The 56,085-nt window shown below is 72.2% G+C and carries 56 protein-coding genes (2 of these 56 only partly in view); 44 read left to right on the top strand and 12 right to left on the bottom strand.

Annotation, left to right across the window (positions count from 1 at the left end):
* The 3 genes from metH to ACIBEC_RS04945 form a co-directional block, all read left to right on the top strand.
* Window positions 1-1,267 carry the 3' portion of a methionine synthase gene (gene metH, locus ACIBEC_RS04955; RefSeq protein ID WP_360498232.1) on the top strand. It extends 2,246 nt beyond the left edge of the window, so only the last 1,267 of its 3,513 coding nucleotides appear in the window; its start codon lies off the left edge, out of view; it ends in the stop codon at window positions 1,265-1,267.
* A 139-nt stretch (window positions 1,268-1,406) separates the two neighbouring features.
* Window positions 1,407-2,111 (top strand): HAD family phosphatase, encoded by a 705-nt coding sequence (locus ACIBEC_RS04950; protein WP_360498234.1) that lies wholly within the window; start codon window positions 1,407-1,409, stop codon window positions 2,109-2,111.
* 244 nt (window positions 2,112-2,355) lie between these two features.
* On the top strand, window positions 2,356-3,954 hold the full coding sequence (locus ACIBEC_RS04945) for an ABC transporter substrate-binding protein (RefSeq protein WP_360498236.1): 1,599 nt from the start codon (window positions 2,356-2,358) through the stop codon (window positions 3,952-3,954).
* Between the two features lie 112 nt (window positions 3,955-4,066).
* Here the strand turns inward: ACIBEC_RS04945 and ACIBEC_RS04940 are convergent, their stop codons facing one another.
* On the bottom strand, window positions 4,067-4,738 hold the full coding sequence (locus ACIBEC_RS04940; protein WP_360498238.1) for a response regulator transcription factor: 672 nt from the start codon (window positions 4,736-4,738) through the stop codon (window positions 4,067-4,069).
* Window positions 4,738-5,688, bottom strand: coding sequence for a RecB family exonuclease (locus ACIBEC_RS04935; protein ID WP_360498240.1), 951 nt, complete (start codon window positions 5,686-5,688; stop codon window positions 4,738-4,740). Before ACIBEC_RS04935 ends, ACIBEC_RS04940 begins: the two co-directional genes overlap by 1 nt.
* 177 nt (window positions 5,689-5,865) lie before the next feature.
* Between ACIBEC_RS04935 and ACIBEC_RS04930 the strand changes: the two genes are divergently transcribed.
* The 3 genes from ACIBEC_RS04930 (at window position 5,866) to ACIBEC_RS04920 (ending at window position 8,816) form a co-directional block, all read left to right on the top strand.
* A complete protein-coding gene (locus tag ACIBEC_RS04930; RefSeq protein ID WP_360498242.1) occupies window positions 5,866-7,077 on the top strand; it encodes a site-2 protease family protein in 1,212 nt (403 codons plus the stop codon).
* Between the two features lie 46 nt (window positions 7,078-7,123).
* Window positions 7,124-8,080: a tRNA (adenine-N1)-methyltransferase gene (locus tag ACIBEC_RS04925; protein WP_360498244.1), complete on the top strand. Its 957-nt coding sequence runs from the start codon at window positions 7,124-7,126 to the stop codon at window positions 8,078-8,080.
* 76 nt (window positions 8,081-8,156) lie between these two features.
* On the top strand, window positions 8,157-8,816 hold the full coding sequence (locus ACIBEC_RS04920) for a hypothetical protein (RefSeq protein ID WP_360498246.1): 660 nt from the start codon (window positions 8,157-8,159) through the stop codon (window positions 8,814-8,816).
* A gap of 83 nt (window positions 8,817-8,899) precedes the next feature.
* On the opposite strand, the gene ACIBEC_RS04915 is transcribed toward ACIBEC_RS04920, so the two are convergent.
* Window positions 8,900-9,205, bottom strand: a complete 306-nt coding sequence (locus ACIBEC_RS04915) for a ferredoxin (protein ID WP_360498248.1) — start codon at window positions 9,203-9,205, stop codon at window positions 8,900-8,902.
* Between the two features lie 284 nt (window positions 9,206-9,489).
* On the opposite strand from ACIBEC_RS04915, the gene arc reads away from it, so the two are divergent.
* From arc to ACIBEC_RS04800, 23 genes are all read left to right on the top strand, one after another.
* A complete protein-coding gene (gene arc, locus ACIBEC_RS04910) occupies window positions 9,490-11,256 on the top strand; it encodes a proteasome ATPase (RefSeq protein WP_360498250.1) in 1,767 nt (588 codons plus the stop codon).
* Window positions 11,257-11,484: 228 nt separating this feature from the next.
* Window positions 11,485-12,996, top strand: a complete 1,512-nt coding sequence (dop, locus tag ACIBEC_RS04905; RefSeq protein ID WP_360498252.1) for a depupylase/deamidase Dop — start codon at window positions 11,485-11,487, stop codon at window positions 12,994-12,996.
* Between the two features lie 184 nt (window positions 12,997-13,180).
* Entirely contained in the window at window positions 13,181-13,399 is a 219-nt protein-coding gene (locus ACIBEC_RS04900) for a ubiquitin-like protein Pup (RefSeq protein ID WP_280681804.1), read from the top strand.
* 161 nt (window positions 13,400-13,560) lie between these two features.
* The gene (prcB, locus tag ACIBEC_RS04895; RefSeq protein WP_360498254.1) at window positions 13,561-14,403 is read left to right on the top strand and encodes a proteasome subunit beta; all 843 of its coding nucleotides are present in this window, start codon (window positions 13,561-13,563) and stop codon (window positions 14,401-14,403) included.
* 31 nt (window positions 14,404-14,434) lie between these two features.
* Window positions 14,435-15,190 (top strand): proteasome subunit alpha, encoded by a 756-nt coding sequence (gene prcA / locus ACIBEC_RS04890; RefSeq protein ID WP_360498256.1) that lies wholly within the window; start codon window positions 14,435-14,437, stop codon window positions 15,188-15,190.
* Between the two features lie 120 nt (window positions 15,191-15,310).
* On the top strand, window positions 15,311-16,672 hold the full coding sequence (gene pafA / locus ACIBEC_RS04885; RefSeq protein ID WP_360498258.1) for a Pup--protein ligase: 1,362 nt from the start codon (window positions 15,311-15,313) through the stop codon (window positions 16,670-16,672).
* 149 nt (window positions 16,673-16,821) lie between these two features.
* Window positions 16,822-17,811: an FKBP-type peptidyl-prolyl cis-trans isomerase gene (locus ACIBEC_RS04880; protein WP_360498260.1), complete on the top strand. Its 990-nt coding sequence runs from the start codon at window positions 16,822-16,824 to the stop codon at window positions 17,809-17,811.
* A gap of 202 nt (window positions 17,812-18,013) precedes the next feature.
* Window positions 18,014-19,327: an FKBP-type peptidyl-prolyl cis-trans isomerase gene (locus ACIBEC_RS04875; protein WP_360498262.1), complete on the top strand. Its 1,314-nt coding sequence runs from the start codon at window positions 18,014-18,016 to the stop codon at window positions 19,325-19,327.
* 73 nt (window positions 19,328-19,400) lie between these two features.
* Complete coding sequence (locus tag ACIBEC_RS04870; RefSeq protein WP_360498264.1) at window positions 19,401-19,784, top strand: FKBP-type peptidyl-prolyl cis-trans isomerase; 384 nt, start codon at window positions 19,401-19,403, stop codon at window positions 19,782-19,784.
* A 199-nt stretch (window positions 19,785-19,983) separates the two neighbouring features.
* The gene (locus ACIBEC_RS04865; protein ID WP_360498266.1) at window positions 19,984-20,955 is read left to right on the top strand and encodes a WYL domain-containing protein; all 972 of its coding nucleotides are present in this window, start codon (window positions 19,984-19,986) and stop codon (window positions 20,953-20,955) included.
* Complete coding sequence (locus ACIBEC_RS04860; RefSeq protein WP_360498268.1) at window positions 20,952-21,908, top strand: WYL domain-containing protein; 957 nt, start codon at window positions 20,952-20,954, stop codon at window positions 21,906-21,908. The genes ACIBEC_RS04865 and ACIBEC_RS04860 overlap by 4 nt, the downstream gene beginning before the upstream one ends.
* Before the next feature lie 3 nt (window positions 21,909-21,911).
* Window positions 21,912-22,142: a hypothetical protein gene (locus tag ACIBEC_RS04855; RefSeq protein ID WP_360498270.1), complete on the top strand. Its 231-nt coding sequence runs from the start codon at window positions 21,912-21,914 to the stop codon at window positions 22,140-22,142.
* Window positions 22,143-22,163: 21 nt separating this feature from the next.
* Window positions 22,164-22,343 carry a hypothetical protein gene (locus tag ACIBEC_RS04850; protein ID WP_360498272.1) on the top strand — a complete coding sequence of 60 codons (180 nt, stop codon included), beginning with the start codon at window positions 22,164-22,166 and terminating at the stop codon, window positions 22,341-22,343.
* 208 nt (window positions 22,344-22,551) lie between these two features.
* A complete protein-coding gene (gene tatA, locus ACIBEC_RS04845) occupies window positions 22,552-22,860 on the top strand; it encodes a Sec-independent protein translocase subunit TatA (RefSeq protein WP_360498274.1) in 309 nt (102 codons plus the stop codon).
* 149 nt (window positions 22,861-23,009) lie between these two features.
* Complete coding sequence (gene tatC / locus ACIBEC_RS04840) at window positions 23,010-23,903, top strand: twin-arginine translocase subunit TatC (protein WP_360498523.1); 894 nt, start codon at window positions 23,010-23,012, stop codon at window positions 23,901-23,903.
* A 166-nt stretch (window positions 23,904-24,069) separates the two neighbouring features.
* Window positions 24,070-25,230, top strand: a complete 1,161-nt coding sequence (locus ACIBEC_RS04835; protein ID WP_360498276.1) for an FAD-dependent oxidoreductase — start codon at window positions 24,070-24,072, stop codon at window positions 25,228-25,230.
* A gap of 79 nt (window positions 25,231-25,309) precedes the next feature.
* Window positions 25,310-25,660 carry a (2Fe-2S)-binding protein gene (locus ACIBEC_RS04830; RefSeq protein ID WP_360498278.1) on the top strand — a complete coding sequence of 117 codons (351 nt, stop codon included), beginning with the start codon at window positions 25,310-25,312 and terminating at the stop codon, window positions 25,658-25,660.
* Window positions 25,641-27,077, top strand: coding sequence for an NAD(P)/FAD-dependent oxidoreductase (locus tag ACIBEC_RS04825; RefSeq protein WP_396287735.1), 1,437 nt, complete (start codon window positions 25,641-25,643; stop codon window positions 27,075-27,077). Before ACIBEC_RS04830 ends, ACIBEC_RS04825 begins: the two co-directional genes overlap by 20 nt.
* Window positions 27,078-27,139: 62 nt before the next feature.
* Entirely contained in the window at window positions 27,140-28,075 is a 936-nt protein-coding gene (locus ACIBEC_RS04820; RefSeq protein ID WP_396287734.1) for a dihydrodipicolinate synthase family protein, read from the top strand.
* 100 nt (window positions 28,076-28,175) lie between these two features.
* Complete coding sequence (locus ACIBEC_RS04815; protein ID WP_360498282.1) at window positions 28,176-29,180, top strand: proline racemase family protein; 1,005 nt, start codon at window positions 28,176-28,178, stop codon at window positions 29,178-29,180.
* Window positions 29,181-29,241: 61 nt separating this feature from the next.
* A complete protein-coding gene (locus ACIBEC_RS04810; RefSeq protein ID WP_360498284.1) occupies window positions 29,242-30,606 on the top strand; it encodes an aldehyde dehydrogenase family protein in 1,365 nt (454 codons plus the stop codon).
* Entirely contained in the window at window positions 30,606-31,649 is a 1,044-nt protein-coding gene (locus tag ACIBEC_RS04805) for a proline racemase family protein (RefSeq protein WP_360498286.1), read from the top strand. Before ACIBEC_RS04810 ends, ACIBEC_RS04805 begins: the two co-directional genes overlap by 1 nt.
* A 29-nt stretch (window positions 31,650-31,678) precedes the next feature.
* Window positions 31,679-32,593, top strand: a complete 915-nt coding sequence (locus ACIBEC_RS04800) for an ornithine cyclodeaminase family protein (RefSeq protein WP_360498288.1) — start codon at window positions 31,679-31,681, stop codon at window positions 32,591-32,593.
* Between the two features lie 194 nt (window positions 32,594-32,787).
* Here the strand turns inward: ACIBEC_RS04800 and ACIBEC_RS04795 are convergent, their stop codons facing one another.
* Entirely contained in the window at window positions 32,788-33,417 is a 630-nt protein-coding gene (locus ACIBEC_RS04795; RefSeq protein WP_360498290.1) for a TetR/AcrR family transcriptional regulator, read from the bottom strand.
* Between the two features lie 106 nt (window positions 33,418-33,523).
* On the opposite strand from ACIBEC_RS04795, the gene ACIBEC_RS04790 reads away from it, so the two are divergent.
* The 4 genes from ACIBEC_RS04790 to ACIBEC_RS04775 all read left to right on the top strand — a co-directional run bounded on the left by ACIBEC_RS04790 (window position 33,524) and on the right by ACIBEC_RS04775 (window position 36,185).
* Window positions 33,524-34,432, top strand: a complete 909-nt coding sequence (locus ACIBEC_RS04790) for an NAD(P)-binding domain-containing protein (RefSeq protein WP_360498292.1) — start codon at window positions 33,524-33,526, stop codon at window positions 34,430-34,432.
* A 166-nt stretch (window positions 34,433-34,598) separates the two neighbouring features.
* Window positions 34,599-35,309, top strand: a complete 711-nt coding sequence (locus tag ACIBEC_RS04785) for a GntR family transcriptional regulator (RefSeq protein WP_360498294.1) — start codon at window positions 34,599-34,601, stop codon at window positions 35,307-35,309.
* A 100-nt stretch (window positions 35,310-35,409) separates the two neighbouring features.
* Window positions 35,410-36,006, top strand: a complete 597-nt coding sequence (locus ACIBEC_RS04780; protein ID WP_360498296.1) for a Uma2 family endonuclease — start codon at window positions 35,410-35,412, stop codon at window positions 36,004-36,006.
* A gap of 20 nt (window positions 36,007-36,026) precedes the next feature.
* A complete protein-coding gene (locus ACIBEC_RS04775; protein WP_360498298.1) occupies window positions 36,027-36,185 on the top strand; it encodes a hypothetical protein in 159 nt (52 codons plus the stop codon).
* On the opposite strand, the gene ACIBEC_RS04770 is transcribed toward ACIBEC_RS04775, so the two are convergent.
* A complete protein-coding gene (locus tag ACIBEC_RS04770; RefSeq protein WP_360498300.1) occupies window positions 36,182-36,865 on the bottom strand; it encodes an ABC transporter ATP-binding protein in 684 nt (227 codons plus the stop codon). The genes ACIBEC_RS04775 and ACIBEC_RS04770 overlap by 4 nt on opposite strands.
* Window positions 36,862-37,938, bottom strand: coding sequence for an ABC transporter permease (locus tag ACIBEC_RS04765; protein WP_360498302.1), 1,077 nt, complete (start codon window positions 37,936-37,938; stop codon window positions 36,862-36,864). The genes ACIBEC_RS04770 and ACIBEC_RS04765 overlap by 4 nt, the downstream gene beginning before the upstream one ends.
* A 165-nt stretch (window positions 37,939-38,103) precedes the next feature.
* On the opposite strand from ACIBEC_RS04765, the gene ACIBEC_RS04760 reads away from it, so the two are divergent.
* The 5 genes from ACIBEC_RS04760 to ACIBEC_RS04740 all read left to right on the top strand — a co-directional run bounded on the left by ACIBEC_RS04760 (window position 38,104) and on the right by ACIBEC_RS04740 (window position 41,854).
* Window positions 38,104-39,336: a sensor histidine kinase gene (locus ACIBEC_RS04760; RefSeq protein ID WP_360498304.1), complete on the top strand. Its 1,233-nt coding sequence runs from the start codon at window positions 38,104-38,106 to the stop codon at window positions 39,334-39,336.
* Entirely contained in the window at window positions 39,333-39,959 is a 627-nt protein-coding gene (locus ACIBEC_RS04755) for a response regulator transcription factor (protein WP_360498306.1), read from the top strand. Before ACIBEC_RS04760 ends, ACIBEC_RS04755 begins: the two co-directional genes overlap by 4 nt.
* A 74-nt stretch (window positions 39,960-40,033) precedes the next feature.
* Window positions 40,034-41,056 carry a nitronate monooxygenase gene (locus tag ACIBEC_RS04750; RefSeq protein WP_360498308.1) on the top strand — a complete coding sequence of 341 codons (1,023 nt, stop codon included), beginning with the start codon at window positions 40,034-40,036 and terminating at the stop codon, window positions 41,054-41,056.
* Between the two features lie 100 nt (window positions 41,057-41,156).
* Window positions 41,157-41,528, top strand: coding sequence for a type II toxin-antitoxin system RelE/ParE family toxin (locus ACIBEC_RS04745; RefSeq protein ID WP_360498310.1), 372 nt, complete (start codon window positions 41,157-41,159; stop codon window positions 41,526-41,528).
* Window positions 41,525-41,854 carry an XRE family transcriptional regulator gene (locus ACIBEC_RS04740; RefSeq protein ID WP_360498312.1) on the top strand — a complete coding sequence of 110 codons (330 nt, stop codon included), beginning with the start codon at window positions 41,525-41,527 and terminating at the stop codon, window positions 41,852-41,854. Before ACIBEC_RS04745 ends, ACIBEC_RS04740 begins: the two co-directional genes overlap by 4 nt.
* Before the next feature lie 23 nt (window positions 41,855-41,877).
* On the opposite strand, the gene ACIBEC_RS04735 is transcribed toward ACIBEC_RS04740, so the two are convergent.
* Entirely contained in the window at window positions 41,878-43,329 is a 1,452-nt protein-coding gene (locus tag ACIBEC_RS04735) for an aminopeptidase P family protein (RefSeq protein ID WP_360498314.1), read from the bottom strand.
* A 165-nt stretch (window positions 43,330-43,494) separates the two neighbouring features.
* On the opposite strand from ACIBEC_RS04735, the gene ACIBEC_RS04730 reads away from it, so the two are divergent.
* The 5 genes from ACIBEC_RS04730 (at window position 43,495) to ACIBEC_RS04710 (ending at window position 49,366) form a co-directional block, all read left to right on the top strand.
* The gene (locus ACIBEC_RS04730) at window positions 43,495-45,249 is read left to right on the top strand and encodes an ABC transporter substrate-binding protein (RefSeq protein ID WP_360498316.1); all 1,755 of its coding nucleotides are present in this window, start codon (window positions 43,495-43,497) and stop codon (window positions 45,247-45,249) included.
* Between the two features lie 163 nt (window positions 45,250-45,412).
* Entirely contained in the window at window positions 45,413-46,348 is a 936-nt protein-coding gene (locus ACIBEC_RS04725) for an ABC transporter permease (RefSeq protein ID WP_396287733.1), read from the top strand.
* Window positions 46,345-47,331, top strand: a complete 987-nt coding sequence (locus ACIBEC_RS04720) for an ABC transporter permease (RefSeq protein WP_360498317.1) — start codon at window positions 46,345-46,347, stop codon at window positions 47,329-47,331. Before ACIBEC_RS04725 ends, ACIBEC_RS04720 begins: the two co-directional genes overlap by 4 nt.
* Window positions 47,331-48,329, top strand: a complete 999-nt coding sequence (locus tag ACIBEC_RS04715) for an ABC transporter ATP-binding protein (protein WP_360498319.1) — start codon at window positions 47,331-47,333, stop codon at window positions 48,327-48,329. Before ACIBEC_RS04720 ends, ACIBEC_RS04715 begins: the two co-directional genes overlap by 1 nt.
* 14 nt (window positions 48,330-48,343) lie before the next feature.
* Window positions 48,344-49,366: an oligopeptide/dipeptide ABC transporter ATP-binding protein gene (locus tag ACIBEC_RS04710; RefSeq protein ID WP_360498529.1), complete on the top strand. Its 1,023-nt coding sequence runs from the start codon at window positions 48,344-48,346 to the stop codon at window positions 49,364-49,366.
* A 107-nt stretch (window positions 49,367-49,473) separates the two neighbouring features.
* On the opposite strand, the gene soxR is transcribed toward ACIBEC_RS04710, so the two are convergent.
* Entirely contained in the window at window positions 49,474-49,926 is a 453-nt protein-coding gene (gene soxR / locus ACIBEC_RS04705) for a redox-sensitive transcriptional activator SoxR (RefSeq protein ID WP_360498321.1), read from the bottom strand.
* A gap of 182 nt (window positions 49,927-50,108) precedes the next feature.
* Here soxR and ACIBEC_RS04700 point away from each other — a divergent pair, with 182 nt between their 5' ends.
* Complete coding sequence (locus ACIBEC_RS04700; RefSeq protein ID WP_360498323.1) at window positions 50,109-50,273, top strand: hypothetical protein; 165 nt, start codon at window positions 50,109-50,111, stop codon at window positions 50,271-50,273.
* A gap of 108 nt (window positions 50,274-50,381) precedes the next feature.
* On the opposite strand, the gene ACIBEC_RS04695 is transcribed toward ACIBEC_RS04700, so the two are convergent.
* From ACIBEC_RS04695 to ACIBEC_RS04680, 4 genes are all read right to left on the bottom strand, one after another.
* Entirely contained in the window at window positions 50,382-52,754 is a 2,373-nt protein-coding gene (locus tag ACIBEC_RS04695) for an immune inhibitor A domain-containing protein (RefSeq protein ID WP_360498325.1), read from the bottom strand.
* A 156-nt stretch (window positions 52,755-52,910) separates the two neighbouring features.
* Complete coding sequence (locus ACIBEC_RS04690; protein ID WP_360498327.1) at window positions 52,911-53,288, bottom strand: DUF2568 domain-containing protein; 378 nt, start codon at window positions 53,286-53,288, stop codon at window positions 52,911-52,913.
* Between the two features lie 232 nt (window positions 53,289-53,520).
* Window positions 53,521-53,898 (bottom strand): YrdB family protein, encoded by a 378-nt coding sequence (locus ACIBEC_RS04685; RefSeq protein ID WP_360498329.1) that lies wholly within the window; start codon window positions 53,896-53,898, stop codon window positions 53,521-53,523.
* Between the two features lie 100 nt (window positions 53,899-53,998).
* Window positions 53,999-56,085 carry the 3' portion of a prolyl oligopeptidase family serine peptidase gene (locus ACIBEC_RS04680; protein ID WP_360498331.1) on the bottom strand. The gene runs 7 nt beyond the window's last position, so 2,087 of the gene's 2,094 nt are visible here — the last part of the coding sequence; its start codon lies beyond the right edge, outside the window; the stop codon is at window positions 53,999-54,001.

Here is a 56,085-nt window from a genome sequence, read left to right as displayed (position 1 = left end):
CGGCAAGAACCTGGTCGACATCATCCTGTCCAACAACGGCTACAACGTGGTCAACCTGGGCATCAAGCAGCCGGTCTCGGCGATCCTGGACGCCGCGCAGGAGCACAAGGCGGACGTGATCGGGATGTCCGGCCTGCTGGTGAAGTCGACCGTGATCATGAAGGAGAACCTGGAGGAGCTCAACCAGCGCAAGCTGGCCGCGAGCTACCCGGTGATCCTCGGCGGCGCCGCGCTCACCCGGGCCTACGTCGAGCAGGACCTGCACGAGATCTACGAGGGCGAGGTCCGCTACGCCCGGGACGCCTTCGAGGGCCTGCGGCTGATGGACGCGCTGATCGCGGTCAAGCGCGGCGTGCCCGGCGCGACCCTGCCCGAGCTCAAGCAGCGCCGACACGCCCGGGTCGAGGTGGAGGAACCGGAGCCCGAGGTCAACCTCGGCCAGATCCGCTCCGACGTCACCGTCGACAACACCGTGCCCACCCCGCCGTTCTGGGGCGACCGGATCGTCAAGGGCATCCCGTTCGCCGACTACGCCTCCTGGCTGGACGAGGACGCGCTGTTCAAGGGGCAGTGGGGCCTGAAGGCCGCGCGCGCCGGAGACGGGCCGTCGTACGAGGAGCTGGTGGAGACCGAGGGCCGGCCGCGGCTGCGGGCCTGGCTGGACCGGCTGCAGACCGAGGGCTGGCTGGAGGCGGCCGTGGTCTACGGCTACTACCCGGCCAACTCCAAGGGCGACGACCTGATCGTCTTCCACGAGGACGGCACCGAGCGCACCCGCTTCACCTTCCCGCGCCAGCGCCGCGGCCGCCGGCTCTGCCTGGCCGACTTCTTCCGCCCGGAGGAGTCCGGCGTGCGGGACGTGGTCGGCCTGCAGGTGGTCACCATGGGCAACCGGATCTCGGAGGCGGCCAACGAGCTGTTCGCCGGGAACTCCTACCGCGACTACCTGGAGCTGCACGGCCTGTCGGTGCAGCTGGCCGAGGCGCTGGCCGAGTTCTGGCACGCCCGGGTCCGCTACGAGCTGGGCTTCTCCGGCGAGGACCCGCAGGACGTCAAGGACATGTTCGCGCTCAAGTACCGGGGCGCCCGCTTCTCCCTCGGCTACGGGGCCTGCCCGGAGCTGGAGGACCGCGCCAAGATCGCCGAGCTGCTGAAGCCCGAGCGGATCGGCGTGGTGCTCTCCGAGGAGTTCCAGCTGCACCCGGAGCAGTCCACCGACGCGATCGTGATCCACCACCCGGAGGCGAAGTACTTCAACGCCCGGTAATCCCTCCGTCCCGCTCCGTTCGCTCTTTCCGGACGAAGCGGGCGTATCCTGGATGATCCTGAACGGGCCGGTCCGCTCACCAGCGGGCCGGCCTGTGCCATCCCCGGGTGCGCCCGGGGCCTGCCGGAAGGATCCCACCATGACCACCAGCCCCACCGCCACCCGTGTCCTGGACCACGGGGACGACCGCGGTCTGCAGGCGGTGCTGCTGGACATGGACGGGACGCTGGTGGACACCGAGGACTTCTGGTGGCAGGCCGAGGTCTCGCTCTTCGCCGAGCTGGGCCACGAGCTGGACGAGGCGGACCGCGCCCATGTGGTCGGCGGCCCGATGACCCGGGTGATGGACTACCTGGTCGCCCGGACCGGGGTGGACATCGCCCCGGCCGACCTGGGCGTGCTGGTCAACCAGCGCTTCGTGGACCTGTTGGCCGGCGGCGTACCGCTCATGCCGGGCGCCGAGCGGCTGCTCAACACCCTTGCCGCGCACGGGATCCCGGCCGCCATGGTGTCCGCCTCGCACCGGCACGTGATCGACATCGTGCTCCGTTCGCTGGGCGCCCACCACTTCGCCTTCACCATCGGCGGGGACGAGGTGCCGCGCACCAAGCCGTTCCCGGACCCGTACCTGGAGGCGGCCCGCCGGCTGGGTGCGGAGCCGACCCGCTGCGTGGTCGTCGAGGACACCCCGACCGGGGTGCGCGCGGGCGAGGCGGCCGGCTGCCCGGTGATCGCGGTGCCCTCGGTGGCGGCGATCGAGCCGGCCCCCGGGCGGCTGGTGCTGCCCTCGCTGGAGCAGGTCGACCTCGACCTGTTGCGCTCGCTGGTCGCCTCGCGGGTCTGACGGGCCGTCAGTTTGAGTGTGATTGTCATCTCATTGCGGCCTGCCCCTACCGGCCGGTAAGCGGCTCGACGGCGCTCCGACTCGGGGGGATCGGGGGAGAAAAAGGGCATTGCCTGACATCTCGTCGAGCGCGCCGGGATGCCCCGAACCGCCGTGTCCCAAACGTCATCTGCGCGGGTATCGGTCGTGCGTGTTCGATATGGCACGCTACTCGGGTTTCGTGCCACCGATAAGGACGCGCCCCGTGAAGACTTCAGCTGAACGCCTCGCAGTACTCGGCTGTGCCGGTCTGGTCGCCGTGACGGTGGCCGGCTGCGGATCGGTGACCGACGCCGTCAAGGGAGACAGCGGCAAGTCGATCACCATGGGCACCGCCCAGCTGACCGGCGTGCTGGACCCCGCGGTCTCCTACGACTCCGGCTCCTGGCTGGTCATGCGCAACGCCTTCCAGTCGCTGCTGACCTTCCCGGCCGCGGCCAGCACGCCCACCCCGGACGCCGCGCAGTCCTGCGAGTTCACCGGCGGCGATGCCACCGAGTACCACTGCACCCTGCGGCCCGGGCTGAAGTTCTCGAACGGTCACCCGCTGACCGCCGAGGACGTGGTCTTCTCGATCGAGCGCACCAAGAAGATCAACGACGACGGCGGCCCGGTCTCCCTGCTCTCCTCGATCAAGTCCGTCGAGGCCAAGGGCGACACCGAGGTGCTGTTCCACCTCGCCACGCCCGACGCCACCCTGCCGGCCAAGCTGGCCAGCCCGGCCGGCGCCATCGTGGACCACCAGGTCTTCCCGGCCGACAAGGCCCTGTCCAACGACAAGGTGGTCGGCTCCGGCCCGTACCGCATCGACTCGGTCGAGATGGCGGGCAAGCAGCTGGGCAAGGTCGTGCTGACGCCCAACGACAAGTACGGCGGCGACGCCAAGCTGCGCAACACCAAGTTCACCGTGCGGTACTTCGACAAGGCCGAGGACCTGAAGGCGGCGCTGGACAAGGGCGACGTCGACCTCACCGACAACAGCCTGGAGCCGAACACCGCCGCCCAGATCCGCTCCGACCAGCAGGGCGGCAAGACCGACCTCCAGGTCACCGAGGGCGACAGCAACGACACCCGCTCGCTGGTCTTCAACACCAAGGACCCGGTCGGCGGCAACGTCGCGGTCCGCCAGGCCGCCGCGCAGCTGATGGACCGCAAGGCGCTCGCCCGCGACGTCTTCGCCCGGACCGTCCAGCCGCTGTACGCGATGGTCCCGGCCGGCGTCACCGGCCACACCACCGCGTTCTTCGACCGCTACGGCGACCAGGACGTGAACAAGGCCAGGAAGTACCTCACCGACGCCAAGGTCCAGACCCCGGTCAAGCTCACCCTGACCTGGTCCCGCTCGCGGGCCGGCAGCAACGAGGCCGACACGCTGAAGAAGCAGTTGGAGACCGGCGGCCTCTTCCAGGTCACCGTCCAGCAGGAGCCGGACTGGGAGGCCTTCAAGAAGGGCTGGGTCGACAGCAAGTACCAGGCGTACGTCATCGGCTGGTTCGCCGACTACCCGGACCCGGACAACTACATCGCCCCGCTGCTGGTCAACGGCGGTGCCTACCACCACGGTTGGGACGACCCGCAGATCAGCGGGAAGCTGGTGCCGGAGGGCCTCAAGCAGGCCGACCGCAGCGCCGCCGCGCCCGGCTACGCGCAGATCCAGCAGATCGAGGCCGTCAGCGTGCCGCTGATCCCGCTGTACCAGAACAAGGCCTTCTACGCGGCGCGTTCGTACGTCACCGGCGTCGAGGCCACCGTCGACACCACCGGCTTCTTCCGCTTCTGGGAGATCGGCCGGACCGGCAAGTAGCACACGGACGACGGCGGCCCGTCCGCTCCCCACATCACCACGGGGAGCGGACGGGCCGCCGTCACGTTTCTGCGGGCCACCGCGCGGTGCAGGAGGGGCCGCAGGAGGACCGCTACAGCGCGCCCGGGCGCACCAGCCCGCTCTCGTAGGCGTACACCGCCGCCTGCACCCGGTCGCGCAGCTGGAGCTTGGTCAGCACATGGCCGACGTGGGTCTTCACCGTGGTCTCGCTGACGAACAGCTCCGCCGCGATCTCCGCGTTCGACAGCCCGCGCGCCACCAGCTTCAGCACCTCCAGCTCGCGGTCGGTCAGCGCGCCCAGCGCCTGCGGCGGCGCCTCGTCGCCCGACGGCAGCTTGGTGGCGTACATGTCCAGCAGCCGGCGGGTGATGCTCGGCGCCAGCATCGCCGCGCCGTCCGCGACCACCCGGATCGCCTGCACCAGCTCCTCGGCCGGGACGTCCTTCAGCAGGAAGCCGCTGGCGCCCGCGCGCAGGGCCTCCACCACGTACTCGTCCAGGTCGAAGGTGGTCAGTACCAGCACCTTGGCCGGGCCGTCCCGCCCCGGGCCGGCGATCCGCCGGGTCGCCTCGACACCGTCCATCCTCGGCATCCGGATGTCCATCAGCACCACGTCGGGCTGCAGCGCCCGCACCTGGTCCAGCGCCTGCTGACCGTCGCCGGCCTCACCGACCACCACCAGGTCGGACTCGGCCTCCAGGATCATCCGGAAACCGGTGCGCAGCAGCGGCTGGTCGTCGACCAGCAGCACTCGGATCGTCACTAGGACTCCTTGCTCCTCGGATCCCCCGTGGGATCGTCCTCATCAGACGTACGGGCCAGCGGCAAGGGGTACGGCGGCGGAGTACCGCCGAACTCCGGGCAGCTGGCCTGGTGGTCGCACCAGTCGCAGAGGCGGTTGCGGGTGGCCGGGAAGTCCCCGGTGGCCACCGCGTGGCCGATCCGCTCCCACAACGCCCGCAGCTTGCGCTCCACCGCGAGCAGATCGGCCTGGTCCGGGTCGTAGCTGACCACGTCCCCGCCCCCGCCGAGGTAGACCAGCTGGAGGCGCTTGGGGATCACGCCCTTCCAGCGCCACACCACCAGTGCGTAGAACTTCATCTGGAACATCGCCTTGCCCTCGAAGTCCCGCGAGGGCGCCCGGCCGGTCTTGTAGTCCACCAGCCGGACCTCGCCGGTCGGGGCGACGTCCACCCGGTCGATGTAGCCGCGCAGCAGCAGCCCCGAGTCCAGGGCCGTCTCCACGTACAGCTCCCGCTCCACCGGATGCAGCCGGGTCGGGTCCTCCAACCGGAACCACTGGCCGACCAGCTTCTCGGCGTCCGCCAGCCAGCGGGTGAGCGCCGCGCCGTCCGGGTCGTCCGGGAACAACGAGCCCAGCTCCGGCCGTTCACCCAGCAGCCGCTCCCACTGCGGGCGCAGCAGGCCCAGCGCCCGTTCCGGCGTGCGCTCGGCCGCCGGGCTGTCGAACAGCCGCTCCAGCACGGCGTGCACCAGGGTGCCCCTGGTGGCCGCCGAGCTCGGCGGCTCGGGCAGCCGGTCGATCACCCGCAGCCGGTACAGCAGGGGACAGGTGAGGAAGTCCCCCGCCCGGGACGGGGACAGGCCGGTCGGCGCCGCCGCCGGGCGCACCGGGGCCCCGGTGACCCCGGTCGGCGCCGCCGCCGGGCGCACCGGGGCCCCGGTGACGCTGGTGGTGTCGGTCTGCTGCATGACTACGACCCTATTGCCCTTTGCTGTCATCCCGCTGCCACCGTGCTGCCACCGAGGCGCGCGCAGGCCGCGCAGTGGGTATGAAGGCAGCAGGAGGGGCGCGCGGCCCCGGAGTGCCACGATCACGTAGCGTGGGCGCACCGGGGCACGACGGGGGCGACGACCGAAGGGATCACGGTGAGCGACAGCAGGGGGCAGCAGACCTCCGACCAGCCACCGCAGGACGACCGCGGGCGCCCGGCCGGGAAGCCACCGGAGCGCCGCGGCGGCCTCCTGATGGGCCGGCCCTTCGGCGTGCCGATCTACGTCACCCCCTCCTGGTTCGTCATCGCCGCGCTGATCACCTGGGTGTTCGGCGGACAGCTGGGCGACGTGCTGCCCGACCTCGGCGGCGCCCGCTACCTGGTCGCCTTCTCCTTCGCGGTCGCCTTCTACGCCTCCGTCCTGGTGCACGAACTCGCCCACACCCTGGTCGCGCTGCGCTACAAGCTCGGGGTGCGGCGGATCCAGTTGCAGTTCTTCGGCGGCGTCTCCGAGATCGAGAACGAGGCCACCACGCCCTGGCGTGAGTTCTGGCTGGCCTTCGTCGGCCCGCTGCTCTCGCTGGCGCTCGGCGGCCTGTTCTACCTCGGGGTGCGGGCCGTGGAGCTGTCCACCGTGCCCGGGGTGCTGCTCACCGGTCTGATGGTGTCCAACCTGGTGGTCGCCGCCTTCAACCTGCTGCCCGGCCTGCCGCTGGACGGCGGACGGATGCTGCGCGCCCTCGTCTGGGCGATCACCGGCAAGCCGATGACCGGCACGGTGGCCGCCGCCTGGGTCGGCCGGGTGCTGGCGGTCGCCGTGCTGTTCGGCCTGCCGCTGGTCAGTGCCGCCCGCGGGGTCGAGCGCACCACCACCGACACCCTGGTGGACGCGGTGCTGGCCGCCGTGCTCGCCGCGATCATCTGGAACGGCGCCACCGGCAGCGTGCGCAACGCCCGGCTCAAGGAGGCGCTGCCCGGCCTGCGGCTGCGCGACTTCGCCCGCCGGGCCGTCGAGGTCACCGCCGACACCCCGCTCGGCGAGGCGATGCGCCGCGCCCGCGAGGCCGAGGCCGGCGCGGTGGTCGTGGTGGACGGCCGGGGCGAGCCGATCGCGATCGTGCGCGAGTCCGCGGTCCGGGCCGTACCCGAGCACCGCCGCCCCTGGGTGGCCGTCGGCCCGCTCGCCCGCGACCTCGAGCCCGGGCTGCGGCTGGACGCCGACCTGCACGGCGAGGACCTGCTGCGGGCCGTCCAGACCACCCCGGCGGGGGAGTACCTGGTGGTCGAGGCGGACGGCCGGGTGTACGGCGTCGCCGCGCTCAGCGACATCGAGCGGCGGCTGACCGCCGCCGTCGCCGGGAAATGATCACCGTGGTCGGGCGGGAGGCTCCGCTTCCCTTAGGATTGTCCGTATGTCCGAACCGACCGGTGCCGCCCGCCGACGCGGGCCCTTCCAGGTCGGGGACCAGGTCCAGCTGACCGACCCCAAGGGTCGCCACTACACGTTCACGCTCCAGGCCGGGAACCAGTTCCACACCCACAAGGGTGCGTTCCCGCATGACGAGCTGATCGGCGCTCCCGAAGGCACGGTCGTGCGCACCACGGGTAACGTCCCGTACCTCGCGCTGCGCCCCCTGCTCCCCGACTACGTCCTGTCCATGCCCCGCGGCGCCGCCGTGATCTACCCCAAGGACGCGGGGCAGATCCTGGCGATGGCCGACATCTTCGCGGGTGCCCGCGTGGTCGAGGCCGGCGTCGGCTCGGGCGCGCTCAGCATGTACCTGCTGCGCGCCGTCGGCGAGCACGGCATGCTGGCCTCCTACGAGCGCCGGCAGGACTTCGCCGACATCGCCCAGGGCAACGTCGAGCGCTACTTCGGCGGGCCGCACCCGGCGTGGAAGCTCACCGTCGGCGACCTCCAGGACAACCTGGTCGAGTCCGACGTCGACCGCGTCCTCCTCGACATGCTGGCCCCCTGGGAGTGCCTGGACGTCGCCTCCAAGGCGCTCGTCCCCGGCGGCCTCATCTGCTGCTACGTGGCCACCACCACGCAGATGTCCAAGACCGTCGAGGCGCTGCGCGACCACGGCACCTTCACCGAGCCGCAGGCCTGGGAGACCATGGTCCGCACCTGGCACCTGGAGGGCCTCGCCGTCCGCCCGGACCACCGGATGATCGGCCACACCGGCTTCCTGCTCACCGCCCGCCGCCTGGCCGACGGCGTCGAGCCGCCGCTGCGCCGCCGTCGCCCCGCCAAGGGCGCGTACGGCGAGGACTACGACAGCGGGGCGCCCGAGCCGAGCCTGCAGGAGCGCGCCGCCGCCCGCAAGGCCGCGCGCGGCGAGGACGACCAGCCCGACCTGGGCTGAGCCCGCACACCACGCAGGGGTGGCACGAGCAATCTCGTGCCACCCCTTGGCATTTCCGTCGACCGGGTGTGGGACGATGCTCGCTCACGCAGACCAGCTCCTGGAGCTCTGGAGGGGACGCCTGGTGGAGACCGCGGTCGGGACGACGGCGACGGCTGGACAGCAGACACCGCGGGGCCGCACCCGGCCCGCGCACGTGCGCACCGCCCCCTGGCACTGGGCCCTCGCCCTGGCCGGCTGCGGCGCGGTCGTGGGCGCCGCCCTCGCCGCGTCCCCGGCGACGGGCACCCCGGTGCCCGCCCACGGCACTCCCAAGGCCCTCGCCGCGAGCGCGGCCCCCGACCCGGCCAAGGCCCAACTCCCGATCGACTGCGGCCCCTTCCCGGTCACGACGGCGCTCAGCGTGCCCGCCGAGCTGGGCGACGGACGCCCCGGAACGGTGGTCGCCGCGCACTGCGCCGCCGAGACCGGCACCCCGCCGGACGCCGTCTTCCTGCTCGGCTACGGCCCCGGCGACCGCCCGACGGTGCTGGCCACCCTGCTCACCGAGCGCGAGAACCTCACCGTGAGCCGGCTCGCGGTGCGCTCCGACGGCGCCATCACCGGCCGCGCGCAGGGGTATTCGAGCGAGGACGTGCCGCGCTTCCGGCCCGACATCTCACTCGAACTCACCTGGACGCACCGGGGCGGCGGCTGGGAACGCTCCCAGGCCACCGCCCCGCTCAGCCAGACCTGAGGCTGCTGCTACTCGCCCGCTCGCCCGTGACACCGCTCGGGGCGGGAGTTCGCCCGCTCGCCTCCGAGTCGGAGGGCGGCTACTCACTCCGCGTCAGGTCCGTACACCTCGACCCGGTCCGCGGCCCGGCGCACGTGGATGCAGTCGCCGGGGCAGTCCTTCACCGAGTCCACCACGTCCTGAAGGAGCGTCAGCGGCACCGGGACGGTCTCCCCGGGTTGCTGGCGCAGCTCGTCGTCCGACCCCTTCACGTAGGCGAGGCCGTCGATGTCGAGCTCGAAGACCTCCGGTGCGTACTGGACGCAGATGCCGTCGCCGGTGCACAGATCCTGGTCGATCCACACCTCCAGCTCCTCGGTCGTCGCCGCCGTCTGCTCGGTCACCGACATGGTCCCCTGCCGTTTCTGTCCCGGGTCGCCCATTTCTGGGAGCAATCCCGCCATTCGTACAACGATCGGACCTCGAGTCGTGGTCGCGATCGGATATCACTTCGCTCGACGATACATCTGGCCCGCTTTGGGTGGTGCGCGGTGGGTATCCCCTTAGCAGAGGGGAAGCACGCTGGGGCGAAGATCGGACACGCCCGTTCCATCTTTCTTGATCTAGGGGTTTACGGACCCCTGGTCCCAGGTAGGGTCTGGAAGCGTCCAGCTCCCCGGAGGAGGTGAGGACCGTGGCAGCCCACGATGACGACTACAACCGCAGCACCGGCAGGCCCGCTCGTGGTTCCGACGAGGCCGCTCAGGTCTCGTACCTTGAGCAGGAAATCGCCGTGCTGCGCCGCAAGCTCGCCGACTCGCCGCGCAATTCGAGAATCCTCGAAGAGCGGATCGTCGAGCTCCAGACCAACCTGGCCGGCGTGACCGCCCAGAACGAACGGCTCGCCTCCACCCTGCGTGAGGCCCGCGACCAGATCGTGGCCCTCAAGGAGGAAGTGGACCGGCTGGCACAGCCCCCGGCCGGCTTCGGCACCTTCCTCGAAGCGAACGAGGACGGGACCGCGGACATCTTCACCGGCGGGCGCAAGCTCCGCGTGAACGTCAGCCCCAACGTCGCACTCGACGAACTGCGGCGCGGCCAGGAAGTGATGCTCAACGAGGCCCTCAACATCGTGGACGCGATGGCCTTCGAGCGCATCGGCGAGATCGTCACCCTCAAGGAGGTCCTGGAGGACGGCGAGCGCGCCCTGGTTCTCGGCCACACCGACGAGGAGCGCGTGGTGCGCCTCGCCGAACCGCTGCGCGACCTCACGATCCGGGCGGGGGACGCCCTGTTGCTGGAGCCCCGCTCCGGCTACGTGTACGAGGTCGTGCCGAAGGCCGAGGTCGAGGAGCTGGTCCTCGAAGAGGTCCCGGACATCGACTACCGCCAGATCGGCGGCCTGAGCAACCAGATCGAGCTGATCCGCGACGCGGTCGAGCTGCCGTACCTGCACGCCGACCTCTTCAAGGAGTACGAGCTGCGCCCGCCCAAGGGCGTCCTGCTCTACGGCCCGCCCGGCTGCGGCAAGACGCTGATCGCCAAGGCGGTGGCCAACTCGCTGGCCAAGAAGGTCGCCGAGGTCACCGGCCAGCCCCAGGGGAAGAGCTACTTCCTCAACATCAAGGGCCCCGAGCTCCTCAACAAGTACGTCGGCGAGACCGAGCGGCAGATCCGCCTGGTCTTCCAGCGGGCCCGGGAGAAGGCGAGCGAGGGCACGCCCGTCATCGTCTTCTTCGACGAGATGGAGTCGCTGTTCCGCACCCGCGGTTCCGGCGTCAGCTCGGACGTGGAGAACACCATCGTCCCGCAGCTGCTCGCCGAGATCGACGGCGTGGAGGGCCTGGAGAACGTCATCGTCATCGGCGCCTCGAACCGCGAGGACATGATCGACCCGGCGATCCTGCGGCCCGGCCGCCTGGACGTCAAGATCAAGATCGAGCGCCCGGACGCCGAGGCCGCGAAGGACATCTTCTCCAAGTACCTCAAGGACTCGCTGCCGTTCCACCCGGACGACCTCAAGGAGCACGACAGCTCCGTCGGGGCCACGGTGGCCGCGATGATCCAGTCGGTGGTGGAGCGGATGTACTCCGAGACCGAGGAGAACCGCTTCCTGGAGGTCACCTACGCCAACGGTGACAAGGAGGTCCTGTACTTCAAGGACTTCAACTCCGGCGCGATGATCCAGAACATCGTCGACCGCGCGAAGAAGATGGCCATCAAGGACTTCCTCGACCACGGTCAGCGCGGTCTGCGCGTCTCCCACCTGCTCGCCGCCTGCGTGGACGAGTTCAAGGAGAACGAGGACCTCCCGAACACCACCAACCCGGACGACTGGGCCCGCATCTCCGGCAAGAAGGGCGAGCGGATCGTCTTCATCCGCACGCTGGTCACCGGCAAGCAGGGCGCCGAGTCCGGCCGCTCGATCGACACTGTCGCCAACACGGGGCAGTACCTGTAAGCACGCGGTTACCCGGGCCGACAGCGGTCCCCGGAGCTGTACGCACACCGTCCGGCTGTGGCGCCTCGCGGCCCCGCAGCCGGACGGCGCGTCTCGGGGCCCGCCGATCGGGGCCGCGTTCTAGGCTCGACCCACCGTCCGCGGTCAGATGGCCGGCGCCGGTGTTGTCCAGCGGTACGTCAGCGTGTTCCGCCCGCCGGGGGCGGCGCACCGGGCAAGGAGGGCCGCATGACCGTACGGCGCGTGATGGGCATCGAGACCGAGTACGGGATCTCCGTGCCCGGGCACCCCAACGCCAACGCCATGCTCACCTCGTCCCAGATCGTCAACGCCTACGCGGCGGCGATGCACCGGGCACGGCGGGCCCGCTGGGACTTCGAGGAGGAGAATCCGCTGCGCGACGCGCGGGGCTTCGACCTGGCGCGCGAGGTGGCGGACGCCAGCCAGCTGACCGACGAGGACATCGGCCTGGCCAACGTCATCCTCACGAACGGGGCCCGGTTCTACGTGGACCACGCGCACCCCGAGTACAGCTCGCCCGAGGTGACCAACCCGCGCGACGCCGTGCTGTGGGACAAGGCCGGCGAACGGATCATGGCGGCCGCCGCGCAGCGCGCGCTCGAGCTGCCCAACGGGCAGAACATCCACCTGTACAAGAACAACACCGACAACAAGGGCGCCTCCTACGGCACCCACGAGAACTACCTGATGAAGCGGGCGACGCCGTTCGCCGACATCGTCCGGCACCTGACCCCGTTCTTCGTCTCCCGCCCGGTGGTCGCCGGGGCAGGCCGGGTCGGCATCGGCCAGGACGGCTCGGCGCACGGCTTCCAGCTCAGCCAGCGGGCGGACTACTTCGAGGTCGAGGTCGGCCTGGAGACCACCCTCAAGCGCCCGATCATCAACACGCGTGACGAGCCGCACGCCGACGCCGAGAAGTACCGCCGACTGCACGTGATCATCGGGGACGCCAACCTCTCCGAGATCTCCACCTACCTCAAGCTGGGCACCACCTCGCTGGTCCTGTCGATGATCGAGGACTCCTTCATCGCCTCCGACCTCGCCGTCGACCAGCCGGTGCGCACCCTGCACCGGGTCTCCCACGACCCGACGCTCAAGTACCTGATCACCCTGCGCAACGGGCGCAAGCTCACCGCCGTCCAGCTCCAGCTCGAGTACTTCGAACTGGCCCGCAAGTACGTCGAGGACCGCTTCGGCACCGACGCGGACGAGCAGACGGTGGACGTGCTGACGCGCTGGGAGGACGTCCTGGGCCGGCTGGAGCGCGACCCGATGTCGCTCTCGAAGCAGCTGGACTGGGTCGCCAAGCGGGAGATCCTGGAGGGCTACCGCAGCCGGGACGCCCTGGAGTGGGACAACCCGAGGCTGCACCTGGTCGACCTCCAGTACAGCGACGTGCGGCCCGAGAAGGGCCTCTACAACCGCCTGGTGGCCCGCGGGCGCTTCGAGCGGCTGCTGACCGAGGACGAGGTCGAGCGGGCCGTCTCCAAGCCCCCGGAGGACACCAGGGCGTACTTCCGCGGGCGCTGTCTGGAGCAGTACGCCGAGCACGTCGCGGCGGCCTCCTGGGACTCGGTGATCTTCGACCTGCCCGGCCGGGACTCGCTGCAGCGGGTGCCCACGCTGGAGCCGCTGCGCGGCACCCGCAACCACGTCAAGGAGTTGCTGGACCGCTGCCGCACGGCGGAGGACCTGCTCCGGGTGCTGTCCGGCGGGTAACTTTTCGATCACCACGGGTGAACGTCCGCCGAATGGGAATCATCCGGGGTGGCAGCGGGTGTTGGACAGGAAGCGCCACCGGCAAACCGGGAGCGGCAGTCGCACCTTGTGTATAGGGTCGGTGTCAACCGGCAACGACCCTACCGACCAAACCGTGCCAGACGAATCGAGCGGGGTGAGGGAAATGGCGAGCAAGGACACCGGCGGCGGCCAGCAGCGGGCAAACCGTTCCTCCGAGGAGGTCGAGGAGCAGGCCGCGGAAACGCAGAATTCCGACGACCTCAAGGAACGCCAGGAAAAGCTGGGCGACGACGTCGACGCGGTGCTGGACGAAATCGACGAGGTCCTGGAATCGAACGCGGAAGATTTCGTGCGCGGCTTCGTGCAGAAGGGCGGGCAATAGTCCGGCCCCGGTATTCGGGAATTCACGGTCGTGACCGTCGAGGGCGGTCGGGTGGCACTCGCCGCCCGGCCGTCCGGCACCTCACCTCCACGCCCGGGCAGTGATCGTCGGGCGGGTAGGGTGCGGGCAGCGCGCGCTTCAAGCTACCTGGAAGGAATCGTGTGGAAGCCAACACTCTCGGCACCGGGCGTCTACCGGCTGCCTTCCTGACCCCGGGGTCGTCCTCGTTCCTCGACTTCCTCGCCGAGCACAGGCCGGAGCTGATCCCCGGCCACCGCGGGCTCCCCGAGGGCTCCGTGGTCGAGGCCCCGCACGGCACCACGATCGTGGCCGCGATCTTCGACGGCGGCGTGGTGATCGCCGGTGACCGCCGGGCGACGATGGGCAACGTCATCGCCCAGCGCGACATCGAGAAGGTCTTCCCGGCCGACGAGTACAGCGCGGTGGGCATCGCCGGCACCGCCGGCCTCGCGGTCGAGATGGTCCGGCTCTTCCAACTGGAGCTGGAGCACTACGAGAAGATCGAGGGCACCACGCTCTCCCTGGAGGGCAAGGCGAACCGCCTCACCAGCATGATCCGGGGCAACCTGGGCATGGCGATGCAGGGGCTCGCGGTCGTGCCGATGTTCGCCGGCTACGACCTGGACCTCGGCCGCGGCCGGATCTTCAACTACGACGTCACCGGCGGGCGTTCCGAGGAGCGCGGCTTCGCCGCCACCGGCTCGGGCTCGGTCTTCGCCCGCGGCTCGATGAAGAAGCTCTACCGCGACGGCCTGACGGCCGACCAGGCCGTCACCCTGGTCGTCCAGGCGCTCTACGACGCGGCGGACGACGACTCCGCCACCGGCGGTCCGGACCTCTCCCGCAAGATCTTTCCGATCGTCTCGCTGATCACCGAGGACGGCTTCCGCCGGCTCACCGAGGCGGAGGTCACGGAGGTCGCCGTCGCCATCACCGACGAGCGCCTGATCCACCCGAATGGCCCGCAGGCCCCGCTGATCTAGCCATCACCTCACAGGAAGGGGACGACCGCCGGTGTCGACACCGTTCTACGTCTCACCCCAGCAGGCCATGGCGGACCGCGCGGAGTACGCCCGCAAGGGCATCGCGCGCGGCCGCAGCGTGGTCGTGCTCACCTACGCCGACGGCATCGTCTTCGTCGCGGAGAACACCTCCAGAGCGCTCCACAAGGTCTCCGAGATCTACGACAAGATCGCCTTCGCGGCGGTCGGGCGCTACAACGAGTTCGAGAACCTGCGCATCGGCGGCGTCCGCTACGCCGACCTGCGCGGCTACTCCTACGACCGGGCCGACGTCACGGCCCGGGGCCTGGCCAACGTGTACGCCCAGACCCTGGGCACCATCTTCTCCTCGGTCGGGGACAAGCCGTACGAGGTCGAGCTGATCGTGGCCGAGGTCGGCCGCGGCGCCGACAACGACCAGATCTACCGGCTCACGCCGGACGGCTCGGTCGTCGACGAGAAGAACTACGTGGTGGTCGGCGGCAACGCCGACTCGATCGGCAACTACCTCGGCCAGCGCCACCGCGTCGGCCTGAGCCTCACCGAGGCGGTCAAGGTCGCGGTCGACTCGCTCGCCCGCGACCCCAACGGCGGCAGCCCGCGCAGCCTCACCCCGGAGCAGCTGGAGGTAGCGGTCCTCGACCGCCAGCGGTTCCAGCAGCGCAAGTTCAAGCGGATCCTCGGCAACCAGCTCAGCCGGCTGCTCGACGGAGACCAGTCCGCCGAGTCGGACGACGAGGACACCCCGGCGGGTACCACGCCGGAGTAGCAGTGCCTGCGGAGTCCCGTACGGCGGCCGGACCGCCGTCGTACGGGACTCCGGTGCCCCTGCGACGGCTCGGCCGTCGTGGAGGCGGTTTCGGACAACTCCGACAAGAATGGAGTGCTCATGGACCGCCGGATCTTCGGGCTGGAGAACGAGTACGGCGTGACCTGCACGTTCCGTGGGCAGCGGCGGCTGTCGCCGGACGAGGTCGCGCGGTACCTGTTCCGCCGGGTCGTCTCCTGGGGCCGCAGCAGCAACGTGTTCCTGCGCAACGGCGCCCGGCTCTACCTCGACGTCGGCTCCCACCCCGAGTACGCCACCCCCGAGTGCGACGACGTGGTCGAGCTGGTGACGCACGACAAGGCGGGCGAGCGCATCCTCGAAGGGCTCCTGGTGGACGCCGAGCGGCGGCTGCACGAGGAGGGCATCGCGGGGGACGTCTACCTCTTCAAGAACAACACCGACTCCGCCGGGAACTCCTACGGCTGCCACGAGAACTACCTGGTGGCCCGGCACGGCGAGTTCTCCCGGCTGGCCGACGTGCTGATCCCCTTCCTGGTCACCCGCCAGCTGATCTGCGGCGCCGGCAAGGTGCTGCAGACCCCGCGCGGCGCGGTGTTCTGCGTCAGCCAGCGCGCCGAGCACATCTGGGAGGGCGTCAGCTCCGCCACCACCCGCTCGCGGCCGATCATCAACACCCGGGACGAGCCGCACGCGGACGCCGAGCGCTACCGCCGGCTGCACGTGATCGTCGGCGACTCCAACATGTCCGAGACCACGACGCTGCTCAAGGTCGGCGCCACCGACCTGGTGCTGCGGCTGATCGAGGCCGGCGTGGTGCTGCGCGACCTCACCCTGGAGAACCCGATCCGGGCGATCCGCGAGGTCAGCCACGACCTCACCGGCACCCACCAGGTGCGGCTCGCCAACGGCCGCGAGGCCAGCGCGCTGGACATCCAGGAGGAGTACTACAGCAAGGCCCTGGAGTTCGCCGACCGCAAGGGCATCAACACCGGCACGATCGCCCGGGTCCTCGACCTGTGGGGCCGCACCCTGGAGGCCGTCCGCAGCGAGCGGCTGGACGGGGTCGCCACCGAGATCGACTGGATCATGAAGTACAAGCTCATCGAGCGCTACCGCGAGAAGCACCAGATGAGCATGTCCAACCCGCGGGTGGCCCAGATCGACCTCGCCTACCACGACATCCACCGCCGTCGCGGTCTGTTCTACCTGCTCCAGGGCAAGGGCCAGGCGCAGCGGATGACCACCGACCTCAAGACTTTCGAGGCCAAGTCGATCCCGCCGCAGACCACCCGGGCCCGGCTGCGCGGGGACTTCATCCGCCGGGCGCAGGAGCAGCGCCGGGACTTCACGGTGGACTGGGTGCACCTGAAGCTGAACGACCAGGCGCAGCGCACGGTGCTGTGCAAGGACCCGTTCCGTTCGGTGGACGAGAGGGTGGAGAAGCTCATCGCGGGGATGTGATGCCCCGATCGTGATCACGGCGTCGTGATCAAGGCGTCGTGATCACGGTGCGGCCGGCCCCGGTGGTGTCTACCGGGGCCGGACGCATGCCGGGCATACGCTGTCCGTCGAGTCAGGAGAGCCGACTTCGACCGACAGTTAGGACCACCGTGCGCCGCAACGCCGGTTTGCTTCTCACCCTGCCGTTGCTGCTGGCGGTCGCCTGCAGCAGTTCCCCCAAGGCGGCCGGTCCGGCGACGCCGTCCGCAGCGAGCGCCGCCCCGACGGTGCCGGCGCCGGTCGGCGAGGCGTCGCCGATGCCCACCCTTTCGGGGGGCGGATTCGGCAGCAAGGCCACCATCACCATCCCCGAGGGGCAGCAGCCCAGCGGCCAGTTCGTGGTGAACACGGTCAGCGAGGGCGAGCGCTCGACCGTCAACAAGGGCGACTGGGTGACGGTCAACTACACCGCGAAGGACTGGACTACCGGCAAGGACCTGCCCAGTTCGTACGACCCGAACGGGAAGCCGCAGCTCTACCAGGCGGGCAGCGGGCAACTGGTGCCGGCGTTCGACCAGAGCGTGATCGGCAAGAAGGTGGGCACCCGGCTGCTGGTGGTGGCCCCGCCGGCGGCGGCCTTCGGCGAGCAGGGCTCCGGCCAGCTGGGCGTCAACAAGAACGACACCGTGGTGTTCGTGCTGGACATCATGGAGAGCCTGCCGCAGGACTCCACGCTCACCGGGAACATGACCCAGCCGGCCGCGACGCTGCCGCAGGTCAAGGACAACGGCAAGGCGCCGGTGACGATCACGATCCCGGCCGGTCAGGCCGCGCCCACCGACCTACAGCAGGCGGTGCTGATCAAGGGCGAGGGCAAGCAGGTCAAGAGCGGGCAGACCCTGGTGGTGCAGTACACCGGGGTGCTGTGGAGCAACGGCCAGCAGTTCGACTCCTCCTGGACGCACGGCGGCGCGCAGGCGGTGCAGATCGGCACCGGCAGTGTGATCGAGGGCTGGGACAAGGGCCTGGTCGGGCAGAACGTGGGCAGCCGGGTCCTGCTCGTGGTGCCGCCCGCGCTCGGGTACCAGGACAAGCCGCAGGGCGCGGTCCCGGCGAACTCCACGCTGGTCTTCGTGATCGACATTCTGGAAGCGGTCTAGGAAGTCACCCGGAAGATTCCGTACGCTTGGGCGGACGCTCGTACAACGAAGCGTCCGCCCTCATCCTGAGCTGTCATACTGCCCTCGCGCTGTGGCAGGCGCCGCCCGGCGCCAGGTCGGGGGCGGGCCGTGCGGCGGCAGGCCGGCGCTCAGCACGCCGGGCGCAGACCTGAAAGACCTGTGGCGAGATGGATGGGGAGTCATGACTGAGAAGACGCCGAGCCCGGGCGGGGCCGGCACCGCGGCGAACGACAGCTCTGCGGGTGACCCGGCCGCCTCTCGCCCCGGCGGCCCGCTTCCGGGGGACGGCGAGTCGATCGTCGTCCCGCCGTCGATCCTGAAGCAGCAGGCCGGCTGGGCGCAGCCCGGCGAGGCGCCGCGTGCCGCGGGCGGGACCAAGACCGACGACACCCCGCAGATCTTCGCCTCCAACGTGCGCAAGGCCGACACCTCCGAGGCCGGGTACGACGAGAACCCGCCCGGCGTCGGCCGGCTCGGTGTGATCCTCGGCACGGTGCTGGCCGTTCTGCTGGCCGGCAGCGCCGTGACGCTGTACATGGTCAACAAGGACGGCAGCAAGGACACCAACGCCGCCCAGCCGGACGCCGCCAAGACCGCGCCGCCCACGCCGAGCGCCGAGCCGGTGCCGCCGATCAAGGACAGCGCCAAGGTGCTGCCGACCGTCACCGGCGACTTCGGCAAGAAGGCCGACATCCAGGTGCCGGGCGAGGCGTCGGACGGCACCTTCGTGGTCAAGGTGCTCTCCGAGGGCACCGGCGCCAAGGTGGACAAGAACTCCTGGACCTCGGTGGACTACACCGCCAAGGACTGGAACACCGGCAAGGACATCCCGAGCTCGTACGACGCGGACGCCAAGCCGCAGATCTTCCAGGCGGGCACCGACTCGCTGATCCCGGCGCTGGACCAGGCCGTGATGGGGAAGAAGGCCGGCAGCCGGCTGCTGGTGGTGGCCCCGCCGGCCGCCGCGTTCGGCTCCCACGGCAAGGCCGACATGTCGATCGGGCCCAAGGACAACCTGATCTTCGTGATCGACATCCGCAACGCCAACGCGCCCGACTCGACGGTCAGCGGCACGGTCACCCCGCCGCCGGCGGACTTCCCGCAGGTCAAGGACAACGGCAAGAAGCCGGCCGACATCACGCCGGTGGCCGGTGCCAAGGACCCGACCGAGCTGAAGAGCCACGTCCTGATCAAGGGCACCGGGCCGAAGGTGGAGAAGGGCGAGAAGATCGTCGTCCAGTACACCGGCGCGCTGTTCAAGGACGGCAAAATGTTCGACTCCTCGCTCGGCAAGGGCCAGGCGTACGCCTTCCCGCTCGGCGGCGGCCAGGTCATCCCGGGCTGGGACCAGGGCCTGGAGGGCCAGACCGTGGGCAGCCGCGTCGAGCTGGTGGTTCCGGCGGCGCTGGGCTACGGCGACAAGGGCCAGGGCGACATCCCGCCCGGCGCGACGCTGGTCTTCGTGGTGGACATCCTGGACGCCGGTCAGGGCTGATCCACTTTCGGGTGACAATGGTGGAGTGTGACCTTCGGGTCGGAATGCAACGCGAAACGTGAGAAGAGGGACTGTGAGCGTCAACCTCAACGAGAAGCCCGAGATCGACTTCCCGATCGGCGACGCCCCGACGGAGCTGCAGATCCGCGACATCGTCGTCGGTGACGGCGCGGAGGCCAAGAAGGGTCAGAACGTCAGCGTCCGCTACGTCGGCGTGACCTTCGAGACGGGCGAGGAGTTCGACGCCAGCTGGAACCGGAGCCCGAACGAGTTCCGCTTCCCGCTGGGTGCCGGCCGCGTCATCAAGGGCTGGGACCAGGGCGTCGTCGGCATGAAGGTCGGCGGTCGCCGCGAGCTGACCATCCCGTCGCACCTGGCCTACGGCGACCAGTCGCCGACCCCGCTCATCCCGAAGGGCTCGACCCTGATCTTCGTGGTCGACCTGCTGGCTGTCTGAGCCTGCTCGCGCCGTGGGCCGGACCCCTTCGGGGGCCCGGCCCACGGGCATGTCCGGGCCCGGCGGGCACGGCTCCGGGACCGGGTGTGGGACGCCGCTTTTGCACTGCGTACCGCTACCGGTACGGTCGGTCCCGCCGGGTGGTGATCGCCCGGTTGGCGCACCCCGCGCGCGGCGCGGCACACCGGAAGGGTCAGCGATGGCGATCGCCAAGGCAGAGCGGCTGATGAATCTCGCCCTGTGCCTGATGAACACCAGACGTCCGCTCTCCAAGAAGGAGCTGCGGGAATCCATCGAGGCGTACCGCGAGGCCTGGCAGGGCAGCAGCGAGGACGCCTTCAACCGGATGTTCGAGCGGGACAAGGACGACCTGCGCGAGCTCGGCCTGGTGATCGACGTCGACGAGAGCGCCCTGGACGGCGAGCTGGGCTACCTGGCCCGCGCCGACCGCAACCGGCTGCCCGAGATCGCGCTGGACGCCGAGGAGGCGGCCGCGCTGACCCTGGCCGCCCGGGTCTGGCAGCAGGCCAAGATGTCCGGCGCGGCCAGCGGCGCGCTGCAGAAGCTGCGCGCGGCCGGGGTGCCGTTCGCCGAGCCCGAGGGCCGTACCGCCCTGGAGCCGCGCATCCCGGCCCGGGAGGCCGCGTTCGAGCCGCTGCTCACCGCCGCCCGGGACCGCCGTCCGGTCACCTTCGAGTACCGCAAGGCCGGCGCCGCCGCCGTCGAGCAGCGCAGCGTCGAGCCGTGGGCGCTGGAGTGCTGGCGCGGGCACTGGTACCTGGCCGGGTACGACCGCGACCGCGGCGACGCCCGGGTGTTCCGGCTCAGCCGGATCACCGGCAAGGTGCGGGCCAAGAACGGGGCCTTCCTCGGCACCGTGCCCGGGCACGTGGACGTCCGGGCCACCGTGGCGAAGTTCGCGGGGGAGGGCGCCACCGCCACCGCGACCGTCCGGGTCCGCCGGGGCGCCGGCTTCCCGCTGCGCACCAAGGCGCTGAACAGCACCCGGGTGGACGAGGTCTGGGACGAGCTGGAGATCCCGTACGGCAACGGGCTGGGCGCCGACCTGGCGGAGTTCGGGCCGGACGTGCTGGTGCTCGGGCCGGAGGAGCTGCGGGCGGATGTGGTCGACCGGCTGCGGGCGGTCGCGGGTATCGAGGTGGACGCATGAGCAACGCCATTGACCAGACGCGACGGATGCTGTCGCTGGTCACCTATCTGCGTGAGCGGCCGGGGGCCGAGGTCGCCGAGGTGGCCCGGGCCTTCGGGATCAGCGAGCGCGAGCTGATCGGGGACCTCAACGTGCTGCCGATGTGCGGCACCAGCTTCCGCGGCGGCGACCTGCTCGACATCGACACCGACGGCGAGCGGATCTGGTGGCACAACGTCGACGACGTGGCCCAGCCGCTGCGGCTGGCCGCCGACGAGGCGACCGCGCTGCTGGTGGCCGCCCGCGCGGTGGCCGGGCTGCCCGGGCTGCGGGTCGGGGACCGGGAGGCGCTCACCCGGGCCGTCGCCAAGATCGAGAACGCGGCGGGGGAGAGCGCCGAGGGCAGCGCCCGGGTCGGCGTGACCTTCGAGGCGGAGAGCCACGTCTTCGCCGACATCGACCGCGCGCTCAGCGAGGGCCGCCGGCTCTGGCTGCGCTACTACTCGCACGGGCGCGGCGGGATGACCGAGCGCGAGGTCGACCCGATCCGGCTGCTCACCGAGGGCCACACCTACCTCGAGGCCTGGTGCCGCACCTCCGAGGACCACCGGATGTTCCGGCTGGACCGGGTCGCCGAGATCCGCGTCCTGGACGTCCCGGCCGACCCGCCCCGGCGCGAGCCGCGCGACCTGAGCGGCGGGCTGGTCAATCCGGCGGCGGACGACCCCGAGGTGGTCGTCGAGGTCTCCTCCGGTGGGCGCTGGGTGGCCGAGTACTACACCCACGACCGGGCCGAGGAACTGCCCGACGGTGGGCTGCGGATCACCCTGCGCAGCGCCGACCCCTCCCAGCTGCGCCCGCTGGCGCTGCGGCTGGGCCGGGACGGCCGGATCGTCTCGCCGCCCGAACTGGCCGAGCAGGCGCGCTCGGCCGCGCGGGAGGCGCTGGCCGCCTACGGGGAGGGGCAGGTCTGAGCGGTGGAACCCGGGACCAGATTCAAGGTGTACTGCTCGGAGTGCCGGGAGAAGGTGGAGCTCCCGGCCGAGGAGTTTCGGCTCACCCTCGGTCGCACCCCCGCCCAGGCGCACTACAGCTTCGGCTGCCCGCTGTGCGGGGCGGCGGTGCGCAAGCCGGCCGGGGAGAAGATCGTCGAGGCGCTGGTCGGGGCCGGGGTCCGCACCATGCGGCTCGTCCCGGCCGAGGGGTAGGGCCCGTATAGGGTGGGGCGCATGTCCTGGATGCTCGTCGCCGCCGTCCTGCTCGCCACCGCGGGCCTGCTGGTCCTGGGGATCCTCGCGATCCGGCTGTGGCTGGACGTGCGGGCGCTCGCCAAGGGCGTGGACACCGCCTCGCGGGCGCTGGCCACGGCGGCGGAAGAGCTGGCGGACGCGGTGCCGAGCCGGTCGTAGCGCCTCCGCGGTCCGGCCCGGCCGGGGCGTCGGCGGTACGGGGGCTGCTGCGCGCGGGCAGGGGCGGGTTACGCTCTCAGATGGCTCCTGAAACCGTGTACCGGGGGTCGCTGTCCTGTTCGGGCGGCCGTCGTCGTGGCGTCATCCGCAGCGGTTACCATCCGCAGCGGACGGCCCGTCGGGCCGCCATGACTGAAGGTGGTCGCGCATGCGTATCTCGATGACCGGGATCGTGGTGATCGTGGTCCTCGCCATCGTGCTGTTCGGAGCCAAGCGGCTGCCGGAGCTGGCGCGGTCGCTGGGACAGTCGCTGCGGATCCTGAAGAGCGAGGCCAAGGCGATGCGCACGGACGGCGAGCCCGAGGGGAGCGCCCCGGCGGCGCCGGCTGCTCCCGGGCAGGTGGACGGTGGCGCGGTCAGGACCGTCCAGGCCGCTCCGGGCGCGTCGGCCACGGCCCGTCCGGTGGCGGACCCCGGCGCCGAGCCGTCGGCGTCCGACGGCGACCGCCCGCACTGAGCGCGGCGCACACCGCGCACGTGACGCACGCGACTATCCATGGAGGCCCGTCGACCGGCGGGCCTCGACGCACGATGTGAGGACCGGGGTTGAGCAAGCTCTCCAAGGCGCCGACGGCGTCCAAGGCGTCGAAGGACCCTGAGGGGCGGATGGCCCTCGCCGACCATCTGCGGGAACTGCGCAACCGCGTGGTCAAGTCGGTCCTGGCCATCCTGGTGATCACGATCGTCGCGGCGGTCTACCACAAGCAGCTCGAGGACTTCCTGCTGAAGCCGCTGCCGCGCTGCACGAAGGACACCGCCGACCAGTTCCACGGCAAGTGCGCCCTCGTTTCCAACATCGGTCTGACCTCCGGTTTCACCTGGATGCTGAAGGTCTCGCTGACCGCCGGCGTGGTCGGGGCCGTGCCGGTCTGGCTCTACCAGGTCTGGGCCTTCGTGGCGCCCGGCCTGCACCGGCACGAGAAGAAGTACGCGGTCGTCTTCATCGCCTGCGGGGCCCCGCTCTTCCTGGCCGGCGTGGGCGCCGCGATCATGGTGCTGCCGGTCACGGTCGACGTGCTGCTCTCGTTCACGCCGAACAACACCACGCCGATCCTGCCGCCCGAGGACTACCTCGACATCGCCACCCGGATGGTGCTGGTCTTCGGCCTGGCCTTCGAGTTCCCGCTGCTGCTGGTGATGCTGAACCAGGTCGGCATCGTGACGGGCAAGCGGCTGCTCAGCTGGTGGCGCGGGATGGTCATGGGCATCACCGTGTTCGCCGCGTTCGCCACGCCGGGTGCCGACCCGTTCAGCATGCTGCTGCTGGCCGCGCCGATCTGGGCGCTGTACTTCCTCGCGGTCACCATCTCGCTGCTCAACGACCGGCGGAAGGCGCGCCGCAACCCGGACGCCGGGCTGGACGACGAGGAGGCCTCGCACCTGGACCTCACCGTCCAGCCGGTGGCCGGTGCGGAGACCGTCGAGGCCTCGGCGGCTCCGGCGGCCACCGCCGCCCCGGTGCCGGCCGCGCGCCACGAGCAGATGGACGACATCACCTGAGCCGACCTGTCCTGAGGGAGCCCCGGCCCGTCGCTCGCGAGCGGTGCGCCGGGGCTTTCCGCTGGTCGGGGCCCTCTCCGGGGCCTTCCGGGTGCCGGCCGGGCGCTAGCGGGGGTTTCGGCCGCGCGGTCTTGGCAGGGTGGATGGCATGTGACATATTACTGACGTGCTGAAGACCGAGAGACCTCCCCTGGATGTCGTCGTGGTCGGCGCCGGTGTGGTCGGCGCCGCCTGCGCCTACTACGCCGCCCGCGCCGGGCTCGCCGTCGCCGTCGTGGACCGCGGGCCGGTGGCCGGCGGCACCACCGGCGCGGGCGAGGGCAACCTGCTGGTCTCCGACAAGGAGCCCGGGCCCGAACTCGACCTCGCCCTGCTCAGCACCCGGCTCTGGGGCGAGCTCGCCGAGGACCTCGGCGCGGCCGTCGAGTACGAGCCCAAGGGCGGCGTGGTGGTCGCCTCCACCGCCGCCGGACAGGACGCGCTGCGGGCCTTCGCCGCCGGGCAGCGCGCCGTCGGAGTGGTCGCCGAGGAGGTGCCCGGCGAGCGGCTGCGAGAACTGGAACCGCACCTCGCCCCCGGCCTGGCCGGCGGCTTCCACTACCCGCAGGACGCCCAGGTCCAGCCCGCCCTGGCCGCCGCCCACCTGCTGCGCGAGGCCCGCCGGGCCGGCGCCGAGCTGATCACCGGGGAGACCGTGACCGCCGTCGACCGGGGGCCGGACGGCGCCGTGCGCGGCGTACGGACCGACCGCCGCCGACTGTCCGCGCCCGCCGTGGTGAACGCGGCCGGCACCTGGGGCGGCGAACTGGCCGCGCTGGCCGGAGTGCACCTGCCGGTGATGCCCCGGCGCGGCTTCGTCCTGGTCACCGAGCCGCTGCCGCGGGTCGTCCGACACAAGGTCTACGCCGCCGACTACGTGGCCAACGTGGCCAGCGGATCGGCCGGGCTGGAGACCTCCGCAGTGATCGAGGGCACCCCGGGCGGACCGGTGCTGATCGGCGCCAGCCGGGAGCGGGTCGGCTTCGACCGCACGCTCTCCCAGGAAGTGCTGCGCCGCCTGGCCGGCCAGGCGGCGGAACTCTTCCCGCTGCTCGCCGACGTCGCCGTGCTGCGCGCCTACCGGGGCTTCCGCCCGTACCTGCCGGACCACCTGCCGGCCATCGGCGCGGATTCCCGGGTGCCCGGGCTCTACCACGCCTGCGGGCACGAGGGGGCCGGCATCGGGCTGGCCCCGGCGACCGGGCTGCTGATCAGCGAACAGCTCACCGGGAAGCAGCCGGAGCTGGACCTCGCGCCGTTCCGCGCGGACCGGTTCCCGGCGGTCTGAGACCGACCCCGCGTGAGCTCGGGGCCCCGCGTAGCTCGGGGCTCCGCATAGCTCGGGCCCGTAGGAGATTCCGTCCCGCATGAGATTCCGTCCTGGATTGGAGAAGCCGCCGATGCGCCGCCGCACCCCCGCCGGGCTGGTCGAGGCCGAGCCCGGGCCCGCCCACCACATCAAGTTCGACGGGCGGCCCGTCCCCGCGCTGCCCGGGCAGTCGATCGCCGCCGCGCTCTGGGCCGACGGCGTGCTCGCCTGGCGCACCACCCGGGTCGGCGGGAAGCCGCGCGGGGCGTTCTGCGGGATCGGCAGCTGCTTCGACTGCCTGGCCACCGTGGACGGCCGACCCAACCAGCGCACCTGCCTGCTCCCCGCCGAGCCCGGCACCACCGTCACCACCCAGGAGGGCCACGGCCGTGCCGACCTCGCCGTCTGACTCCTCGTCGTTCGACCCCTCGCTGTTCGACCCCCTGCCGTTCGACCTCGCGGTGGTCGGGGCCGGCCCGGCCGGGCTCGCCGCCGCCGTCACCGCCGCCGACCTCGGGCTGCGCTGCGTCCTGCTGGACGGCGGGCAGCACACCGGCGGGCAGTACTACCGCCACCCGGCGCCCGGCCTCGGCGCGGCCCGGCCGGACCGGCTGCACCACCACTGGTCCGCCTACACCGGCCTGGCCGACCGGCTCGCCGCCCACGAACGGGCTGGGAGGGCCGCCTTCCGGGCCGGGCACCAGGTCTGGGCGCTGGAGCGCTCCGGGGACGGCTTCGCGGCGCACGTCACCCGCGGGCCCGAGAGCAGCGACCGGGCCACCGTCCGGTGCCGGTCGGTGCTGCTCGCCACCGGCGCGTACGAGCGGCAGCTGCCGTTCCCCGGCTGGACCCTGCCCGGGGTGGTCACCGCGGGCGGCGCGCAGGCGATGCTCAAGGCCGGGCTGGTGCTGCCCGGGCGGCGGATCGTGGTCGCCGGCAGCGGGCCGCTGCTGCTCGCGGCGGCGTCCTCGCTGGTCACCGCCGGGGCCGAGGTGCCCGCGGTGGTCGAGGCCACCGCCTACCTCGGGTACGCGCGGCGGCCGGGCGTGCTGGCGGGCGTCCCCGGCAAGCTGGTCGAGGGCGCCGGGCACGGCGGCGCGCTGCTGCGGCACGGTGTCCGGCTGCGCCCGCGCAGCGCGGTGGTCGAGGCGCACGGGACGGACCGGGTCACCGGCGTCACGGTGGCCCGGCTGGACGCCGAGTGGCGGCCGGTGCCCGGCACCGAGCGGCGGATCGACTGCGACGCCCTAGCCGTCGGCCACGGCCTGCTGCCGCAGATCGACCTGGCCACCGAGCTGGGCGCACGGACCCGGACCGGGCCGGACGGCGCGGTCGCGCTGTCGGTCGACGCCCGGCTGCGCACCAGCGTGCCCGGCCTCTGGTCGGCGGGGGAGACCAACGGCGTCGGCGGCGCCGACCTCGCGCTCGCCGAGGGCGAGCTGGCCGCGTACGCGGTGGCCGGGGCGCTGCCGACGGCCGCGCTGCTGCGCCGCCGCTCGCGGCTGCGGGCCTTCGCCGAGCTGATGGCCGCCGCCCACCGGCCGGGCCCCGGCTGGACCGGGTGGCTGCGCCCGGACACCGACGTCTGCCGGTGCGAGGAGGTGCCGGTCGCGGCGATCCGGGAGGCCGTGGACGAGCTGGGCGCGGGCGATCCGCGCACCGTCAAGCTGCTCACCCGGGCCGGGATGGGCTGGTGCCAGGGGCGGATGTGCGGTCCGGCCGTGGCCTGCCTGGCCGGCTCGGGTGAGCCCGGACCGGACCGACGGCCGCTGGGCTGCCCGGTGCCGCTCTCGCAGTTGGCGGCGGGGCCCTCCCCGGAGTCGTAACGGGCCCGTTGCCGAACGTGACGGGCCGGGGACCTTGTCTCCGGCCTGTCCGCTCTTATAAAATGTCACACCTCACCAAGGAGTTCACCGTGTCCATCACCCCGCACGACACCACCCGTCCCTGGCGCGGCATCATGGTCGCCACCACGATCCCGCTGCGCCCGGACCACTCCGTCGACTACGACGCGTACGCCGAGCACGTCCGCTGGCTGATCGACTCCGGTTGCGAGGGCGTCGTCCCCAACGGCTCGCTCGGCGAGTACCAGACGCTCACCGCCGAGGAGCGCGCCCGGGTCGTCGAGGTGGCCGTCGAGGCGGCCGGCGACGGCTCGCGGGTCATGCCCGGTGTGGCCGCGTACGGCAGCGCCGAGTCCCGCCGCTGGGCCGAACAGGCCGCCGAGGCCGGCGCCGGCTCCGTCCTGCTGCTGCCGCCGAACGCCTACCGGGCCGACCACGCCTCGGTGCGCGCGCACTACGCCGAGGTCGCCAAGGCGGGCCTGCCGATCGTCGCGTACAACAACCCGATCGACACCAAGGTGGACCTCGTCCCCGCGCTGCTCGCCCAGCTGCACGGCGAGGGCTCGATCGTCGCGGTCAAGGAGTTCAGCGGGGACGTCCGCCGGGCGTACGAGATCGCCGAGCTGGCCCCCGGGCTGGACCTGCTGATCGGCGCCGACGACGTGCTGCTGGAGCTGGCGCTGGCCGGCGCGGTCGGCTGGATCGCCGGCTACCCGAACGCGCTGCCGGAGGCCTCCGTGGCGCTCTACGGCGCCGCCGTCAAGCACGACCTGGAGACCGCGCTGCCGCTGTACAAGTCGCTGCACTCGCTGCTGCGCTGGGACTCCAAGACCGAGTTCGTCCAGGCCATCAAGCTCTCCATGGACCTCGCCGGGCGCCCCGGCGGTCCGGTCCGGGCCCCGCGCCAGCCGCTCACCCCGGAGGTCGAGGCGGCCGTGCGCGCGGCCACCGAGAAGGCGCTCGCCGAGGGCCTCGCCTGAGGCTGCCCTCGGTCCGGTGACCCCGGACTTCCCGGCCGGCTGCGGGGGCAGCCGGCCAGGCCCCCATCAACCACCAGAACCTGTACGGGAGTTGTGACCCATGCGCAGCCGTCACGTGTTCCACGCCGTCGACTCGCACACCGAGGGCATGCCGACCCGGGTGATCACCGGCGGCTTCGGCGTCATCCCCGGCGCCACCATGGCCGAGCGCCGGGTGCACTTCCAGCAGCACCTGGACCACTTCCGCACCCTGCTGATGTACGAGCCGCGCGGCCACGCGGCGATGAGCGGCGCCATCCTCCAGCCGCCCACCCGGCCGGACGCCGACTTCGGCGTGCTCTACATCGAGGTCTCCGGGCTGCTGCCGATGTGCGGGCACGGCACCATCGGGGTCGCCACCGTGCTGGTCGAGACCGGGATGGTGCCGGTCGTCGAGCCGGTCACCACCGTACGGCTGGACACCCCGGCCGGGCTGGTGATCGCCGAGGTGCACGTCGAGGACGGCGCCGCCAAGGCGGTGACCATCCGCAACGTGCCCTCCTACTCGGTCGCGCTGGACCGCAAGATCGAGGTGCCCGGCTACGGCACGGTGACCTACGACCTCGCGTACGGCGGCAACTTCTACGCCATCCTGCCGCTCGCCGAGTTCGGGCTGCCCTTCGAGCGCGAGCGCAAGCAGGAGATCCTGGACGCGGGCCTCGCGATGATGGACGCGATCAACGCCGGCCCCGACCGGCCGGTCCACCCGGAGGACCCGTCCATCCACAGCTGCCACCACGTCCAGCTGCTCGCCCCCGGCTCCACCGCCGAGCACTCCCGGCACGCCATGGCCATCCACCCCGGCTGGTTCGACCGCTCGCCCTGCGGCACCGGCACCTCGGCGCGGATGGCCCAGCTGCACGCGCGCGGGGAACTGCCGCTCGGGCAGGACTTCCGCAACGACTCCTTCATCGGCACGACCTTCATCGGGCGGCTGGTCGAGGGCACCGAGGTGGCCGGGCGGCCCGCCGTGGTGCCCACCGTCACCGGGCGGGCCTGGGTCACCGGCACCGCCCAGTACTTCCTCGACCCGAGCGACCCGTTCCCGGCGGGGTTCCTGCTGTAAGCCCCGCCTGCTCCGACCCGGCGGGCTTCCCGCTCTGAACCTCCCTGAAGGGCTGCTAGTCGTGACCATCACCTCGTACAACCCCGCCGACCCGGACGACCTCGTGGTCGCCGTCGAGGAACCCGGCGCCGAGGCCGTACGGGCCGCCGTCGGGCGGGCCCGGACGGCGCAGGCCGGCTGGCTCGCGGCCGGCGCGGGCGCCCGGTCGGCGGCACTCGGCCGGATCGCCGACGCGGTCGAGGCGCACGCGGAGGAACTCACCGCGCTGATCGTGCGCGAGGTCGGCAAGCCGCTCGCCGAGGCGCGCGGCGAGGTCGCCCGGACCGCCGCGATCTGGCGCTACTACGCGCAGGCGCCGTACGCGCCCTCCGGGGCGGTGCACGAGACCGCCGCCGGGCCCGGCCTGCTGCTCACCCGGCGCCGCCCGTACGGGGTGGCCGGGCTGATCGCGCCGTGGAACTTCCCGCTGGCGATCCCGAGTTGGAAGGCCGCTCCGGCGCTGGCGGTGGGCAATACGGTGGTTCTCAAGCCGGCCCCCGAGGCGACGGCGTGCGCGCTGCGGCTCGCCGAGCTGGCTCTCGCCGCCGGGCTGCCCGCCGAGGTGTTCACGGTGGTGCCCGGCGGGGCGGAGGAGGGCACGGCGCTGGTCGACGCGGCGGACGTGGTCTCCTTCACCGGCTCGACCGGGGTCGGCCGCGCCGTGGTGCGCGCCGCGACCGAGCGCGGGGTGCCGGTGCAGGCCGAACTCGGCGGACTGAACGCCGCATTGGTGCTTCCCGACGCCGACATCGCCCAGGCCGCCGGCCACATCGCGGCTGCCATCGCCGGGTACGCCGGGCAGAAGTGCACCGCCACCAGCCGGGTGATCGCGGTCGGCGCCGCGTACGAGCCGCTGCGCGAGGCCCTCGTCAAGGCGCTGGCGGCGGTCGACGACTCGGTGTGCGGGCCGGTGGTCAACTCCGGCGCCCGGGACCGGCTCACCCGCGCCGTCGGCTCGGCCGTCGAAGCCGGGGCGAACGTGCTCACCGGCGGCGGGGTGCCCGAGCGGGCCGGCTGGTACGTCGAGCCCACCCTGCTCGCCGACGTGCCGGCCGAACACCCGCTGGCCCGCGAGGAGTTCTTCGGCCCGATCGCCGTGCTGCACGCCGCCGCCGACCTGGACGCGGCGATCGCGCTCGCCAACGACACCCCGCACAGCCTCTCCACCTCGGTGCACACCGGCAGCCTGGACGTGGCGCTGGCCGCCGCCGACCGGCTGGACGCGGGCATGATCCGGGTCAACGCCCCCTCCAGCGGCGTCGACTTCCACCTGCCCTTCGGCGGGGCCAAGGGCGCGAGCCACGGCGAACGCGAACAGGGCCAGGCCGCACTGGACTTCTACACCGTCAGCCGGACCGTCAGCGTGCTGCCCGGCGGAGGCGCCTGATGTACGTCCGCACCGTCGACTACCACACCGCCGGCGAGCCGTTCCGGATCGTGCTGGACGGCGCGCCCGTGATCCCCGGCGACACCGTCGCCGAACGGCGGGCCATCGCGCTCGGCGCCGGCGGCAGCGCCACCGCGCCCCGCCCCAGCGCGCTGGACGAGGTCCGGCAGCTGCTCACCCGCGAGCCGCGCGGCCACGCCGGGATGTACGGCGGATTCCTGGTGCCGCCGGACGACGACGAGGCGCACCTGGGCGTGCTGTTCTGGCACAAGGACGGCTACTCGACGGCCTGCGGGCACGGCACCATCGCGCTCGGCGCCTGGGCGGTCGACTCCGGACTGGTGGCCGCCCCCGAGGACGGCGTGGCGCGGGTGCGGATCGACGTGCCCTCCGGCCGGGTCACCGCGCTGGTGCACCGGGCCGGCGGGCGGACCACCGGCGTCACCTTCCGCAACGTGCCCACCCGGGTGAGCGCGCTGAAACTGCCGGTGGAGACCTCGCGCGGAACGGTGGAGGTCGCGGTCGCGCACTCCGGCGCCTGCTACGCCTCGGTGCCGGCCGCTTCGCTGGGGCTGGCCGTGGAACCCGCTCAGCTGCCCGAACTCACCGCCGTGGGGCGGGAGATCAGGGCGGCGCTGGCCGGCACGGAGGCCGTGGCGCACCCCACCGACCCCCGGCTGTCGGGGGTGTACGGGGTGATCCTCTACGACGAACTCCCGCCGGGCGAACTCCCCTCGCTGGAAGAGGTGTTGAACCAGCGGAACGTGACCGTCTTCGCGGACGGGCAGATCGACCGCTCGCCCTGCGGCTCCGGCACCTCCGCCCGGCTCGCGGTGCTCGCCGCCGAGGGACGGCTGGCGCCGGGGGAGCCGCTGCGGCACGAGTCCGTCATCGGCACGGTGTTCACCGGCCGGGTGCTCCCGGGCGGTGACCCGCTGGGCGAGGGCGTCGTCACCGAGGTCGGCGGGACGGCCTGCCGCACCGGCGAGCACGGCTTCGTCCTGGAGCCGGGCGACGAACTGGGGACGGGGTTCCTCCTGTGAGTCCAACTGCAAGTCCCGGTAGGGCGGTTGTGCCGCTCCAGTACGCCGTACCGGGCACCGGCGGAGTCGGGCCCGCCGGGGCGGTGGGGGCGATCGAGCGGGTGCTGCTGGACGGGTTCGACCCGGAGGCCGCACCCGCCCGGTCCGCCGTACCGGTGCCGGCCGGCGAGTTGCTGCTGATGCCGGCCGCCGCCGGACCGTACGCGGGCGTGAAGATCGCCGGGGTCGCCCCCGCCAACCCGGAACGGGGGCTGCCCCGGATCACCGGCAGCTACCTGCTGCTGGACGGGCCCACCCTGCAACCGCTCGCGCTGCTGGACGGCGCCGCGCTCACCGCACTGCGCACGCCGGCCGTCACCGCCGCCGCGCTGCGACGGCTGGCGGTGCCGGAGGCCGAACACCTGGTGCTGTTCGGCTCCGGGCCGCAGGCGTACGGGCACCTGGACGCGCTGCTGGCCGTGCGGCCGCTGACCCGGCTCACGGTGGTCGCACGCCGGGCCGAGGGGGCCGCGGCGCTGGTCGCGTACGGGCAGCAGCTCGGGCTGACGGCCGCCGTCGGCGGGCCGGCGGCGGTCGCGGAGGCGGACCTGGTGGTCTGCTGCACCACCGCGCGCACGCCGCTGTTCGACGGCGCGCTGGTGCCCGCGCACGCGGCGGTGGCGGCCGTCGGCTCGCACGAGCCGGACGCGCGGGAGGTCGACGAGGCGCTCGTCGGACGCGCCGAGCTGTACGTGGAAGCCCGGTCGGTCGCGGCCCGGGAAGCCGGGGACCTGCTGATGGCGGGCGTGGCCGGACGGCAGGTGTGGAACCTCGCCGAACTGGTGCGCGGCGACGCGCTGGTGCCGACCGGGCGGCCGCGGTTCTTCAAGAGCGTCGGGATGGCGTGGGAGGACCTCGCGGTCGCGGCGGAGGTGTACCGGGCGGGCGGCGGCCAGGCGTCGTAGCGGGTCGGTCGAGGCCGCCCGGCCGCAGCGGGTCGGCCGCTGGGCCCGGTCCTGGCGGTCCGGTTGTTCGGACGGCCGTGGTACGGCGCTGCCTCGATCGGCAAGTCCGTTGCTCCTGACGCTGGTCGGGAGTTGTGAAGCTGAAGTCGGCCCGGCGGGAAGGGATCCCCCGCCGGGCCGACTTCTTCGCGTTCTCAGCCCTGGTCGCGGGTGTAGGTGGCGAGCAGGCGGGCCAGGTGCTTGCCGGTGACCAGCAGGGGCTCCTCGCTGCGGGCGACCTGCGCGGCGAGCTCGGCGCCCTCGAGGATGTTGATCACCGTGCCGGCCAGTTCGCGGGCGTCCTGTGCGTCGATGCCGGCGGCGCGCAGCCGTTCCTCCACGATGGCCCGCCAGTTGGCGAAGGCCTCGGTCACGGCCTGCTCGATCACCGGTACCCGGCCGACCGTCTCCAGGGCGGTGGTGGTGATCGGGCAGCCGTCCTGCCAGTCGGAGGCGCGCAGTTCGGTGGCGAGCATCCGGGTACAGGCGGTCATCGCCTCGCCGAGGTCCGCCGAGGAGTCCAGTCCGGCGCGCAGCAGGACGGCGAACTCCTTGTCTCCGTGCCGGATCGCCTCGGCGGCCAACTCCTGCTTGCCGCCCGGGAAGAAGTGGTAGACGGAGCCGAGGGTGGCCTCAGCCTCGCGGGAGATCTGCTTGATCCCGGTGCCCTCGTACCCCTGGCGCTGCAGCAGCCGGGAGGTGGCCCGGACGATCCGCTCGCGGGTGCCGACGGTGGTGGTCTTCTCGGGCGTCTCGGGCGTCTCGGGCGTCTCGGGCGTCTTCACGGCGTGATCCTAGCCGAAATATGAATAGAGCGTTCGTTCCAGAGCTGTGTTAGCGTCAGCTTCGTCGCTCTGGATAGAGCGTTCGTTCCAGCGGAGGGGTAGACGTATGTCCGTCGAGCAGCAGTCGAAGCAGCAGCCGGAGCGGCAGCCGGAGCGATCGGTGACGGTGATCGGGCTCGGCCCGATGGGGCAGGCCATGGCCGGGGCGTTCCTGGACGCCGGGTACGCCGTCACCGTGTGGAACCGTACGGCCGCGCGGGCCGATGAACCGGTCGCCAGGGGTGCGGAGTTGGCGTCGAGTGCGGAAGCGGCGGTGGCGGCGAACGAGCTGGTGGTCCTCAGCCTCACCGACTACGACGCGGTTTTCACCGTGCTGGAGTCGCTGGACCCGGCCGTGCTCAAGGGCAAGGCCGTCGTCAACCTCAGCTCCGACACCCCCGGGCGGGCCCGCGAGGCCGCCCGCCGGCTCGCCGAGCACGGGGCCGGACACCTGACCGGCGGGGTGCAGGCGCCGCCGTCCGGCATCGGCAGCCCCGAGTCGTCCACCTTCTACAGCGGCCCGGTCGAGCTGTTCCAGCGGCACCGGGCTGCCCTGGAGGTCCTCACCGGGGCCGACTACCGGGGCGACGACCCCGGGCTGGCGCAGTTGTACTACCAGATCCAGATGGACCTGTTCTGGACCTCCATGGTCGGCTACCTGCATGCCACGGCGATCGCCGAAGCCAACGGCATCTCGGCCGAGGAGTTCCTGCCGTACCTGAGCTCGACGGCCGCCTCGCTCCCCGGCTTCCAGGCGTTCTACGCGCCGCGGATCACCGCTGGGGACCACCGCGGGGACGTCGACCGGATGGCGATGGCGCTCGCCAGTATCGAGCACGTCCGGCACACCGCGGAGGCCTCCGGAGTGGACGGCGCACTGCCGGCGCTGCTGGCGGAGGCGTTCCGGCGCGGCGTGGAGAGCGGCAACGGCGCGGCGAGCCTGACCGCGCTGGTCGGGCAGTTCCGCCGGGCGTAGCCCGGTCCCGTGCGGCAGATCGTGTGCCGTCGGCCGTTGTCACGGTCGGCGGCCGCTGCCACCATGGGTTTCGGCGGCTGACGGGTTGTTTGAATCGCGGACTGTTGCGTACTCAACGTAACGTGACATTGTACACTGGTGTTCTGCACCCACCCGGAGGAACACCATGGCCGACCTCAAACCCCGCACCCTGATCTCCGTCCAGGAGCGGCTTCGCGACCAGGTCGCCCACGCGCTCCGGGCGGCTCTGATCTCCGGCGAGCTGCGCCCCGGCGTCGTCTACTCCGCGCCCGCCCTCGCCGCCGACTTCGGCGTCTCCGCCACCCCCGTCCGAGAGGCCATGCTCGACCTCGCCCGCGAGGGCCTCGTCGAGGCCGTCCGCAACAAGGGCTTCCGGGTCACCGAACTCACCGAGCGCGACCTGGACGACTACACCGAGATCCGCGCTCTGATCGAGGTCCCGACCGTCGGCCGGGTCACGCAGACGGCGACGAAGGAGCAGCTGGAGCGGCTGCGCCCGCAGGCGGAGGCGATCGTCGCGGCCGCACGCAAGCACGACCTGATCGGCTACCTGGAGGCCGACCGGCAGTTCCACCTCGACCTGCTGGGGCTCGCGGGCAACGCGCGGCTGGTCGACGTCGTCGGCGACCTGCGCAAGCGCTCGCGCCTGTACGGGCTCAACCGGCTCGACGAGCGCGGCGAGCTGGTCTCCTCGGCGGAGGAGCACCTGGAACTGCTCGACCTGATGATCGCGGGCGACGTGGCGGCGGCGGAGGCCTGCATGACCCGCCACCTCAGCCACGTCCGCTCGCTCTGGGCCGGCCAGGACGAGGCGGCGGAGCCGGAGCGGCCGGCGCTGCGCCTGCGCGCCCGGTAGGGGCTAAACCGCCCGTTCGGGTGAAGACTGAGGATCGGGCGTCGGGGGGCGCCCGGGCTCTACGATGATGCTCTCGACATCGGCAGCCAGGAGGAATTCCATGTCCGCCGCAGCAGTGGAAGAGCCGTTCGAGCAGCAGACGCTGCTCGAAACCGCAGAGCTGATCTCCAAGCAGTTCGTGGGGCACCGGGTCGAGATCCTCGGAGGACAGATCACAGTGACGCCGCCTCCCGACGGGCCGCACGGGGAAACGCTCACGGACCTCATGATCCCGTTGTGGGCTGCAGGGCTTCACGGTGACACATCTCGAGTGGTCCAGGGGATGGGTATGTGGCTGCCAGGAGGCCCGTCCGATTACGCGATTCCCGATCTGTCTCTTGTGGATGCCGACTATCGGGACCATCTGATCGAGCATCATTGCTATGATCCGGCGGTTTTTCGGTTGGTCGTAGAGGTCACGTCCTCCAACCATCTATCTGATGTCAAGATCAAGCCGGGAATCTATGCCGAAGCGGGAGTGCCCGTTTACGTCATCGTCGACCGTAAGAACCTGAAGGTCATGGTTCTTACCGAGCCACGAGATGGCGAGTACCGGGTGCACGCCGTCCACCACCCGAGCCAGTCGTTCACGTTGCCGGAGTCGATCGGCGCGTCGGTGACACTGTCGGTGGACGACGTGCTGACTGCCAAGAAGTAGTGCCGTACTCCGTGCTCGGTATGGCCGAGGCTCTCTTCGAGCGCTTCCCCGAGCACCGGGTGGAGGTGCTGGGTGGTGAGGTGTCGGTCGAGCCGTTGCGGACGGGCGGCATGCCCGGGCAGTCGTTCACCCTGCCCGGGACGTCGGTGGCACTGAACGTGGACGAGCTGTTCTCCTAACCCACCGCCGTCGGCAGGGTCAGCCTCCCGTCGTGGACTTCGGCGATCTGGTCGACGGCCGTGAGGTGGGTGCGGTCGTGGGTGACCAGGACGGTGGCGGTGGCCCTTCGGTGGGTGAGTTCCGTGATCAAGTCCAGGACGGCGGCGCCGCGTTCGTGGTCGAGGGCACTGGTGGGTTCGTCCACCAGCAGGACCGTGGGGTCGTTCATCAGGGCGCGGGCGATGTTGACGCGCTGGCGCTGGCCGCCGGAGAGCTGGTGCGGGCGGCGGGCGGCCTGGTCGCGCAGGCCGACGGCGTCCAGCAGGTCCAGGGCGCGGGGGAGGGCTTCGCGCGGCGGGCGGCCGTCGAGGTGGGCCATCACCTGGAGTTGTTCGGCGGCGGTGAGCGAGGGCAGCAGGTTGGCCTGCTGGAAGACGACGCCGATCCTGGTGCGGCGCAGCGTGGTGAGGTCGGCCCGGCTGAGGCCCGTGGTGTCGGTACCGTCGATGACGACCTGCCCGGAGTCCGGGGTGATCAGGGTGGCGGCCACCGCCAGCAGGCTGGACTTGCCGGAGCCGGACGGGCCGACGACGGCGGTGATGGTGCCCTTGGGGACGGTCAGCGAGACGTCGTCGAGGGCGGTGAGCCGGCCGTCGCCGTCCGGGTAGGTGAGGGTGATGCGGTCGAGCAGGAGACTCATCGGGCGCTCCCCAGGGCGGTCAGCGGGTCGACGGAGGTGATCCGGCGGATGGACAGGGCCGCGCCGACCGCGCCGAGGGCGATCATGACGGTGGCGGGCAGCAGGACGGTCGGGGCGTCCAGGACGAAGGGGACGGCGGAGCCGACCAGCGCCCCCAGGCCCGCCGCGATCGCCGTGCCCAGCAGGGTGCCGAGCACGAGCAGCAGGACGGCCTGGCCCAGCGCGTCGCGCAGCAGGTAGCGGGTGGAGGCGCCGAGGGCCTTGAGGACGGCGATGTCGCCGCTGCGCTGGATCGTCCAGACGGTGAAGAACGCGCCGATCACCAGCGCCGAGATGGCGAACAGGAAGCCGCGCATCAGCTGGAGGGAGCCGTTCTCCGAGGTGTAGGACCCGATCGCGGCGAGGGCGTCGTCGCGGGTGCGGGTCACGGTGCCCTGGTGGGTGTCGGCGGCGGCGAGGTCGGCGCCCTTCGCGGTGGTGAGCGCGATGACGGTGGCGTGGCCGGTGCCGCCGGGGGCGAACCGCTGCCAGTCGGTGAGGCTGGTCCAGATCACCGGGGTGTGGCTGTACGCGGCGTCGCCGTCGACGGCCGCGACCCGCAGCGGGTGCCCGGCCAGGGTGAAGTCGGCGCCGGCGGTGAGGCCGCCCAGGTTCTCGGCGGCGGTCTTCGACAGCACCGCCCGGCCGGGGGCGATCAGGGTGCCCTGCGGGGCGAGCCCGGAGCCGTCCGGGACGCCGAAGGCGGAGAGCGCGGCGGTGCGGGTGCCGGCGGCGGCCTTGGTGGTGGTGATGCCGATGGGCTGGGCGGAGGTGACGCCCGGCTCGCGGGACCAGCCCTGCCACTGCTCGGGGGTGACCTGGGAGTCGGTGAAGGACAGCTGCTGTCCGTCGGCGGGCTTGGAGAACACCAGGTGATCGGCGGCCAGGCCGGTGATCGCGGAGATGTTCTGGCGGCCGAGGCCGGCGGTCAGACCGGACAGCAGGCCGACCAGGACGGTGATCAGGACGATGACGGTCCCCATCAGGGCGAACCGCCCCTTGGCGAACCTCAGGTCCCTCCAGGCGACGAACACGGTGGGCCTTCCTCTGCGCAGGTGTTTTCCGACGTTCCCACCGTCGTGGACGGCACGGCCTCGAGGCATCGCGCCGGGGATTGCATCCTGGGCATCAAAGGGCAGAAGCGGAGTTCAACCTTTTGATTGATGCCGGGCACCGCGAACGGAACTTAGGCTGGACGGATGGCGACCGAACGATCCCGAACCACCCCTGTCGCCCGCGTCCTCCAGGTCTGCCTGCACCTGCTCGTAGCGGGCCTCCTCGCGCTCGCCGTCGCCCGGTCCGCCTTCGCCGGCCACGGCGCCTCCCACGGCGGCGACCCGGCCGCCGTCGCCGCCGCGGCCACCGCGATGGGCGCCGTCTACGCCGTCGGACCGCAGCTGGCCGCCGTCCGCCGCTCGCGCCGGGCGGCCGCGCTCTGGCTGGCACTGCTCGGCGTCACCTGGGCGGGCGTGCTGGTCGCCACCCAGGACGGGGTCTGGCTGGCGTTCCCGCTGTACTTCCTGGAACTGCACCTGCTCGGTCGGCGCGGCGGGCCCGTGGCCGTCGGGCTGACCGCCGTCGCGGCGATCGCCGCATGGTCCTGGCACCAGCACAGCTTCAGCCTCGCCGCCGCCATCGGGCCCGCCCTCGGCGCGGCCGTCGCCACCGCCACCGTGCTCGGCTACCAGGCGCTCTACCGGGAGAGCGAAGAACGGCGCCGGCTGATCGACGAACTCACCGCCGCCCGCGCCGACCTCGCCGCCGCCCACCACACCGCCGGCGTGCTGGCCGAACGCGAACGCCTCGCCCGCGAGATCCACGACACCCTCGCGCAGAGCCTCACCTCCATCCAACTGCTGCTGCGGGCCGCCCAACGGGCCCTGCCCGAGCGCACCGAAGCCGCCGCCGGATACGTCGAGCAGGCGCGGCAGGCCGCTCAGGACAACCTGGACGAGGCCCGGCGCTTCGTCCGCGCGCTCACCCCGCCCGCACTGGACAGCGACCCGCTGCCGGTCGCGCTGGAACGGCTGTGCGCGACGACGACGGCGCACGGCGCGCTGCCCGTCCACCTGCACGTCTCCGGCGACCCGGTCCGGCTGCCGGCCGCGCAGGAGGTCGCGCTGCTGCGGATCGCGCAGTCGGCGCTCGGCAACACCGTCCGGCACGCGAAGGCCTCGCGGGCCGAAGTGACACTCAGCTACATGGAGGGCGAGGTGGCGCTCGACGTGTTCGACGACGGGGCCGGATTCGACCCGGCGGCGGTCGCGGGCCGCACCGGCGCGGACGGCGGATTCGGGCTGCCCTCGATGCGGGCCCGGGCGCGGACGCTCGGCGGTACCTTCACGGTGGAGTCGGCGCCCGGAGAGGGGACAGCGGTGGCCGTGCAACTGCCCGTCGGGCCGGTGGTTCCCGGAGCCGAGGAGGCGACGTGATCCGGCTGCTGATCGCCGACGACCACCCCGTCGTGCGCGCCGGGCTACGGGCGGTACTGGAGAGCGAACCGGACTTCGCGATCGTCGCGGAGGCGGCGACCGCCGAACGGGCCGTCGAACTCGCCGCGGAAGCCGGCGTCGACGTGGTGCTGATGGACCTGCAGTTCGGGCCCGGATCGGCGATGAACGGCGCACAGGCCACCGCGGCGATCACCGCCCGCGCGGGCGCGCCACGCGTCCTGGTCGTCACCACGTACGACACCGACGCCGACACCCTGCCCGCCCTGGAAGCTGGCGCCACCGGGTACTTGCTGAAGGACGCGCCGCCCGAGGAACTGGCCCAGGCCGTACGGGCGGCCGCCGCCGGACGCTCCGCACTGGCGCCCAGCGTCGCGGACCGGCTGCTGGAACGGATGCGGACACCCGCGGCGGCGCTCAGCGCGCGGGAGACCGAAGTGCTGGGGCTGGTCGCCGACGGGCTGACCAACCAGCAGATCAGCCAGCGGCTGCACCTGAGCCAGGCCACGGTGAAGTCGCACCTGGTGCACATCTACACCAAGTTGGGGGTCGACTCGCGCACGGCGGCGGTGCGGGAGGCGCGGGGACGCGGGCTGATCCGGTAGGGGCCGCGGCGGCCGGTCCGCCGAGCGTAGGGTGGGGAAACGGTCCGTGCCCGCAGCAGTGTGAGGAGCCCCCGATGGCCGTGCGTCTCGACGAGCTTGCCGTACCGGTGATCGCCGCGCCGATGGCGGGCGGGGCCTCCACCCCGGAGCTGGTGGCCGCGGTGAACCGGGCCGGCGGGCTCGGGATCCTCGCGGCGGGGTACAAGAGCGCCGCGGCGATGTGCGAACAGATCGCGCTGGTACGGAAGTCGAGCGACCGGCCGTACGGGGTGAACCTCTTCGTCCCGGCACCGCCCGGGGATCCGGCGGCCGTCGCCGCCTACCGCGAGCGGCTGCGGCCCGAAGCCGAGCGGTGGGGGGTGGCACTGCCGGAGGAGATCGGGCCGGACCGGGACGACTGGGAGGCCAAGCTCGCCGCGCTGCTCGCCGACCCGGTGCCGGTGGTCTCGTACACCTTCGGGCTGCCGACGGCGGAGGAGGCCGCCGCACTGCGGGCCGCCGGGACGCTGCAGGTCGGGACCGTCACCACGCCGGAGGAGGCGCGGGCGGCGGAGGCGGCCGGCATGGACGCGCTGTGCGTGCAGGGCCCGGAAGCGGGCGGGCACCGGGGCACCCACCGGATCGCGGACGTGCCGGGGGAGACGCCGCTGCTCGAACTGCTGCCCGCCGTACGGGAGGTGACGGCGCTGCCGCTGATCGCCGCCGGCGGGCTCGGCGACGGCGCGGCGATCGCGGCGGCACTGCGGGCCGGGGCGGTCGCGGTGCAGCTGGGGACGGCCCTGCTGCGCTCCGACGAGTCCGGCGCCTCGGCCGCGCACCGGGCGGCGCTCACCGAACTCCCGGAGACGACCGTCACCCGCGCCTTCACCGGCCGCCCCGCCCGCGGCCTGCGCAACGCCTTCATCGACCGCCACGGCCGGTACGCCCCGCCCGCCTACCCCGAGGTCCACCACCTCACCGCCCCGCTCCGCACCGCCGCCACCCGCCGCGCCGACACCACGGCCATGCACCTCTGGGCCGGCACGGCCCACCACCTGGCCCGCTCCGGCCCGGCGGAGCAGATCGTGGCGCAGCTGTGGCAGGCCGCGCAGGGGTAGCGCGCCCAGCGCGCGCCGGACGGGGCGTGTTGTCCCCCGCCGGGGTGGATTAGGAGGGAAAGTACGCGGTAGCGTATAAGACACAACTTAATGTGGCCGCATGTGGGAGATCACGCTTCTGGCGCCGGTTGAGGAGTGGTACTTGCAGATCTGCGAGACCGATCCCAAGACGGCCGAGAACGTTCTTGAGGCATTGGACTTGCTGGCCGATGAGGGCCCGACCCTGGGACGGCCTGCGGTGGACCGGATCCACCGCAGTCGTTTGCACAACCTGAAGGAGCTGAGGCCTGGCTCCTCAGGCGCCAGCGAGGTGCGCATGCTGTTCGTCTTCGATCAGGAGAGGGAGGCCATCATCCTCGTGGCAGGTGACAAGTCCGGTCGTTGGTCGGAGTGGTACGACGAGTCGATTCCTCTGGCGGAGAAGCGTTACGCGGACTACGTCGAGGAGCAACGGAACGGAGCGCGCCGATGAAGGGGCGTAGTTGGACCGAGGTGCGAGCCGAGGTCATGAAGCGGTTTCCCGAGCTGGCGACGCCGGAGGCGGAGGCGAGGCGGGTGCAGGTTCGCCAGGAGATGCTTGCTCAGGTTCGGGGGTATGAGCTTGCGGAGATGCGGCGCAAGGCCGGACTCACGCAGAAGCACGTGGCTGAACTGCTCGGGGTGAGCCAGGCGCGGGTGTCGCAGATCGAGCACGGGCAGGTGGACAGCCTGGACAATCTGCGGGCGTATGCCGCTGCCATCGGTGGCGAGGTGGAGGTCACCGTTCGGCAGGGGGAGCGGACGATCAAGGTGGCTTGATCGTCCGCCCTGGCCGTAGGTGGTCAGCTCAGGAGGGCCGCCATCCATGACTCGATGTCCTTGACCGTCCTCGGGAGGGCGTTCGACATCAGGTGGGCGCCGTCCGGGGTGATGACGAGGTCGTCCTCGATGCGGATGCCGAGGCCGCGGAGTTCGAGGGGGAGGGTTTCGTCGTCGGGTTGGAGGTAGAGGCCGGGTTCGACGGTGAGGACCATGCCCTCTTCGAGGGTGCCGTCGAGGTAGCGGTCGGCGCGGGACTTGGCGCAGTCGTGGTAGTCGAGGCCGAGCATGTGGCCGCTGCCGCAGAGGGTGTAGCGGCGGTAGAGGCCGTTGTCCTCGGCGAGGGCCTGGTCGGCGGGGATGCGCAGGATGCCCCAGTCGGCGAGGCCTTCGGCGATGACGCGCATGGCGGCGCGGTGGAAGTCGCGGAAGCGGGCGCCGGGGCGTAGGGCGGCGATGCCGGCGCTCTGGGCGGCGAGGACGAGTTCGTAGGCCTGGCGTTGGGCGGGGGTGAAGGTGCCGCTGAGCGGGAGGGTGCGGGTGATGTCGGCGGCGTAGAGGGTGTCGGTTTCGACGCCGGCGTCCAGCAGGAGCAGGGCGTTGGGGTCGAGGGCGCCGTCGTTGCGGATCCAGTGCAGGACGCAGGCGTGGGCGCCGGAGGCGGCGATGGTGGTGTAGGCGGTGCCGTTGCCTTCGGCGCGGGCGCGCAGGTCGAAGACGCCTTCGATCCAGCGTTCGCCGCGGTGGTGGCGCAGCGCGGTGGGCAGGGCGCGGACGACGTCTTCGAAGCCGGTGACGGTGTGGTCGACGGCGAGTTGCAGCTGCCCGATTTCCCACTCGTCCTTGACCAGGCGCAACTCGGAGAGGACAGCGGCGAGTTCGCCGTCCTCGTGGGCGGCCGTGCGCCGCCCGGTGGTCTCGTCGACCAGGGCGTCGGTGCCCGCCAGGACCCGGGTGGGCGGCTGGGGGCCGGAGAGCAGTTTGCCGAGGTCGTCGAGGTGCTCGGTGCGTATCCCGGTGAGCCGGGCGGCTTCGGCGAGGTCGGGTCGGGGGCCGACCCAGAACTCGCCGTAGCGGCGGTCGCGGTAGAACTCGCCGCCGTCGCGCGGGGAGCGGGGGCGCAGGTAGAGGATCGGCTCGTGGCCTTCGGGGCCGGCGGGTTCGAGGACGAGGACGTGGTCGGCCTGGTCCTCGCCGGTGAGTCCGGTGAGCCAGACGTACGCGCTGTGCGGGCGGAAGCGGTGGTCGAGGTCGTTGCAGCGTACCTTGAGCCGGCCGGCCGGGATGATGAGTCGTTCGCCGGGGAAGGCGGCGGAGAGGCGGGCGCGGCGGCCGGGGAAGCGGTCGTGGCCGGGGACGCGGCGGTCGGTGGGGAGCGGGGTGGGGGCCCAGCGGGTGCCCATGAAGGCGGCGAGGGCGGGGGAGACCGGGAGGTCGTGGCTCCCGGTGTTGAGGCCGGTCCGGGGGAGGGTCACCGGTGAACTCCTTGGCTGGACTGGGGAGATGTGCGGCAGGGGGCGCGCACGGACACAGCTCGGTAACGGGTGGCGTCACCTCTTGTGCAGTGCAATTTCACATTACTATGTTACGGGTCACACAGCGGAGCGGCCGGATCAGGCCCCCCACAGCGGAGTTGCAACATGACCAGGCGCACCCACGCCGCCCTCGCGGCGGCCCTCGCGGCGACCCTCACCCTCGGCCTCGGGGCCTGCAAGAACGACAAGAGCGACAGTGGCGGTGACGCGGCCGGGCCTTCGAACAGTCAGGGCCCGGGCGCGGCGTCCGGTTCGATCGTCGGCGGCACCCCGGCCAAGGGGGGCACCCTCACCGTCCTCACCAACCAGGACTTCGCCCACCTCGATCCGGCCCGCAACTGGGTGGTGCCGCACATGGACTTCGGCACCCGGCTGATCTACCGCACGCTGACCACCTTCAAGTCCGAGCCGGGCGCCGCGGGCAGCGAGATCGTCCCGGACCTCGCCACCGACCTGGGCAAGTCCGCCGAGGGCGGCAAGGTGTGGACCTTCACCCTGAAGGACGGCCTCAAGTACGAGGACGGCAGCCCGATCAAGTCCGCCGACATCAAGTACAACGTCGAGCGCTCCTTCTCGCCGGACCTCACCGGCGGCCCCGACTACGCGATCCAGTACCTGGCGGGCGGCGAGAACTACAAGGGCCCGCTGAACGGCGAGCACCTGGCGAGCATCGAGACGCCGGACGACAGGACGATCGTCTTCCACCTGAAGCGCCCGGTCGCCGAGTTCTCGGACACCGTCACCCTGCCGACCTTCTCCCCGGTGCCGCAGTCCCAGGAGAAGGGCGCCCAGTACGACTCGCGGCCGTTCTCCTCCGGCCCGTACAAGATCGAGACCTACGACCGCGGCAAGCAGCTGGTCCTGGTCCGCAACACCAACTGGGAGCAGGGCACCGACACCGTCCGCAAGGCGTACCCGGACAAGATCGTGGTCACGCAGGGCATCAAGGGCGGCCAGGCCGACGACCGGATCATCGCCAGTGACGGCGCCGACGCCAACGCCATCGACATGCCCTGGATGCAGCACGAGAGCGTCGCCAAGGTGCTGCCCAAGGCGGACGTCAAGTCCCGCATGGTGGCGGAGCAGACCGGCTGCACCGACATGCTGTACATGAACACCGCCAAGGCCCCCTTCGACGACCCGAAGGTGCGCGAGGCGATGATGTGGGCGGTCGACCGCGAGGCGCAGGTGACGGCGTTCGGCGGCCCGGCGGTGACCGACGTGGCGACCTCCTACCTGCCGCCGTCGCTGACCGGCGGAGTCAAGGCCGACCCGCTGAAGGTCCCGGTGGCCGGTGACCCGGAGAAGGCCAAGGACCTGCTGAAGGCGGCGGGCAAGACCGACCTCAAGGTCGCGATCACCGTCTCGCTCGGCGACAAGACCCGCGCCGAGGCGATCCAGCAGTCGCTGGCCAAGGTCGGCGTCCAGGTCACCGTCAACACCGTGGACCCGTCCGCCTTCGCCGACACCATCGGCGACCTCAAGAACGCCCCCGAGCTGACCATCAACGGCTGGTGTCCCGACTACCCGTCCGCCGCGACCTTCTTCCCGTTCCTGTTCGACGGACGGACCCTCAAGGAGAAGGGAAACCAGGGCAACTACAGCCAGTTCAAGGACCAGGCCACGATGGACCGGATGGACCAGATCGCGGCCATGACGGACGTCAGCGAGGCCAACAAGGCCTGGCAGCAGCTGGACCAGGACCTGATGGCCAAGGCCCCGGCCGTCCCGCTGATGTGGCAGCGCCGCCCCCTGCTGGTGGGCACCAACGTGGCCGGCGCGTTCGGCAACTCCGGCTACGCCGGCATGATCGACCTCGCCGTGGTCGGCCTCAAGGACCCCGCCAAGGGCAAGGGCTGAGGGGCCGGCGCCGATGAGTACCACCACCCCTTCGGGAGCCGAAGGCCGCGCGGGTGTCGACGGTGACGAGCGACAGGCGAGCGCAGCCAGTGCCGGAGCGCGGAGCGTCGACGCCGGATCAGGAGCGGCCGGAGCCGAGCGAAGTGTTGCAGAGCCCGCTGCCGTGGCCGATGCCACGGCGACGGGCGCCGCGAAGACCGCCGGGCGCGGGCCCTGGCGGCTGGTCTGGGACCAGCTGTGGGCCAAGGGCTCGGCCCGGTTCGGGCTGATCACGGTCGGCGTGCTGATCCTGGCCGCCGCGCTGGCCGGTCCGCTGAGCTCGCTCGGCGGCTGGACCCCCGAGGAGTTCGACAAGCGCGCCATCGACCCGTACCTGGGCGGCCTGCCCCGGGGCGACTTCGGCGGCATCAGCAGCCGGCACTGGCTGGGCGTCGAGCCGATCACCGGGCGCGACCTGTTCGCCCGGGTGCTGCACGGCGGGCAGGTGTCCCTGCTGATCGCCTTCACCGCGACCGCCGTCGTCGTGATCGCCGGCACCCTGGCCGGCATCGCGGCCGGCTACTTCGGCGGCCGCACCGACACGCTGCTGTCCCGGCTGATGGACCTCACGATGTCCTTCCCCTCGCTGATCTTCATGATCGCGATGATGTCGGTGGCCAAGGACGTCAACCGGATCCTGCTGATCACCCTGGTGATCGGGCTGTTCACCTGGCCCGGCATCGCCCGCGTGGTCCGCGGCCAGACCCTGTCGCTCAAGCACCGCGAGTACGTCGAGGCCGCCAAGGTCGGCGGCGCCCGGTCCTGGCGGATCCTCACCCGGGAGATCCTGCCCAACGTCTCCGGCCCGATCATCGCCTACACCACGCTGCTCATCCCCGGCATGATCGCCACCGAGGCCGCGCTCAGCTACCTCGGCGTGGGCGTCCGCCCGCCGACCCCGTCCTGGGGCCAGATGATCGCCGAGAGCATCGTCCACTACGAGACCGACCCGACCTACTTCCTGATCCCGACCGCCTTCCTGTTCCTCGCCGTGCTCGCCTTCACCCTCCTCGGGGACACGCTGCGCGACATCCTCGACCCCCGGGGAGGCCGGTCGTGATCCTCTACCTCGGCCGCCGACTGCTCGGCGTGGTGGGCATCCTGCTCGCCATCTGCGCCATCACCTTCACCATCTTCTACCTGCTGCCCAACGACCCGGCCGCGGCGGCCTGCGGCAAGACCTGCAGCCCCGAGCGGCTCGCCGACGTCAAGGCGGCGATGGGCCTGGACAAGCCGATCTGGGACCAGTTCCTCGCCTACCTCGGCGGCATCTTCGCCGGCCGCGACTACGGCTCCGGGCCCAGCACCGTGCACTGCGGCTTCCCGTGCCTCGGCTACTCCTACGAGTACGGGCTGCCGGTGTGGGACCTGCTGACCGACCGGCTGCCGGTCTCCATCTCGCTGGCCCTCGGCGCGGCCGTGCTCTGGCTGGTCCTCGGCCTCGGCGCGGGCATCACCTCGGCGCTGCACAAGGGCAGGCCGCTCGACCGGACACTGATGGTGTTCTCGGTCGGCACCGCCTCGCTGCCGGTCTACTTCACCTCGATCATGCTGATCTGGGGCGTCGTCAGGACGGCCGGGCTGCTGCCCTACCCGGCCTACCACCAGTTCACCGAGAACCCCCTCGCGTGGGCCTCCAACCTGCTGCTGCCGTGGACCGCCCTGGCCCTGCTGTACGCGGCGATGTACGCCCGGCAGAGCCGCAACTCGATGATCGAGGCGATGGCCGAGCCGTACATCCGCACCGCCCGGGCCAAGGGCCTGCCGCCGCGGACGGTCACGGTCAAGCACGGGCTGCGCTCCGCGATGACGCCGATCCTCACCATCTTCGGCATGGACCTCGGCGGCCTGCTGGCCGGCGCCGTCATCACCGAGTCCATCTTCGGCCTGCCCGGCGTCGGCCGGCTGTTCTACGACGGCCTGGGCCGCTCCGACCAGCCCGTCATCCTCGGCGTCACCCTGCTAGCGGCGTTCTTCATCGTCGCGGCGAACCTGCTGGTCGACCTGCTCTACGCGTTCGTCGACCCGAGAGTGAGGTACTGATGACCAGCCTGTTGGAGGTCGACGACCTCAGGGTCGTCTTCGACACCCCGCGCGGCACCGTGCGGGCGGTGGACGGCATCTCCTTCGCCGTCGAGGCCGGCCGCACCCTCGGCCTGGTCGGCGAGTCCGGCAGCGGCAAGTCCGTCACCTCGCTCGCCGTGATGGGCCTGCACCGCGGCGCCGCCGTCACCGGCTCGATCCGGCTGCACGGGCAGGAGCTGAACGGGCTCGGGGAGAAGGAACTGGGCACCGTCCGGGGGCGCCGGATCGCGATGATCTTCCAGGACCCGCTGTCCAGCCTGCACCCCTTCTACACCGTCGGCGAGCAGATCGCCGAGCACTACCGGGTGCACTTCAAGGCCAACCGCAGGGCGGGCCGGGCCCGCGCGGTGGAGATGCTCACCGAGGTCGGCATCCCCGAGCCGGCCCGCCGGGTCGACGAGTACCCGCACCAGTTCTCCGGCGGCATGCGCCAACGTGTCATGATCGCCATGGCGCTCGCCTGCGAGCCCGAGCTGCTGATCGCCGACGAGCCCACCACGGCGCTCGACGTCACCGTCCAGGCGCAGATCCTCGACCTGATCGCCCGGATCCAGCAGGAGCGCGGCCTCGGCGTCGTGATGATCACCCACGACCTCGGCGTGGTCGCCCGGGTCGCCCACGAGGTCCTGGTCATGTACGGCGGACGGGCGGCCGAACAGGCCCCGGTGGACCGGCTGTTCGCGCAACCCGCACACCCGTACACCCGCGGTCTGCTGGACTCGCTGCCCCGCCTGGACGACACCGACGACGCCCCGCTGCGGGCGATCCCCGGCACCCCGCCGTCGCTGATCGCCCCCGCCACCGGCTGCTCCTTCGCCCCGCGCTGCGCCCGCACCACCGCCGCGTCCGCCGAGGAACACGCCCGCTGCCTGGCCGATCGACCGCTGTTCGGCCCGCTCACTCCCGGCCACCAGGCCGCCTGCCACCTGCCGCTGGTGCCGGAAGGGGTGCTGTGATGGCCGATGCCGCGATGACCGATCCTGCGATGACCGATCCTGCGACGGCCGATGCCGTGCCGACCGGTCCGCTGCTGTCCGTACGAGACCTGGTGAAGACCTTCCCCGGCCGGCGCAGCCGCACCGGGCGGCCCGGTGCGCCGGTCCGGGCCGTGGACGGGGTCAGTTTCGACGTCGGCGCGGGGGAGACGCTCGGCCTGGTCGGCGAGTCCGGCTGCGGCAAGTCCACCACCGGCCGGATGATCGTCCGCCTGCTCGACCCGACCTCGGGCACCGTCACCTTCGACGGCACCGAGATCGGCGGGCTCTCCCAGGCCCGGCTGCGCCCGCACCGTCGGGACCTGCAGATGGTCTTCCAGGACCCGTACTCCTCGCTCAACCCCCGGCAGACGGTGTCCCGGATCATCTCCGAGCCGCTGCTGGTCCAGGGCGAGAGCGCGACGGCCGCGCGCAAGCGGGCCGCCGAACTGATGGAACTGGTCGGGCTGATCCCCGAGCACCTGGACCGCTACCCGCACGAGTTCTCCGGCGGCCAGGCACAGCGCATCGGCATCGCCCGCTCGCTGGCCACCTCGCCGCGGCTGGTGATCGCCGACGAGCCGGTCTCCGCGCTGGACGTGTCCATCCAGGCCCAGGTGGTCAACCTGATGGAGCGGCTCCAGCGGGAGCTCGGACTGGCGTACGTGTTCATCGCGCACGACCTGTCGGTGGTCAAGCGGGTCTGCGACCGGGTCGCCGTGATGTACCTGGGCCGGATCGTCGAGATCGGCGACAAGGCCGAGGTGTACGGCAGCCCCGCGCACCCGTACACCAGGGCGCTGCTGTCCGCCGTACCGCTGCCGGACCCGGAGGCCGAGCGGGCCCGGGAACGGATCGTGCTGCTCGGCGACCCGCCGAGCCCGGCCGACCCGCCGCCCGGGTGCACCTTCCACCCGCGCTGCCCCAAGGCGCAGGACCTGTGCCGCACGGAGCGGCCGCTGCTGCAGATCGCCGGCCCGGGCACCCGGCAGGCGGCCTGCCACTTCCCGGAGGTGTGAGCCGGGACTTCCCGGAGATGTGATCCGGGCATCCAGACCCCCGGTCGGACGCGGCGGGGAACCTTACGAGGGCCGCGTCCGACCGGGTTCCAACCGATCCCCGGCTCTCACTCCTCGGGCAGCAGGAGGCGCGGGCCGGGGCCCTCGGCGGCCAGCTCGTCGCCGGGGTTGAGCACCCGGCAGCGGCGCAGCGACACGCAGCCGCAGCCGATGCAGCCGGTCAGCTCGCCCTCCAGCCGCTCCAGTTCGATCCGGCGGGCGCGGAGCTGCTCGGCCCAGCGGAGCGAGATGCGCTCCCAGTCGTGTTTGCCCGGCATCCGGTCCTCCGGGAGGCCGGTGAAGACCTCGGCGACCTCGCTGAGCGGGATGCCGAGCCGCTTGGCGACCAGGATGAGCGAGATCCGGCGCAGCACGTGCCGGCGGTAGCGGCGCTGGTTTCCGGCCGACCGCTCGGAGGAGATCAGTCCCTGCTCCTCGTAGAAGCGCACCGCCGAGGTGGCGATCCCGGCCCGCCGGGCCACCTCGCCGACGCTCAGCAGGTCGACGGGCGCGGTGGTCATGTCTCCTCCGCGGTGGTCATGGCGACTCCTTGACTTCAAGTTGTCTTGAAGTCTCAGCGTACCGGACGTGGCCGAATCATCTGCCGTGAGGAACGGTACAACCGTTGCCCAGCCGGACAGTTACCCAACGGAGTCGCCGTCCGACGGGGCCTTCGGCGGGTGGCGCGAACTCTTCTCCCGCCGTGCTGCCGGGCGGCGGCCTGGTCATCCTGCGCGCGGACAGCCCGGTCGGCTCGGGTCGGTACATGACCTTCGGGATCGCCGCGATCACCGTGCTCGGCGTAGCCACGGCCACGGCCACCGCCGCGCCCACCACCGCGCCCACCGCCCGCCGCCTCGAGCGGTGAGCGGACGCGGACCGACCCCGGATCCCTTTTGTCAGGGGATCCGGGGCCTTCGTCATGCGCGGCGCGGGAGGCCGCGGTTCGGGACGTTGCCGTTCGGGAGGTCGAGGCTCAGGAGGCCGGGCCCACCCGGACGGTGGTGATCCGCCCGCTCTGGGACTCCCGGACGACCTCGATCTTCGTGTTGGTGTCCGGCACCTTCACCGTCAGCTGCGGCGTGGCCGGGTCGACGTACACCCCGGTGTGGTCGTTGAACGCCGGGACGGCCGGCTCGGCCGGGATCCGCACCGCGACCCCGCCCTTGTGCAGGGTGAACGGGGTGGTCGGCCTGAGGGAGAAGGTGGCGTCGAAGGTCTGCGCCCGCCCGTTGACCAGGGTCCCGTCGGCGAAGCGGATCGGCGCCGGGTGGGCGTCGATCGGCAGGATCAGCCCGCCGCCGGGGTGGTCCTTGGTGTTGTTGTCGCCGTACGAGGTGTCCCAGAGCCAGAGCAGGACGCCTTCCTGGTACGGGTAGTTGTCGACGACATTGGCCTTGCCGGTGACGCCGGTGTAGCCGAAGTTGTACGGGCCGGTCTTCAGGAACGCCCCGTAGCCGGTGTAGCGGCGGTTCTCGGCGATGTAGGCGCGCGGGTGCTGCTTGACGGCGGTACGGCCGGTGATGGCCGTGAAGCCGCTGGCCGTCCAGCCGCCGGCCCCGTTCTCGGCGCCGTCGGCGAACAGCTCGGTGCCCCCGGCGGTGGCCTTCACGGCGTCCACCAGGACGCCCCTGCCGTGGGTGTTGCCGTCCGAGGTGGCGTGGAAGCGCAGCCGGACCTGCTGGCCGAGGTAGCCGTCCAGCGGGATGTGCAGCTTCCGGTAAGTGCCGGAACTGCCGCTCAGCCCGGGGGTGTTGGCGCTGGTGTTGCCGATCGGGGCGCCGTCCACGGTGCCGCCCAGGGCGGTCCAGTGCTTGCCCTGGTCGGTGGAGGCCTCGACGGTCAGGAAGTCGTAGTCCTGCTCGGTGTCGTACCAGGCCGCGGCGTCCAGCGCGGCCGGTCCGGTGGCGGTGCGCAGGTCGACGTCCCGGGCGAGGGAGTTGTCGAGGTTGTCGCCGGTGTCGCTCCACCACTGCTTGGAGCCCTCGTACGGGTCGGCGAGGTCGGTGCTGGTGGTGCCGTCCGGCAGGTGGACCAGGACCGCCTGCGCCTGGTCGGTGTTGTAGCTGCTCACCCCGAGGGCGTGGCTGGAGCGGGTGGCGGCCTGCGCCTCGTCGTAGTTGAGCCAGCCGAACTGCAGCTTGCTCCAGGCGTCGAGGTCGCCCGGGTAGCCGCCGGTGGTGTTGGGGCCCTTGCCCAGGTACGAGCCGGAGGACATCAGCGACCAGAAGTTGACGCTGTTGTCGCCGCCGGTGGTGCTGTACAGGTCGGGCAGGCCGAGGTTGTGGCCGTACTCGTGGGCGAACAGGCCGACGCCGCTGTTCTCGCCGCCCTGGACGTAGTCGTAGACGTAGAGGCCGGTGTCGCCGACGGGCGCGCCGCCGATCTTGTCGCCGTCCGGGCCGGTCTGCCCGGTCGCGTCCGGGAAGGCCCAACTGCGGTGTGCCCACAGCGCGTCGGTGCCCTGTGCGCCGCCGCCCCAGGTCTCGTCCACGCCGGCGTGCACGACGATGACGTTGTCCAGGTAGCCGTCGGGCTGGTTGAACTCGCCGTCCTTGTCGTGGTCGTAGCGGTCGTAGACGTCGTACTGGGCGAGCTGCGCCTTGATATCGGCGGACGAGCGGCCCTTGGCGACCTCGCCGTCGAACCAGGCCTTCACGGCGTCCCGGACGAACTCCTGGGCCTCGGTCCAGGCGCCGGAGCCCTGAGGGCCCTTGTTGCTGCCGTAGCGGGCCTCGTTGTACGGGACGGTGACCCAGTCGCTGACCGTGCCCTCGACGTCGTACCGGCCGGAGGACTGGGTGCGGTAGTAGTTGCGCATCGACACGGCGCCGGGCGCGTCGTCGAAGAACATCTTCTGGTAGTACGTGCGGTCGAAGTCCGGCGACCACAGGGTGTGGTTGTCGTCCTTGCCCGGCTTGGGGATCTGGTCGTGGCGCGGGCCGGGGGTGCCGCCGTAGCGGGGCTGGCCGTTCCACTGGGTGGAGTTGTCCACCTCGTCGCCGAACTGGGCGAGGATCACGAAGACCTTGTCCGTGCGCTGGTGCGCCAGTTGGACGTAGTCGTTGCCGACCTTCACCTTCGCCGGGGCCCGCTTGTCGGCGGTCTTGGCGACGGCGCCCTTGTTGAGCTGCTCCAGGGCCTTGCTGCGGAGCGCCTGGCGCTCGCGCTCCTGGGGGACGAGCGGTGCGGGCGGGGCCTCGGCGCCCTGTGCGGCGGCGTCGGAGGCCGCGGCGGCGGTGACGGTGAGGGGGGTCGGGGGAGCGGCTTGGGCGGGGGTGCCCAGCAGGGTGGCCGCTATCGCGCTCGTGGTGAGCGCTGCTGCGAGGGCCGCGGACAGTCTGCGCAACTGACCGGTCCTTTCCGGGGGATGGGGTGCTTCGGATCATCGGTCGATGAAGCGCAGGTAATATTTCACATGTCACGGGTCACGTGGAAGGGGTCCGGGGCAAGCGAAAGGGGCGCCGCACCCGCAGGTGCGACGCCCCTTTCCGTGACGTCCTGTCTAGCCGTTGCCGAAGTCCAGCGCCAGGCTGAACGCCACCAGCGCCGCGAACATCGCCGCCAGGGTGGCCGGCCCGGCGGCGGACAGTGCCACCACGGCCACGCCGAGCAGGACCAGTTTCAGCACCAGCCGGGCGGCGAGCGGCAGTTCGACCTTCGTCCGGCGCTCGGCCAGGAACACGTCCCAGACCGCCCGGGCCGCGGCCGGTGCGCCGAGCCCCAGTAGCAGTCGCAAGCCCAGGCTGTCGCCGGTCCTGAACCCCCAGTAACAGAGCGCCGCCAGGCTCGCGAGCTGCACCCCGAAGCCGAGTTCGGTGCCGGCCCTGGCCAGCGACCTGCGCAGCCGCCGCTCCGTCGGGCCGGGTCCGTCGATCGTCATCCGCGCGCTCTCCCCGCCTCGGCCCGGCCCCGATCCCGGCCCCGATCCCCGCCTCGATCCTCGCGCCGTCCGCCGCCGGGGCCGCCGCCGGGACCGCCGCCGGGACCGGACGGCGGACAGGCGGAGGGCTGCTCCAGCGGAGTGTCCCAGCCCGGCCGGGCGAACTCAACGGATCCTCCGGCGGCTGCCGGTCCGATGCCTCCCACCTGCCGGTCCGTCAACGACGTTGCCGTCAGCGGGTGCTGTACTCGACGGTCACGCTGACCACCACCAGCACGCCGTACACCACCGCGAGGGTGGTCCGCCCGGTGGCGTACAGCGCGAGCGCGGCCGTGCCGAGCGTCAGCAGCTTGAGGACGATCTCGGCGGGCAGCGGGAGCCGGTACTTCGGGCCGCCCGCGGCCAGGAACAGGCCCCAGACGAGGGCGGCCAGGGCCGGTGCGCCGAGCCCCAGCAGCAGGCGGGTGCCCAGGTTGGACCCGGTCTTGAAGCCCCAGTAGCAGAGCGCCGCCAGCATGGCGAGCTCCAGCCCGAAGGCGAGGCCGGCGTTGCCGGCGGTCAGCGGGGTCCACTGCCGCTGTCCGACCGGGCCGGGTCTGTCGATCTTCATTTCGCGCTCTCCCCGTTCCACTGCTCCGCCCGGGCCGGGCGGCGACCACGCGGAGTGTCGCAGTCCGGCCCGGGCGGCGCAATGGACAGACCCGAACGGGTCACCCCAAGGAGGCTCGGAGGAAGGAGAGTTCGGCCCGGGTCAGCTGCTCGTTCATCCCGTCCGGAGTCATGTGGGTGACGCCCGGCAGCGGCAGCACCGTGTGCGGGCGGCCGGCCTTGGTGAGCGCCTGGGAGAGCAGCAGGGTGTGCGAGGGGTGGACGTTGTCGTCGGCCAGCCCGTGGATCAGCAGCAGCGGCCTGGTCAGCGCGGGCGCGTCGGCTAGCAGGCAGTCGCCGGCGTAGCCCTCGGGGTTGTCCTGCGGCAGGCCGAGGTAGCGCTCGGTGTACGCGGTGTCGTACTGCCGGAAGTCGGTGGGCGGGGCGCCCGCGCAGGCGGCGTGGAAGACGTCCGGGCGGCGCAGCACCGCGAGCGCGGCGAAGTAGCCGCCGTACGACCAGCCGCGCACGGCGACCCGGCCGAGGTCGAGGTCCGGGTGCTGCGCGGCGAGCGCGTGCAGGGCGTCGACCTGGTCGTCGAGGGCGGCCTGGGAGAAGCGGCGGAAGATCGCCCGGGTGAAGTCCGGCGAGACGAACGGGGTGCCGCGGTTGTCGGTGGTGACCACGGCGAAGCCCTGGTCGGCCCACCACTGGCGGAGCTGCCAGCGGCGCGGCTCGGTGGCCACGGCCTGGTAGCCGGGCCCGCCGTAGATGTCCAGCAGGACGGGCAGCCGGCGGCCGGGGACGTGCTCGCGCGGGTAGACGACGGCGGTCGGCAGGCGGCGTTCGGTGACCCGGGCGAGCCGCGGGCTGACCCGGTACGGCAGCGCGGCGCTGAGGTCGGTGAGCGGCAGCCCGGCGCTGAGGTCGGTGAGCGCCCGCTCGCCGCCGTCGCGCAGGACGCGGCGGCGGATCCCGTCGGCGGTGGCCGAGGTGAGGACCAGGGTGTCGGCGGCGGCAAGGGCGGAGTGCGTGCCGGGGCCGGTGGTGAGGGGCTCGGGCGCGCCGCCGTCCGGGTCGATCAGGTGGACGTACTGGTCGGCGGGGTCGCCCTGGCCGGTCTCGCAGAGCAGTCGGCCGCGCAGCAGTCCGACCACCCGGCGGATCTGCAGCCCGGTGGTGTCCAGCGGCTTGCCGTCCAGGGCGAGGCCGCGGGCCTGCGGGGTGTCGTGGACGGTGAGCAGTCGGCCGTCGGCCAGCCGGCCGGGGGTGCCGGGCAGGTCGTCGACCCAGAACTCGTCGGTGGTGCGGGAGAGTTCGCGGGTCGCGCCGGTGGCCGGGTCGGCGCTGAGGAGAAGCACGTTCTGCTGCAGCCGGTCGGCGACGGTGAGCAGCACCTCGTGGTCGGAGGCCCAGGAGGCGGCGCAGAGGTACGGGAACCCGTCGGTGTCCCAGCGCAGCCGGACCCGGCCGCCGTCGAGGCCGAGGACCCAGAGCTGGACGTCCGCGTTGGGGCCGCCGGCCTGCGGGTAGGCGAAGTCCTCGGGGGCCTCGGCGGGGCGGGCCGGGTCGGCGAAGTAGCGCCGGGGGAGGGCGGATTCGTCCACCCGGGCGGCCAGCAGCGCGCCGCCGTCCGGGCGCCACCAGTGACCCCGGGCGCGGCCGAGCTCCTCGGCGGCGGCGAACTCGGCGACGCCCCAGCGGGCGCCGTCGGCGGGGGAGAGCGGTTCGAGGCCGGGGGTGACGTACAGGGCGTCGTCGGCGACGTAGGCGACGCGCTGGCCGGTGGCGTCCGGCCGGGGGTCGAACGCGGGCCCGGCGACCGGGAGTTCGTCGCTGGTGGCGGCGGCGGTGTCGGTGCGGAACAGTCGGCCGTCGAGGGTGAAGACGGCGATCGCGAGATCGGCGGTGGCTGCGTACGAGCCGATCCCGGCGGCGACCAGCCGGGTGCGCTCGCGCAGCCGGCGCTCGACGGTCGGCAGGTCGTCGCGGCGGCCGGTGCGGCCGGGCAGCAGTGCGGCCGGGTCGGCGACCGTCCGCTCCTCGCCGGTGGCGGTGTCGAGCAGGTGGAGGCGGTCGACCGGATCCTCGGGACCGTTCGAGCGGAGCAGCAGCAGCCGGGTACCGTCCTCGGCGAGGGTGTACGCGCGCGGTGCGCCGAAGGTGAACCGGCCGGTACGGGCGCTGAGGGCAAGGAAGGCGTCGGTGA

It is taken from the genome of Kitasatospora sp. NPDC051164 (genome assembly GCF_044455625.1).
Taxonomy (GTDB): Bacteria; Actinomycetota; Actinomycetes; order Streptomycetales; family Streptomycetaceae; genus Kitasatospora.
This window is presented reverse-complemented; position numbering and strand designations above follow the sequence as displayed.

What these genes read in the sequence shown, in the direction of transcription:
- ACIBEC_RS04815 (WP_360498282.1), top strand. Translation starts at nt 28,176, where the DNA reads ATGCGCAGCCGTCACGTGTTCCACGCCGTCGACTCGCACACCGAGGGC.
- ACIBEC_RS04915 (WP_360498248.1), bottom strand. Translation starts at nt 9,205, where the DNA reads ATGTCGGTGACCGAGCAGACGGCGGCGACGACCGAGGAGCTGGAGGTG.
- ACIBEC_RS04685 (WP_360498329.1), bottom strand. Translation starts at nt 53,898, where the DNA reads ATGAAGATCGACAGACCCGGCCCGGTCGGACAGCGGCAGTGGACCCCG.
- ACIBEC_RS04820 (WP_396287734.1), top strand. Translation starts at nt 27,140, where the DNA reads ATGTCACACCTCACCAAGGAGTTCACCGTGTCCATCACCCCGCACGAC.
- ACIBEC_RS04740 (WP_360498312.1), top strand. Translation starts at nt 41,525, where the DNA reads ATGAAGGGGCGTAGTTGGACCGAGGTGCGAGCCGAGGTCATGAAGCGG.
- ACIBEC_RS04760 (WP_360498304.1), top strand. Translation starts at nt 38,104, where the DNA reads ATGGCGACCGAACGATCCCGAACCACCCCTGTCGCCCGCGTCCTCCAG.
- ACIBEC_RS04935 (WP_360498240.1), bottom strand. Translation starts at nt 5,688, where the DNA reads ATGCAGCAGACCGACACCACCAGCGTCACCGGGGCCCCGGTGCGCCCG.
- ACIBEC_RS04900 (WP_280681804.1), top strand. Translation starts at nt 13,181, where the DNA reads ATGGCGAGCAAGGACACCGGCGGCGGCCAGCAGCGGGCAAACCGTTCC.
- tatA (WP_360498274.1), top strand. Translation starts at nt 22,552, where the DNA reads ATGCGTATCTCGATGACCGGGATCGTGGTGATCGTGGTCCTCGCCATC.
- ACIBEC_RS04925 (WP_360498244.1), top strand. Translation starts at nt 7,124, where the DNA reads ATGTCCGAACCGACCGGTGCCGCCCGCCGACGCGGGCCCTTCCAGGTC.
- ACIBEC_RS04830 (WP_360498278.1), top strand. Translation starts at nt 25,310, where the DNA reads ATGAGATTCCGTCCTGGATTGGAGAAGCCGCCGATGCGCCGCCGCACC.
- ACIBEC_RS04745 (WP_360498310.1), top strand. Translation starts at nt 41,157, where the DNA reads ATGTGGGAGATCACGCTTCTGGCGCCGGTTGAGGAGTGGTACTTGCAG.
- ACIBEC_RS04850 (WP_360498272.1), top strand. Translation starts at nt 22,164, where the DNA reads ATGTCCTGGATGCTCGTCGCCGCCGTCCTGCTCGCCACCGCGGGCCTG.
- pafA (WP_360498258.1), top strand. Translation starts at nt 15,311, where the DNA reads ATGGACCGCCGGATCTTCGGGCTGGAGAACGAGTACGGCGTGACCTGC.
- ACIBEC_RS04780 (WP_360498296.1), top strand. Translation starts at nt 35,410, where the DNA reads ATGTCCGCCGCAGCAGTGGAAGAGCCGTTCGAGCAGCAGACGCTGCTC.
- ACIBEC_RS04715 (WP_360498319.1), top strand. Translation starts at nt 47,331, where the DNA reads ATGACCAGCCTGTTGGAGGTCGACGACCTCAGGGTCGTCTTCGACACC.
- ACIBEC_RS04730 (WP_360498316.1), top strand. Translation starts at nt 43,495, where the DNA reads ATGACCAGGCGCACCCACGCCGCCCTCGCGGCGGCCCTCGCGGCGACC.
- ACIBEC_RS04690 (WP_360498327.1), bottom strand. Translation starts at nt 53,288, where the DNA reads ATGACGATCGACGGACCCGGCCCGACGGAGCGGCGGCTGCGCAGGTCG.
- ACIBEC_RS04920 (WP_360498246.1), top strand. Translation starts at nt 8,157, where the DNA reads ATGCTCGCTCACGCAGACCAGCTCCTGGAGCTCTGGAGGGGACGCCTG.
- ACIBEC_RS04805 (WP_360498286.1), top strand. Translation starts at nt 30,606, where the DNA reads ATGTACGTCCGCACCGTCGACTACCACACCGCCGGCGAGCCGTTCCGG.
- tatC (WP_360498523.1), top strand. Translation starts at nt 23,010, where the DNA reads ATGGCCCTCGCCGACCATCTGCGGGAACTGCGCAACCGCGTGGTCAAG.
- ACIBEC_RS04950 (WP_360498234.1), top strand. Translation starts at nt 1,407, where the DNA reads ATGACCACCAGCCCCACCGCCACCCGTGTCCTGGACCACGGGGACGAC.
- ACIBEC_RS04865 (WP_360498266.1), top strand. Translation starts at nt 19,984, where the DNA reads ATGGCGATCGCCAAGGCAGAGCGGCTGATGAATCTCGCCCTGTGCCTG.
- ACIBEC_RS04770 (WP_360498300.1), bottom strand. Translation starts at nt 36,865, where the DNA reads ATGAGTCTCCTGCTCGACCGCATCACCCTCACCTACCCGGACGGCGAC.
- ACIBEC_RS04790 (WP_360498292.1), top strand. Translation starts at nt 33,524, where the DNA reads ATGTCCGTCGAGCAGCAGTCGAAGCAGCAGCCGGAGCGGCAGCCGGAG.
- ACIBEC_RS04860 (WP_360498268.1), top strand. Translation starts at nt 20,952, where the DNA reads ATGAGCAACGCCATTGACCAGACGCGACGGATGCTGTCGCTGGTCACC.
- ACIBEC_RS04875 (WP_360498262.1), top strand. Translation starts at nt 18,014, where the DNA reads ATGACTGAGAAGACGCCGAGCCCGGGCGGGGCCGGCACCGCGGCGAAC.
- ACIBEC_RS04775 (WP_360498298.1), top strand. Translation starts at nt 36,027, where the DNA reads ATGGCCGAGGCTCTCTTCGAGCGCTTCCCCGAGCACCGGGTGGAGGTG.
- ACIBEC_RS04710 (WP_360498529.1), top strand. Translation starts at nt 48,344, where the DNA reads ATGACCGATCCTGCGATGACCGATCCTGCGACGGCCGATGCCGTGCCG.
- ACIBEC_RS04750 (WP_360498308.1), top strand. Translation starts at nt 40,034, where the DNA reads ATGGCCGTGCGTCTCGACGAGCTTGCCGTACCGGTGATCGCCGCGCCG.
- ACIBEC_RS04785 (WP_360498294.1), top strand. Translation starts at nt 34,599, where the DNA reads ATGGCCGACCTCAAACCCCGCACCCTGATCTCCGTCCAGGAGCGGCTT.
- soxR (WP_360498321.1), bottom strand. Translation starts at nt 49,926, where the DNA reads ATGACCACCGCGCCCGTCGACCTGCTGAGCGTCGGCGAGGTGGCCCGG.
- dop (WP_360498252.1), top strand. Translation starts at nt 11,485, where the DNA reads ATGACCGTACGGCGCGTGATGGGCATCGAGACCGAGTACGGGATCTCC.